This window comes from Thermodesulfitimonas autotrophica (assembly GCF_003815015.1).
Taxonomy (GTDB): Bacteria; Bacillota; Desulfotomaculia; order Desulfotomaculales; family Ammonificaceae; genus Thermodesulfitimonas; species Thermodesulfitimonas autotrophica.
In genome coordinates this window covers 172025-227357 of the sequence record NZ_RKRE01000003.1, presented here as the reverse complement: position 1 = coordinate 227357, position 55333 = coordinate 172025, and the positions used below count along the sequence as shown (strand labels likewise).

General features: G+C 61.1%; 59 protein-coding genes, 3 tRNA genes and 1 pseudogene (2 of these 63 cut by a window edge). 15 read left to right on the top strand and 48 right to left on the bottom strand.

The window, feature by feature from the left end; all coding sequences use genetic code 11:
* Positions 1–205, bottom strand: partial view of a type II toxin-antitoxin system VapC family toxin gene (locus EDD75_RS08555; RefSeq protein WP_123931084.1) — the beginning only. It extends 254 nt beyond the left edge of the window; only the first 205 of its 459 coding nucleotides appear in the window; its start codon is at positions 203–205; its stop codon lies beyond the left edge, outside the window.
* Positions 193–438, bottom strand: coding sequence for an AbrB/MazE/SpoVT family DNA-binding domain-containing protein (locus tag EDD75_RS08550; protein ID WP_123931081.1), 246 nt, complete (start codon positions 436–438; stop codon positions 193–195). Before EDD75_RS08550 ends, EDD75_RS08555 begins: the two co-directional genes overlap by 13 nt.
* Positions 439–610: 172 nt before the next feature.
* Between EDD75_RS08550 and EDD75_RS08545 the strand changes: the two genes are divergently transcribed.
* On the top strand, positions 611–1174 hold the full coding sequence (locus EDD75_RS08545) for a Uma2 family endonuclease (RefSeq protein ID WP_123931078.1): 564 nt from the start codon (positions 611–613) through the stop codon (positions 1172–1174).
* A 5-nt stretch (positions 1175–1179) separates the two neighbouring features.
* Here EDD75_RS08545 and EDD75_RS08540 read toward each other — a convergent pair whose 3' ends face one another.
* On the bottom strand, positions 1180–1638 hold the full coding sequence (locus EDD75_RS08540) for a universal stress protein (RefSeq protein WP_123931075.1): 459 nt from the start codon (positions 1636–1638) through the stop codon (positions 1180–1182).
* A 205-nt stretch (positions 1639–1843) separates the two neighbouring features.
* On the opposite strand from EDD75_RS08540, the gene yedF reads away from it, so the two are divergent.
* The gene (yedF, locus tag EDD75_RS08535; protein ID WP_170157779.1) at positions 1844–2503 is read left to right on the top strand and encodes a sulfurtransferase-like selenium metabolism protein YedF; all 660 of its coding nucleotides are present in this window, start codon (positions 1844–1846) and stop codon (positions 2501–2503) included.
* Positions 2504–2629: 126 nt separating this feature from the next.
* Positions 2630–3031 carry a hypothetical protein gene (locus EDD75_RS08530; protein ID WP_123931069.1) on the top strand — a complete coding sequence of 134 codons (402 nt, stop codon included), beginning with the start codon at positions 2630–2632 and terminating at the stop codon, positions 3029–3031.
* Here EDD75_RS08530 and hydE read toward each other — a convergent pair.
* From hydE to EDD75_RS08495, 7 genes are all read right to left on the bottom strand, one after another.
* Positions 3017–4084, bottom strand: a complete 1068-nt coding sequence (hydE, locus tag EDD75_RS08525; protein WP_123931066.1) for a [FeFe] hydrogenase H-cluster radical SAM maturase HydE — start codon at positions 4082–4084, stop codon at positions 3017–3019. The two genes, EDD75_RS08530 and hydE, sit on opposite strands and share 15 nt — an antisense overlap.
* On the bottom strand, positions 4081–5361 hold the full coding sequence (gene hydF / locus EDD75_RS08520; RefSeq protein ID WP_170157812.1) for a [FeFe] hydrogenase H-cluster maturation GTPase HydF: 1281 nt from the start codon (positions 5359–5361) through the stop codon (positions 4081–4083). Before hydF ends, hydE begins: the two co-directional genes overlap by 4 nt.
* A gap of 2 nt (positions 5362–5363) precedes the next feature.
* Complete coding sequence (locus tag EDD75_RS08515) at positions 5364–5687, bottom strand: hypothetical protein (protein WP_123931060.1); 324 nt, start codon at positions 5685–5687, stop codon at positions 5364–5366.
* A 37-nt stretch (positions 5688–5724) separates the two neighbouring features.
* Positions 5725–7200 carry a [FeFe] hydrogenase H-cluster radical SAM maturase HydG gene (gene hydG, locus EDD75_RS08510; RefSeq protein ID WP_123931057.1) on the bottom strand — a complete coding sequence of 492 codons (1476 nt, stop codon included), beginning with the start codon at positions 7198–7200 and terminating at the stop codon, positions 5725–5727.
* Between the two features lie 104 nt (positions 7201–7304).
* Complete coding sequence (locus EDD75_RS08505) at positions 7305–8753, bottom strand: aspartate ammonia-lyase (RefSeq protein ID WP_123931054.1); 1449 nt, start codon at positions 8751–8753, stop codon at positions 7305–7307.
* Complete coding sequence (locus EDD75_RS08500; protein ID WP_123931051.1) at positions 8740–9006, bottom strand: TM1266 family iron-only hydrogenase system putative regulator; 267 nt, start codon at positions 9004–9006, stop codon at positions 8740–8742. The genes EDD75_RS08505 and EDD75_RS08500 overlap by 14 nt, the downstream gene beginning before the upstream one ends.
* Positions 9007–9186: 180 nt before the next feature.
* Positions 9187–9669 (bottom strand): DUF3842 family protein, encoded by a 483-nt coding sequence (locus EDD75_RS08495; protein ID WP_123931048.1) that lies wholly within the window; start codon positions 9667–9669, stop codon positions 9187–9189.
* A 577-nt stretch (positions 9670–10246) separates the two neighbouring features.
* Between EDD75_RS08495 and EDD75_RS08490 the strand changes: the two genes are divergently transcribed.
* The 6 genes and pseudogenes from EDD75_RS08490 to EDD75_RS08470 all read left to right on the top strand — a co-directional run bounded on the left by EDD75_RS08490 (position 10247) and on the right by EDD75_RS08470 (position 15354).
* Entirely contained in the window at positions 10247–11647 is a 1401-nt protein-coding gene (locus EDD75_RS08490) for a [Fe-Fe] hydrogenase large subunit C-terminal domain-containing protein (protein ID WP_123931045.1), read from the top strand.
* A 28-nt stretch (positions 11648–11675) separates the two neighbouring features.
* Complete coding sequence (locus tag EDD75_RS08485; RefSeq protein ID WP_123931042.1) at positions 11676–12020, top strand: iron hydrogenase small subunit; 345 nt, start codon at positions 11676–11678, stop codon at positions 12018–12020.
* Positions 12021–12023: 3 nt separating this feature from the next.
* Entirely contained in the window at positions 12024–12683 is a 660-nt protein-coding gene (locus tag EDD75_RS08480; protein WP_123931039.1) for a cytochrome b/b6 domain-containing protein, read from the top strand.
* Between the two features lie 4 nt (positions 12684–12687).
* Positions 12688–13086: pseudogene (locus EDD75_RS11385) on the top strand (hydrogenase iron-sulfur subunit); the annotation flags it as partial.
* Positions 13087–13182: 96 nt separating this feature from the next.
* Complete coding sequence (locus EDD75_RS11380; RefSeq protein ID WP_342781000.1) at positions 13183–13506, top strand: NADH-ubiquinone oxidoreductase-F iron-sulfur binding region domain-containing protein; 324 nt, start codon at positions 13183–13185, stop codon at positions 13504–13506.
* A gap of 78 nt (positions 13507–13584) precedes the next feature.
* Positions 13585–15354, top strand: coding sequence for an NADH-dependent [FeFe] hydrogenase, group A6 (locus EDD75_RS08470; RefSeq protein WP_123931034.1), 1770 nt, complete (start codon positions 13585–13587; stop codon positions 15352–15354).
* An 81-nt stretch (positions 15355–15435) separates the two neighbouring features.
* Here the strand turns inward: EDD75_RS08470 and recA are convergent, their stop codons facing one another.
* The 11 genes from recA to EDD75_RS08415 form a co-directional block, all read right to left on the bottom strand.
* On the bottom strand, positions 15436–16479 hold the full coding sequence (gene recA, locus EDD75_RS08465; RefSeq protein ID WP_123931032.1) for a recombinase RecA: 1044 nt from the start codon (positions 16477–16479) through the stop codon (positions 15436–15438).
* A gap of 61 nt (positions 16480–16540) precedes the next feature.
* Positions 16541–18550 (bottom strand): NAD-dependent DNA ligase LigA, encoded by a 2010-nt coding sequence (gene ligA, locus EDD75_RS08460; protein ID WP_123931973.1) that lies wholly within the window; start codon positions 18548–18550, stop codon positions 16541–16543.
* Between the two features lie 31 nt (positions 18551–18581).
* Positions 18582–19454 (bottom strand): lipid II flippase Amj family protein, encoded by an 873-nt coding sequence (locus EDD75_RS08455; RefSeq protein ID WP_123931029.1) that lies wholly within the window; start codon positions 19452–19454, stop codon positions 18582–18584.
* Complete coding sequence (locus EDD75_RS08450) at positions 19451–21583, bottom strand: UvrD-helicase domain-containing protein (RefSeq protein WP_123931027.1); 2133 nt, start codon at positions 21581–21583, stop codon at positions 19451–19453. The genes EDD75_RS08455 and EDD75_RS08450 overlap by 4 nt, the downstream gene beginning before the upstream one ends.
* Positions 21584–21677: 94 nt before the next feature.
* Positions 21678–21754, bottom strand: a tRNA-Lys gene (locus EDD75_RS08445).
* Positions 21755–21831: 77 nt separating this feature from the next.
* Positions 21832–21906 (bottom strand) — tRNA-Gln (locus EDD75_RS08440).
* A 38-nt stretch (positions 21907–21944) separates the two neighbouring features.
* Positions 21945–22021: transfer RNA gene (locus tag EDD75_RS08435), tRNA-His, on the bottom strand.
* 77 nt (positions 22022–22098) lie between these two features.
* Positions 22099–23073, bottom strand: a complete 975-nt coding sequence (locus EDD75_RS08430) for a 2-hydroxyacyl-CoA dehydratase family protein (protein WP_123931024.1) — start codon at positions 23071–23073, stop codon at positions 22099–22101.
* Positions 23074–23913 carry a glutamate racemase gene (murI, locus tag EDD75_RS08425; RefSeq protein ID WP_123931021.1) on the bottom strand — a complete coding sequence of 280 codons (840 nt, stop codon included), beginning with the start codon at positions 23911–23913 and terminating at the stop codon, positions 23074–23076. It lies immediately after the preceding gene.
* A gap of 159 nt (positions 23914–24072) precedes the next feature.
* Complete coding sequence (locus EDD75_RS08420; protein ID WP_123931019.1) at positions 24073–25836, bottom strand: two-component system sensor histidine kinase NtrB; 1764 nt, start codon at positions 25834–25836, stop codon at positions 24073–24075.
* Positions 25837–25861: 25 nt separating this feature from the next.
* Positions 25862–27478, bottom strand: coding sequence for an N-acetylmuramoyl-L-alanine amidase (locus EDD75_RS08415; protein WP_170157778.1), 1617 nt, complete (start codon positions 27476–27478; stop codon positions 25862–25864).
* Positions 27479–27599: 121 nt separating this feature from the next.
* Here EDD75_RS08415 and EDD75_RS08410 point away from each other — a divergent pair, with 121 nt between their 5' ends.
* A complete protein-coding gene (locus tag EDD75_RS08410) occupies positions 27600–28388 on the top strand; it encodes a L,D-transpeptidase family protein (RefSeq protein ID WP_245963136.1) in 789 nt (262 codons plus the stop codon).
* A gap of 36 nt (positions 28389–28424) precedes the next feature.
* Here the strand turns inward: EDD75_RS08410 and EDD75_RS08405 are convergent, their stop codons facing one another.
* From EDD75_RS08405 to EDD75_RS08395, 3 genes are all read right to left on the bottom strand, one after another.
* Positions 28425–29330 (bottom strand): quinate 5-dehydrogenase, encoded by a 906-nt coding sequence (locus tag EDD75_RS08405; RefSeq protein ID WP_123931011.1) that lies wholly within the window; start codon positions 29328–29330, stop codon positions 28425–28427.
* 129 nt (positions 29331–29459) lie between these two features.
* A complete protein-coding gene (locus EDD75_RS08400; protein ID WP_123931008.1) occupies positions 29460–31238 on the bottom strand; it encodes a PAS domain S-box protein in 1779 nt (592 codons plus the stop codon).
* Positions 31239–31357: 119 nt separating this feature from the next.
* Complete coding sequence (locus EDD75_RS08395) at positions 31358–32530, bottom strand: class I SAM-dependent rRNA methyltransferase (RefSeq protein WP_123931005.1); 1173 nt, start codon at positions 32528–32530, stop codon at positions 31358–31360.
* Positions 32531–32599: 69 nt separating this feature from the next.
* Here EDD75_RS08395 and EDD75_RS08390 point away from each other — a divergent pair, with 69 nt between their 5' ends.
* Positions 32600–32836: a hypothetical protein gene (locus EDD75_RS08390; protein WP_211328160.1), complete on the top strand. Its 237-nt coding sequence runs from the start codon at positions 32600–32602 to the stop codon at positions 32834–32836.
* Between the two features lie 125 nt (positions 32837–32961).
* On the opposite strand, the gene EDD75_RS08385 is transcribed toward EDD75_RS08390, so the two are convergent.
* The 15 genes from EDD75_RS08385 to EDD75_RS08315 all read right to left on the bottom strand — a co-directional run bounded on the left by EDD75_RS08385 (position 32962) and on the right by EDD75_RS08315 (position 45926).
* The gene (locus tag EDD75_RS08385) at positions 32962–34281 is read right to left on the bottom strand and encodes an amidohydrolase (RefSeq protein ID WP_123931002.1); all 1320 of its coding nucleotides are present in this window, start codon (positions 34279–34281) and stop codon (positions 32962–32964) included.
* Positions 34278–34952 (bottom strand): class II aldolase/adducin family protein, encoded by a 675-nt coding sequence (locus tag EDD75_RS08380; protein WP_123930999.1) that lies wholly within the window; start codon positions 34950–34952, stop codon positions 34278–34280. Before EDD75_RS08380 ends, EDD75_RS08385 begins: the two co-directional genes overlap by 4 nt.
* 3 nt (positions 34953–34955) lie before the next feature.
* A complete protein-coding gene (locus EDD75_RS08375; protein ID WP_123930996.1) occupies positions 34956–36212 on the bottom strand; it encodes an adenosylhomocysteinase in 1257 nt (418 codons plus the stop codon).
* Complete coding sequence (gene mtnA, locus EDD75_RS08370) at positions 36205–37245, bottom strand: S-methyl-5-thioribose-1-phosphate isomerase (RefSeq protein WP_123930993.1); 1041 nt, start codon at positions 37243–37245, stop codon at positions 36205–36207. The genes EDD75_RS08375 and mtnA overlap by 8 nt, the downstream gene beginning before the upstream one ends.
* Positions 37245–38036, bottom strand: coding sequence for an S-methyl-5'-thioadenosine phosphorylase (mtnP, locus tag EDD75_RS08365; RefSeq protein ID WP_123930990.1), 792 nt, complete (start codon positions 38034–38036; stop codon positions 37245–37247). Before mtnP ends, mtnA begins: the two co-directional genes overlap by 1 nt.
* A gap of 28 nt (positions 38037–38064) precedes the next feature.
* Positions 38065–38976 carry a signal recognition particle-docking protein FtsY gene (gene ftsY / locus EDD75_RS08360; RefSeq protein WP_123930986.1) on the bottom strand — a complete coding sequence of 304 codons (912 nt, stop codon included), beginning with the start codon at positions 38974–38976 and terminating at the stop codon, positions 38065–38067.
* A gap of 50 nt (positions 38977–39026) precedes the next feature.
* A complete protein-coding gene (gene rnc / locus EDD75_RS08355; RefSeq protein ID WP_123930983.1) occupies positions 39027–39722 on the bottom strand; it encodes a ribonuclease III in 696 nt (231 codons plus the stop codon).
* A gap of 79 nt (positions 39723–39801) precedes the next feature.
* A complete protein-coding gene (gene fabF / locus EDD75_RS08350; RefSeq protein WP_123930980.1) occupies positions 39802–41043 on the bottom strand; it encodes a beta-ketoacyl-ACP synthase II in 1242 nt (413 codons plus the stop codon).
* A gap of 60 nt (positions 41044–41103) precedes the next feature.
* Positions 41104–41340, bottom strand: a complete 237-nt coding sequence (locus EDD75_RS08345) for an acyl carrier protein (RefSeq protein ID WP_123930976.1) — start codon at positions 41338–41340, stop codon at positions 41104–41106.
* Positions 41341–41374: 34 nt separating this feature from the next.
* Positions 41375–42118, bottom strand: coding sequence for a 3-oxoacyl-[acyl-carrier-protein] reductase (gene fabG / locus EDD75_RS08340; RefSeq protein ID WP_123930974.1), 744 nt, complete (start codon positions 42116–42118; stop codon positions 41375–41377).
* 51 nt (positions 42119–42169) lie between these two features.
* The gene (gene fabD / locus EDD75_RS08335) at positions 42170–43114 is read right to left on the bottom strand and encodes an ACP S-malonyltransferase (protein ID WP_123930971.1); all 945 of its coding nucleotides are present in this window, start codon (positions 43112–43114) and stop codon (positions 42170–42172) included.
* Between the two features lie 12 nt (positions 43115–43126).
* On the bottom strand, positions 43127–44119 hold the full coding sequence (locus tag EDD75_RS08330) for a beta-ketoacyl-ACP synthase III (RefSeq protein ID WP_123930968.1): 993 nt from the start codon (positions 44117–44119) through the stop codon (positions 43127–43129).
* Complete coding sequence (gene plsX, locus EDD75_RS08325) at positions 44112–45125, bottom strand: phosphate acyltransferase PlsX (protein WP_123930965.1); 1014 nt, start codon at positions 45123–45125, stop codon at positions 44112–44114. The genes EDD75_RS08330 and plsX overlap by 8 nt, the downstream gene beginning before the upstream one ends.
* A 101-nt stretch (positions 45126–45226) precedes the next feature.
* A complete protein-coding gene (rpmF, locus tag EDD75_RS08320) occupies positions 45227–45412 on the bottom strand; it encodes a 50S ribosomal protein L32 (RefSeq protein WP_123930962.1) in 186 nt (61 codons plus the stop codon).
* Between the two features lie 16 nt (positions 45413–45428).
* Complete coding sequence (locus tag EDD75_RS08315; protein ID WP_123930959.1) at positions 45429–45926, bottom strand: YceD family protein; 498 nt, start codon at positions 45924–45926, stop codon at positions 45429–45431.
* Between the two features lie 115 nt (positions 45927–46041).
* On the opposite strand from EDD75_RS08315, the gene EDD75_RS08310 reads away from it, so the two are divergent.
* Positions 46042–47241, top strand: coding sequence for a nucleoside recognition domain-containing protein (locus EDD75_RS08310; protein WP_123930956.1), 1200 nt, complete (start codon positions 46042–46044; stop codon positions 47239–47241).
* Between the two features lie 36 nt (positions 47242–47277).
* Here EDD75_RS08310 and EDD75_RS08305 read toward each other — a convergent pair whose 3' ends face one another.
* The 4 genes from EDD75_RS08305 to EDD75_RS08295 are packed head-to-tail and all read right to left on the bottom strand — an operon-like array spanning position 47278 to position 49181.
* Positions 47278–47889: a TetR/AcrR family transcriptional regulator gene (locus tag EDD75_RS08305; protein WP_123930954.1), complete on the bottom strand. Its 612-nt coding sequence runs from the start codon at positions 47887–47889 to the stop codon at positions 47278–47280.
* Entirely contained in the window at positions 47852–48154 is a 303-nt protein-coding gene (locus EDD75_RS08300; protein ID WP_123930952.1) for a hypothetical protein, read from the bottom strand. Before EDD75_RS08300 ends, EDD75_RS08305 begins: the two co-directional genes overlap by 38 nt.
* On the bottom strand, positions 48139–48285 hold the full coding sequence (locus EDD75_RS11230; RefSeq protein WP_170157777.1) for a hypothetical protein: 147 nt from the start codon (positions 48283–48285) through the stop codon (positions 48139–48141). The genes EDD75_RS08300 and EDD75_RS11230 overlap by 16 nt, the downstream gene beginning before the upstream one ends.
* The gene (locus EDD75_RS08295) at positions 48267–49181 is read right to left on the bottom strand and encodes a UbiA family prenyltransferase (protein ID WP_123930950.1); all 915 of its coding nucleotides are present in this window, start codon (positions 49179–49181) and stop codon (positions 48267–48269) included. Before EDD75_RS08295 ends, EDD75_RS11230 begins: the two co-directional genes overlap by 19 nt.
* Positions 49182–49545: 364 nt before the next feature.
* Between EDD75_RS08295 and EDD75_RS08290 the strand changes: the two genes are divergently transcribed.
* Both EDD75_RS08290 and EDD75_RS08285 read left to right on the top strand, forming a co-directional pair.
* Positions 49546–49842 (top strand): hypothetical protein, encoded by a 297-nt coding sequence (locus tag EDD75_RS08290; protein WP_123930948.1) that lies wholly within the window; start codon positions 49546–49548, stop codon positions 49840–49842.
* A gap of 115 nt (positions 49843–49957) precedes the next feature.
* Complete coding sequence (locus EDD75_RS08285) at positions 49958–51637, top strand: ABC1 kinase family protein (protein WP_123930946.1); 1680 nt, start codon at positions 49958–49960, stop codon at positions 51635–51637.
* Positions 51638–51641: 4 nt separating this feature from the next.
* Here EDD75_RS08285 and EDD75_RS08280 read toward each other — a convergent pair whose 3' ends face one another.
* The 3 genes from EDD75_RS08280 to rsmD all read right to left on the bottom strand — a co-directional run bounded on the left by EDD75_RS08280 (position 51642) and on the right by rsmD (position 53246).
* Positions 51642–52091 carry an SPFH domain-containing protein gene (locus EDD75_RS08280; RefSeq protein WP_123930943.1) on the bottom strand — a complete coding sequence of 150 codons (450 nt, stop codon included), beginning with the start codon at positions 52089–52091 and terminating at the stop codon, positions 51642–51644.
* An 82-nt stretch (positions 52092–52173) separates the two neighbouring features.
* The gene (gene coaD, locus EDD75_RS08275; RefSeq protein ID WP_123930939.1) at positions 52174–52683 is read right to left on the bottom strand and encodes a pantetheine-phosphate adenylyltransferase; all 510 of its coding nucleotides are present in this window, start codon (positions 52681–52683) and stop codon (positions 52174–52176) included.
* The gene (rsmD, locus tag EDD75_RS08270) at positions 52680–53246 is read right to left on the bottom strand and encodes a 16S rRNA (guanine(966)-N(2))-methyltransferase RsmD (RefSeq protein ID WP_123930936.1); all 567 of its coding nucleotides are present in this window, start codon (positions 53244–53246) and stop codon (positions 52680–52682) included. Before rsmD ends, coaD begins: the two co-directional genes overlap by 4 nt.
* A 142-nt stretch (positions 53247–53388) precedes the next feature.
* On the opposite strand from rsmD, the gene gpr reads away from it, so the two are divergent.
* On the top strand, positions 53389–54348 hold the full coding sequence (gene gpr / locus EDD75_RS08265) for a GPR endopeptidase (RefSeq protein WP_123930933.1): 960 nt from the start codon (positions 53389–53391) through the stop codon (positions 54346–54348).
* Between the two features lie 110 nt (positions 54349–54458).
* On the opposite strand, the gene EDD75_RS08260 is transcribed toward gpr, so the two are convergent.
* Positions 54459–54698, bottom strand: a complete 240-nt coding sequence (locus EDD75_RS08260; RefSeq protein WP_123930929.1) for an alpha/beta-type small acid-soluble spore protein — start codon at positions 54696–54698, stop codon at positions 54459–54461.
* A gap of 139 nt (positions 54699–54837) precedes the next feature.
* A protein-coding gene (gene recG / locus EDD75_RS08255; protein ID WP_123930926.1) for an ATP-dependent DNA helicase RecG crosses the window boundary here: on the bottom strand, positions 54838–55333 show its 3' portion. It continues 1565 nt past the right edge of the window; only the last 496 of its 2061 coding nucleotides appear in the window; its start codon lies off the right edge, out of view; its stop codon occupies positions 54838–54840.

The window sequence follows — 55333 nt, the reverse complement described above, 5'->3', positions numbered from 1 at the left end:
CCCTCTCGAGCGACTTGGGGCGGACGAGCAGCTCCGCGAGGGCAAGCGCAGAAATGACGGCCCGGAACGCCCCCTGCTCCAAAGGCTGGAAGATCTCGTTTCCGAGTCCGCGCGCCAGGGGATTTCCCTCCAGGTAATAGATCAGGCAACTGGTGTCGAGGGCAACAATTCCTGCACGGGACGCGGTGTCTTTCAGCTTTCCCAAGAAGCCCTTTCCTCCCCGAGGTACTTTTCGGTGCTGGTGCCCGCCCAGATTTCGCGGTGCAAGCCCAAGAGCCGGTCCGCGTAGCTCTTTGGTTTAGGCACGAGGATCACAGCCCTCCCTAAAGGCAACGCCAAGAGCTCATCTCCTTCGGAGACGCCGAGGGCTTTCCTCATCTTGAGGGGGAGCACCATTTGGCACTTGGATCCCAGGCGGACGGTTTCAACCGTACTCATGTCGTCACCTCCCGTAGTCTGAATTATAGTCATCAAGTTGGAAAAGGTCAAGAATTTTCCTTCGCTTAGCAGCGGAAGCACGGCCCGTTAAAAGCCCGTTAAAAATTGTAAACAGGTCGCAGCCGTGGTATAATTTCCCCAGAGGATCGCTCTAACCGGAAGGAGGGCGCTTATGAGCCTCGCCAAAGAAGAAGCGGCGGCCGGCGGGCTGACTTACGAGGAGTACCTGCTCATCCCCGACGACGGGCGCCGGCACGAACTTATCGGGGGGGAACACTACGTGACACCGGCACCGACGACGGTTCACCAGCGGTTTCTCGGCAGGCTTTACCGTGTTTTGAGCGCTTTTGTCTACGAGCATAATCTTGGCGAGGTCTTCTTCGCCCCCGTCGACGTGGTGCTCAGCCGCCGGGACGTGGTCCAGCCCGACCTGATTTTCTTGAGCCAGGCGCGGCTGGGCCGCCTGACCCGGGAAAACGTGCAGGGCGCGCCCGACCTGGTGGTGGAGGTCATTTCGGAGGCTTCCCGCAGGCTCGACCGGAAGCTCAAGCGCGCGCTTTACGCCAACCACGATGTCCTTGAGTACTGGATCGCCGACCCGGAGCTGAAGATCTGCGAGGTTTACCGGCGAGACGAGGAGAACCGGCTGGTGAAAGTCGCCGAGTACGAGGACGCCGGCTTCTTAACCTCCCCCCTACTCCCCGGTTTGGCGATCGACCTGGCCTCTCTGTGGTGAGGACCTCAGCGCACCAACAGCACCGGGCAGGGCGCGAGCTGCATCACCTTGTGGCTGACGCTCCCCAAGAGCAATTCCTGAAGTAAACCGGTACCCCGCCGCCCCATCACGATCACTTCGTAGCCCTCCTTGCCGGCGTACTCCACGATCGCCTGGGCGGGATCGCCGATCTGGATCACCGTTTCCACCTGCCCCGCAGCACCTTCCGCCATTTCCGCCGCCTGTTTCGCCTGGTCCAGGACCTCCGTCGCCTTTTGCATCACCTTTTCCAAAGCTTTCTGCCTGGTCTCTTGCCTTACCGTAAGCCAAATCTCCCCGTAACCGAAAAACATATCCACCGGAGGCACTACCGTAATAAGCGTGATCTGCGCCGCGGGATTCCCTTCCGCCAAGCGCACCGCCTCTTTTACCGCCCGCAACGCGTTCTCAGACCCGTCCACCGCCACCAGGATTTTGTTGTACATAGCCAATACCCCCTCAAGTTTTCACTTCCATCTCTGCCGCCAAAATCCTCCCCGGCAAGAAAAATAAGTACATCTACCCGGGGGCCAGCACCTGTAGTGAGCAGCGCCGTGCCGCGGTAAAATAACGCTTTGTTATTTGACAAATAAGGAAGCGGTGGCTACACTAAAGGCAAAAATCGCGCCATAAATAAAGGAGCGTGAGCATGTGCGTGAGATCGACGCCCGCGGGAAGCCCTGCCCGCAGCCGGTGCTCCTCGTTAAAGCAGCAATTGACGCCGGGGAGGCGGCCTTCACCATCCTGGTGGACAACCGGGCGGCGGTGGAAAACGTGCGCCGCTACGGGGAGAAGAGCGGCTATAATATTAAGGTAGAAGAGCAGCAGGGCTGCTGGCGGCTCACCGGAACGCGGGAAGGAGCGCCGCCTACGGCGGGGACTAGCGGTGCGCCCGGGCCAGCGGCCGCGCAAACCGGCGCCCCGGCACCCCACCCCCACACGGCGCCGGCAGTCGAGGTTTATTGCGGCACGGGGGCGGTGCGGACGCTTCTGATCCAAACGGAGGCGTTAGGACGTGGCGACGAGGAACTCGGGCGCAAGCTGGTCAAGATTCTCCTCGATACCTTAGCGGTCAACGAGACGCGGCCCGAAACGATCCTGTTAGTAAACGGAGGCGTAAAGCTGGCCTGCGAAGGTTCACCGGTACTTGAGGCGCTGCAGGATATCGCGCAGAAAGGCGTGCAGATTCTGGCCTGCGGCACCTGTCTCAACCATTTCAACCTGACCCACGCCCTCAAGGTGGGCCGGCCGACCAACGCCTACGAACTACTGAACACTTTACTCGCCGGCAACGTGCTCGTCTGGGGATAAGCGCCGCCGCACCTGTTCGTCCAGCGCGCAGCCGGGTTGCCGCGATCTTGTTGACGGGCAAAGCGGAATGTGTAATACTGAGTGCGGAAGATATTTCACCGGCAAGCCGGGGCGGAAGATTCTATTATGGGGCTAAAAATGCGCGAATACTGCCGCCGGATGAGCTACTTAACCACTCTCGTCATCCCCATTGCGGTTGCCCTGGTGATCGCCTTCGTAGGGCTTACGCACCCCCAGTGGCCCCGCGTCTACTTCATTATCGGCTTCCTTGCCGCGCTCATCCTGCTACCGGGCGTGACCCTGGGACTGAAGTTAAGCTGCACTCCGGTGGTGGAGGAAGACGTCGAGTTTCTCGGCACCTACGGCCCGGGGTGGATCGGGGTGCGCCACGCGAACGGTGCGGTGGCCCGGTACCACCACCGGGGGCTGTACGAGATGCACCAGAGCGGACACGTACGCCGGGGAGAACGGCTCCGCCTCCGCTTCCTCGAGCAGGAAATCATCTCTTGGGAATCACTGGAAGATTAGGGTTGCCTTAGGGCTGTGTCCGTAGCCGCAGTCCACTTCTCTCCCTATCTTCGCCAGTTCCTGCTGCCACCACCGGAAAGCGTCCCTCCCTTCGCCGCGCGGCCGGGTCTTACCCGGGTAAATCGCGTAGTGTTGCCGGTAGGGGAACGGCGTGAGATCGGGCATCACCACGTTGGCGCCAGCCTTGAGGGCCCGGCGCCGTCCCTCCGGGGATAGGGTGGCGACCGCGGTGGTGGCCGGCAGGTGGGCCAGGGGAAGCAGAAGCCGGGTGACGGCCAACACCTTCAGGGTGAGACTCAGGGATCCGGGCGGGAAAGCGCCTAACGGCGTTGCCGGGTGCGGGATAAAGGGACCGATGCCGGCCATTTCCACGTCGAGTTCTTTGAGCAGCAGGATGTCCGCCGCCAGCGAGGCGATGGTTTGGCCGGGCAGGCCGACGATGTTACCGCTGCCCACCTGGTAACCAAGTTCCCGCAACCAGTGCAGCCTTTTGACCCGCGCGGTGAAGGTAGTGCCGGGGCGCAGGGAGGCGAAGAGGGCCGGGTCGGCGGTCTCGTGTTTTAAAAGGTAGCGGTCCGCCCCCGCGGCACGCAGCTCCCGGTACGCCTCCCGGGAAAGATCGCCTACCGAGAGGGTGACGGCCACGTCGAGTTCGCTTTTGAGGCGGTAAACAAGGCGGCATAGCTCCCGGAGATGGTAGGAGGGGTCTTCTCCCGCCTGCAAGACAACCGTGCGAAACCCCTCGGCCCTGGCTCGTCTGGCGGCAGTGAAGATTTCTGCCGGCGTCATCCGGTAGCGTGACAGACGCCGGTTATCCCGCCGCAGGCCGCAGTAAAAGCAGTTGCGGACGCAGTAATTGGAAAACTCGATGACCGCGCGCAGGTGCACGGTACGGCCGAGGTATTTCGCCCGCACCGCGTCGGCCGCCTGGCAGAGGGCTTCCATCTCTTCCCCCTGGGCGTTGAGGAGGAGAATGATCTCTTCCCGCTCCAGCCGGGAAGTGGCCACCGCTTTTGCCAACGCGGCGGCGAATTCTTCCCGCGGCGCGCTCATTGGGGGATGTACTTCGCCAGGTGGCAGGGCCATATCTCCTCACCGAGACCCTCCGGGTCTTCGCCCAGCACGGCCAGGGCTGCCGGGAAGGGTGAGAGCGCCCGTCGCAGCACGCCGTGCATGTGCGCCATAAGCACGCCGTAATTGACCACCGGGACGCCAGCTTCGCGCGCCTGCATCAGGCGGGAAAGCATCTCCCGGCGGTTTAACATGCAGCCGCCGCAGTGAACGATCAGCCGGTAGGCGGCGAGGTTATCCGGGAGTGGCCCGCCGCCGGCCACCACGTCGAAAACAAGCTCCCCGCCCGCCACCTGCCGCAGCCAGCGAGGGATCTTCACGCGGCCGATATCGTCCTCGATGGGGTGGTGGGTGCAGGCCTCGGCGATCAGCACTTTGTCGCCGGGGCGCAGCCCATCCACCGCTTTCGCCCCCGCCACAAGGGTGTTGAGATCGCCTTTGAAGCGGGCGAAGAGGATCGAAAAAGAGGTAAAAAGCACGTCGGGCGGCGTATCGGCCGCGGCCTTCAGGTAAGCGGAGGCATCCGTCACCACTAGGCGCGGGGGTCTGGTCATCCCGGCGAGGGCGTGGCGCAGTTCCCGCTCCTTCACCATCACCGCCACCGCGTCGTGCTCCAAGACATCGCGAATCACCTGCTGCTGGGGCAGGATCAGCCTTCCCTTCGGCGCGGCCTTGTCGATGGGGATCACTAAGACCACCGTGTCGCCGGGGGCGATGAGGTCGCCGACGATGGTGGGCAGCGTCCAGTCCTTGGGGGCGTGTTCTACGAGGGCCCGCTTGAGCCGGTCGATCCCCTGGCCGGTGCGGGCGCTCACCACCACCCAGGGGACGGGCAGCGCGGCTGCCCACGCGCCGACGGGCGGGTCGGGGTAGAGGTCGCACTTGTTCGCTACCCCGATAACGGGGATGCCCCGGGCTTGGCTCCGGCTCAGCACGTCGGCCTCGAAGGAACCGGTGCCCTGGCCGGGATCGACGACCAGCACCACCAGGTCGGTCTTTTCCAGGACCGCCAGACTCCTTTTCACCCGCAGGTCTCCCAGGTACCCGACGTCGTCGAGGCCCGCTGTATCGATCAGCATCACCGGACCGAGAGGCAGGATCTCCATTGCCTTGGATACCGGATCGGTGGTGGTGCCGGGAACGTCGGCCACAATGGCGGTTTCTTGACCGGTTAGGGCGTTAATCAGGCTCGATTTTCCGGCGTTGCGGCGGCCGAAAAGAGCGATATGCAAGCGCTGGCCGCGCGGGGTAGCGTTCAGGCTCACCGGTTGGTTTCCTCCTTTCTGGTACCGGGCGGCACCGGCTGCGTCTGGGGGGCGGCACCATGGGTAGCAACAACCGCCCGCAGCGTTTTAACCAGTTCGCTTCGCTCTTCTTCCGTCAGCCGCTCGGCGCCCTCGATAAAAACCCAGAGATCGTCGCCGATGAACTCTTTTACCGCCGGCAGGTAAGTCTCTTCGCCGTAACCTGTCAGGTAGTGGAGGCGGTTGCCGAAGGCCCGGGCGAAGTAGATCTTGGGCACGCCGTAGGCAGAGCTGGCCGCCGCTGCCGCCTGCTGCAGGGCCGTGAGCAGCGCTGCCGGCATCCTCCCCCCGGCGTTTGGAGGCGGCCGCCGCCCGCCTTCAGAAGTAAAGGTCACGCTCTCCCGCCTCCATCCGGGTGAGCATTTCCTTTAGCACCGCGGCGCGCTGGGGCATCTGCTGCGCGAACCTTTCGACGTAGGCGGCAATCGTTTTTTCGCCTATCTCCCGGGTGGCCGGCGTGGCGTAGTCGAGCAGGTACTCCTTGAAAGTGAGCACCGCGTTCGGGAGGCAGAAGTTTTTCACCAGCCCTTTCTTGGCGAAAGACATAAAGTGACACCCGGTGCGCCCGGCGCGGTAACCGGCGGTGCAGAAGGAAGGGATGTACCCGTCTTCGCACAGTTCGCGGATGAACTCGTCCAGCGAGCGGGTGTCGCCCAACTGGAACTGCTGGCGGTCCGGGATATGTTCCCGGGCCATTTGGGCGTAGCCGCCGACGGCAATCCGGGATCCCGCATCGGTTTGGGATACCCCGAGCGGGATGACCTCCCGGCGCAGCGTGGGCCGTTCGCGGCAGGTCAAAATCAAGCCCGTATAGGGCACCGCGCAGCGCAGGACGGCGATAACCTTTTTGAAATCCGCATCTGAAACCGGGTAAGGCGGGGCGCTCGCTACCGGCGTGTTCAGAGCCGGCTCGAGCCGCGGGAAGGAGATGGTATGGGGCCCCACGCCGAACTCGCGCTCTAAATCCAGCGCGTGGCAGATGAGGCCGAGCACCTCGAAGCGCCAGTCGTAAAGCCCGAAAAGAACGCCGATCGCCACGTCGTCGATGCCGGCCTCCATGGCCCGGTGCAGGGCAAAAAGGCGCCACCGGTAGGACCCTTTCAGGGTGTTCGCGGGATGCATCTTCCGGTAGGTCTCGTGGTGGTACGTTTCCTGGAAGACCTGATAGGTGCCGATGCCTACTTCCTTCAACTGCCGGTACTCCGCCACGGTCAGCGGGGCGGCGTTGACGTTGACCCGCCGGATCTCCCCGCGGCCGTTTTTGGTAGCGTAGATCTTTTCGATGGTGCGGCACATAAAGTCGATGTCGCTCACGGGGTGTTCGCCGTAAACCACGATGAGGCGCTTGTGCCCGTTTTGGGTAAGTATCCGGACCTCTGCCGCTAACTCTTCCGCCGTTAGGGTTCTTTTGTTTACGGCCGCGTTGGTATGGCGAAAACCGCAGTAAGCGCAATTGTTAACGCAGGGGCTCGAAATGTATAGCGGCGCAAAGAGCACAATCCGGTTGCCGTAAACCGCCTCTTTAATCTGCCGGGCGGTGGCAAAGATCTCTTCCCACACTTCAGCGTCCCGGCAGTTGAGGAGCACCGCCGCCTCTTCCGGATTTAAGCCGTGCAACTCCCGCGCTTTAGATAAAACTTCCGCAACCGCGGCGCGCGGCGGGTCCGCCGTGCGGGCGAGGATTTCCGTGATTTTTTCCTCTTTTATGAAATCCTCCCGTTTCTCCGCCGCTTCGTACCTGCGGATCAGCGCCAACCGTTTTTCCCGCCAGTCTTCTTCTTCCGGTGTTAACATCTTCTCTCCCCTTCCTTCAAAATTTAAGTAACCAGACCGGGGCGCCTACCTTCAGGCGGGTTCTCCGCCAGCCTACCTCGCCTGTTTCGCTCCCGCTCACCCGCTCACCGCTCACTTTCGGGCGGGTTCCGCCCCGGCCTTCGGTTCCGGAAGTAGCGGGCCCCGGCCACTCCCGGCGTTGTTAATTCTTGCGGCTGCAAAATCGCCGCTACCTCGTCCTGGGTAAAAAGCCCTTCGGTTACCAATAGCTCGGTAACCGGCCGGCCAAGGGCCACGGCTTTAGTCACTAGTTCGGTAGCTTTCTCGTAGCCGATGTAGGGGACAAAGGCGGTGATCACCCCCTGGCTGGCCGCCAACAGCTCGCGGCAGCGCCCGGGATCGGCCACAATACCCTGCACGCACCTTTCCGCCAAGAGGTGCGCCGCGTTCGTCAGCAACGTGAGGGAGTGCAAGAGGTTATGGGCGATCAAAGGTAAAAAGGCGTTTAGCTCCAAACAGCCGGAAGCGGCGGCCATATTGACGGCGACATCATTAGCCATAACCTGGTAGGCGACCTGCGTGACCATCTCCGGGATGACGGGGTTAACCTTGCCGGGCATAATCGAGGAACCGGCCTGCACTTCGGGAAGCCTGATCTCCGCAAGGCCGGCGCGAGGACCGGAGGAGAGAAGGCGCAAATCACCCGCGATTTTGGCCAGGTTAACCGCGGCGGTCTTCAGGAACCCCGAAACCTCCGCAAAGATATCGGCGTTCTGGGTAGCCTCGAAGGAATTTTCGGCGCGCGCCAAACCAAAACCCGTTAGCTCCCGCAGGATCTCGATTACCCGGTAGATATACCGCCGGCTGGCGTTAAGTCCGGTGCCCACCGCCGTCCCGCCCAAGTTGACCTGGCGGAGCCGTTCTTCGGCTTTGTAGAGGCGCCACCAGTCCCGCGCCACCGCTTCGGCCCACGCCCCGAACTCCTGGCCAAGGGTGACCGGAACCGCGTCCTGCAACTCGGTGCGCCCGATCTTGAGGATGCCCGCGAACTCCTTCTCTTTTGCCTGGAGCGCCCCTTGAAGCCGCGCCATCGCCTGGGCCAAAGCCCGCACCAACTTAATAGCGGCGACCCGTAGCGCCGTGGGGTAAACGTCGTTGGTTGACTGCCCAAGGTTGACGTGATCCAGGGGGTGGACGATAGCGTAGTTGCCCTTCTCACCACCAAGGAGTTCAATCGCCCGGTTGGCGATAACCTCGTTGACGTTCATGTTGGTGGAGGTGCCCGCGCCTCCCTGGAGGGCGTCAACCACAATCTGGTCCCGGTACATACCCGCCGCTAACTCTTCCGCCGCCTGGATGATGGCTGCCCCCCGCTGCCGGTCGAGCAAACCCAACTCCGTGTTCGCCGTGGCCGCAGCCTTCTTCACCAGAGCCAGAGCCCAGATGAGGTCGGGGTGGACGCCAAATCCCGAGACGGCGAAATTACTCCTGGCCCGCAGGGTATGGATGCCGTAGTAAGCTTCACGGGGCACTTCCAGTTCACCAATCAGATCCTTTTCTTTACGGGTCTGCACCGGAAAGCCTCCTCGCCAGGGCGCTTTTAACCTTCACGCCGGGCAGCGCGCCGAGCTGCCCCGTCAGGGCGCCGAGGGCGTCCGTGGTTCCGTCTACAATCAGCGCGATAACCGAAAGGTTTTTCTCCCGGTAGGGGACACCCATCCGGCTGACGATGATATCCGCGTGCCGGCTTAGGATCTCGTTAACGCGCGGTGCCGCCTCGCGCCGGTTTTCCACGATGATCCCGATAACGCCTATCCGGCTCTCCATCCGCCTTTCGCCTCCCGAACTTAACGGCCCGCCGGGCAAAGGGCGGGCCGTTTTCCCCCCGTCCCTTGCCGTCAGGCCCGAACCCTCGCCGCAGGACGTTGCGTTAAAAATTTAAGCGGTAAGCAGCTACCGGATGATTCAATTTTTAAAAATGAGGCCGGCGCGTAATCTTGGCGCCCCTCAAGCGTCGAAATTCTTGCTTACCGGGGTAGCCGCTGCGGTTTGCAGCAACCGGCTACCTTTTGCCGTTTGCTCGTGCAGGTGGGCACGCACCTCCTCCACCAGCATATCCGCGAGGTGGGGTAAAGGCTCTTTTGAGGCGCCTATGATCTCGATTCCGGCCCGGTTAAGGTGAAGAAGCAGCTTGCGTGCCGGGCTGTGCGCTACCGCTTCGGCTATCCGCGGCGTGATCTCGCCCAACATGCTGTGGGCCACAACTACGCCGATGGTGCCCACAATAAGATCCACCGCAGGCGCGGTTTGCACGATCGCGTTCTCGCCGGAACCGCCGCTGTTCGCGCCCGCTTTCAACATAGCCGCTGTGGCCACCGCGTTGCTTCCCAAGGCGATTATCTCCACCTCTTCCGGCAGGGCGCGGCGCAACTTTTCCACCAGAAGCTTGCCGATACCGCCGCCCTGACCATCGATCACCGCGATCCGCATGACCTTTCTACCTCTCGTGGTACATCCAGCGTTAGTAAAAGTGACATAAGTTTACCTCGCTCGACTTCAATTTACACACCCAAACAAAAAGACCACCGAGCCCGCCCTGCCTTCGCGGCAGGGTAGAGACCTCCGTGGCCTTTTTATGGCGACTTTTATTGTGAAAAAAAGTAAAAAGAATTCCGACCTTCGCGGTCGCCGGTTAATCACCATTATAGCTGTTTGCGCCCCAGAAAACAACCCCCGTGAGACGACAAATTTTACTTAGCAGCGACAAATTTTTTCTTTATTTAGCAGGAGATCTCGTTGTGAAAGCGAAAATTATACCTTGGATGTCAGCCGGGCGAAACCGGCAGTACGGCGGTTCCCTTTAAAGTAGGGCTAAAGGAGACCACGAAGGTCTACCGTGAGATACGGCAGCTTTCGTGGTCTTTGTTTTTTTACAAGCGATAGGAGCTAAGCGGTGCGGCAGAAAAGCGGAAAGGAGCGTGAGGATCGAAGAAGGCGGTAACGCTGGTCTACCGGTGGTATTAGGTATCTCGCGGTTTTCTAACTAAAGGCCCAAGGAGGAGAAAGAATGAGTGTCGCAAAGGTGCGCACGTTTACCGAACCGCCGGAGGCGCGTGTCGGCGGCGGCTCTTACCGGACGGGCGAACTCAAAGGAATAATCCGGATTAATCCCCGACACTGTGTCGGCTGCGACACCTGCAGAAAAGTTTGCCCGGCCGGGGCTATCAGCGGGGAGATCGGGGTAACCCACAGGATAGAGATAGACCGGTGCATAAACTGCGGCCAATGCCTGACCAATTGTCCGTTCGGGGCGATTGAGCAGATGGCGTTCGTAGAAGAGGTTTTGCGGAAGCTGGGCGATAAAGAGACCCTCGCGGTAGCGATCATTGCCCCGGCGGTAAGGGTGGCAATAGCCGAAGAATTTGGCGCTCCGCCCGGCACGCTCACGGTTGGCAGACTTCATAAGGCTCTAAAAGAGGCCGGCTTTGTAATCTACGAAAACAACTTTGCTGCGGATCAGACCATTTTGGAGGAAGGAACGGAACTTTTGGGGCGGATCGCCTACTGGCTCCTCGGGTTAAAGGAGCTCGAGATCGAGGTTTGGGGCAAGAAGATCAAAGTCGGTCTTGAGCATTTCAAGCATAAGCCGCTGCCGCAGTTTACGAGCTGTTGCCCGGCTTGGGTGAGGTACGCCGAGTTATACTACCCGAAGGTTCTGCCCCACGTTTCAAGCTGCAAGTCCCCCCAGCAGATGGCCGGGGCATCGGCTAAGACATACGGCGCGATAGACATCTGGAAACACAATCCCGCGAAGGTGTACACCGTCGGCATAATGCCCTGCACGGCGAAGATTTTCGAAGCATCCCGCCCGGAGTTCTGCCACGCGCAGAAATGGCTGGAAGAGCACGGCCGTTTACCCCAGCGTTCCCCAAGAATGCCGGATGTCGATGCGGTACTGACCACGCGGGATCTCGCCGCGCTGTTCAGGAGGCTGAACATAAACCCGCTGCGCTTCCCCGAGGCGGAAACCCCGCAGGATTTCGAGTGGTACAGCGGCGGCGCCACCATCTTTGGTTCCAGCGGCGGGGTGATGGAGGCGGCGGTCAGGTTCGCCTTCCACGTCCTTTCGGGGGAGGAGCCGGATGCCCTAAGTTCAGCGTGGGACTTCAAACAGGTGCGGGGATATACCGACCCCGTGGTGGAGGCGACCATCCAAGTGCCGCTCAAACCAGCGTACCAAAAACTGCTCGGCAGCGACCGGTTTGAGCTGCGGGTGTGCACGGTCAACGGTATCGGGACGGAGGGCAGCCACCTGAAGCCGATAATCAACGACGCGGTCGCCGGCAGGAGCAATTTCCACTTCATCGAGGTTATGACCTGTTCGGGCGGCTGTTTAAACGGCGGGGGGCAGCCCGTCAATCCGATGGGAACCTCGTGGATCGACCCTCTACTACCGCTCAGATTGTAGGTGCTTAACTTAAAGGAGGGAAAAGTGCATGTCCGAAGTCAAAACGTACGTTGAGAAGCCCGCTTCGGCGGTAATTTCGCGGCGCACCTTTTTGAAGATATTTGGTGTGGGTGTAGCGGTCACCGCCCTTGGGGCTTACAAACTAACGGATATTGTCCTTCAGCGGAATAAGTACATCAAGCTGCGGCAAAGAGCCCAATACCAAGATGATAAGGGGGTCAGGGAGCGTTACCGCCTCGCCGTCTCCCACCAGAACCCGATGCTAAAGCGGTTCTACAGCGAGTTCGCAACCCATCCGCTTAGCGAAACAAGCGAATCGTTACTCCACACGGGTTATGCACCGCGCGTAAAAACCTTTCCGATGGGGGTGTGATGTATGGAGAAGATGGTGGTGCTACGCCACTCTGTCCCCAGCAGGATTATGCATATCGTGCTTATGATCTGCTGGATTGTTCTGGCAGCAACCGGGTTTGCCGTCTACTTTAAACTTGTCGGTGAGGCGGTAAGGGCAGCGTTTATGCAGTGGCATATCTACTTTGCCATCCCTTTGACCTTTGTGACGTTGGGTTACCTCGTAGTGACGCCTGACCGCGCGTTTATGTTCGCTAAAGAGCTGCTCAGCTGGGATCGGGATACCATCGCCTGGTGGAAAAACCTCGGCGGCTACCCCTATAAGTTATTTAAAATCGGTTCTCCTAACTCCCCGCCGCAGTCGAAGTATAACGCCGGCCAAAAGTTTTACGGACTGTGCGTCGTGGCCACCCTCGCAATATTAGGAGTAACCGGCTGGTCGCTGTACTTTATTCCCCAAGCGCTGGGAAAATTCTGGACCCTCACCTTTTTCAAACTGCACGTCTGGCTCTCATTCTTTGTGACGCTCTTCATGCTTTTTGTCCATGTCCCGTTAGTAATTTACAACTGGCCAGATTTCAAGGCAATGTTCAGATTCGGTCCGGGCACGGTGCCGTTAGAATGGGCCAGGGAACACAACCCGAAATGGGTGGAAAAAGAATTGGCCTTGCTCAAGGAGGATTAAAAGGATGGCAAACGGTTTTGAGCCCAACATTATCGCCTTTTTGTGCAACTGGTGCAGTTACGCTGGTGCCGACTTGGCCGGCTCCCTCCGGTACAGTTACCCGCCGAACATCCGGATTATCAGGGTGCCCTGTTCGGGGCGGGTGGAGCCGGAGTTTATCCTGAAGGCCTTCTTTTGCGGCGCCGATGGCGTGCTGGTTGGCGGCTGCCATCCCGGTGACTGTCACTACGTCAGGGGCAACTACTACGCCGAGCGGCGGATCAAGGTGCTGTACCGCCTGCTCGATTGGATAGGGATCGAGCGGGACCGGTTACGGTTGGAATGGGTTTCGGCCTCGGAGGGAGCCCGGTTTGCCCAGGTGGCTTCCGATTTCACGGCCCGGCTAAAAGACCTGGGGCCCAACTCCCTAAAGGCTACGGGAATCAACTACCAGTCTTTGGGGCGGGTGGTGGCGGCCCTCGGCTCGGCCGGCAAGCTTCTTCTGGAAGAAAGCGTCTGTATGGTGGAGATGGTCAAATATTTTCTCGACTTCGTTCAGAAAGAGTCCTGCGGCGCGTGCGTTCCCTGCCGCGTAGGGACCAAACGCGGTCAGGAACTCTTGGAGCGCGTGCTTAAGGGAGAGGCAACCGGGGAAGACATCGCTTTGCTCAGCGAAGTGGCCAAGGCCGTTGCGCCTGCAGCCAGATGTGACCTGGGCCGGATGGCGGGCAAGGCGCTGGTCTACGCGCTCGAATGCTGCCAGAACGAGTTTGCGGCCCACCTGGCGGGTTCCTGCTCCGGAACCGTGGCCCCCAATCTTGGCTGGCAGGCAATCGTCGGCTGATCGATTTGCAGGCGCAGGTTTCCGGGGAACGCTTCATTCTCACCTCAGAAGAGATTAGTCTTATAAGGAGGGTAATTAATGGCAACTGTAACTTTACGGATTAACGGCCAACCGGTAACCGTCCCAGCCGGCACCACGCTCTTGGCGGCTGCGGCGCAAGTGGGGGTAAAGATCCCCACCCTCTGCTACCTGAAGGATATCGGGCACGATGTAGGCGCCTGCCGGATCTGCGTGGTTGAGGTGGCGGGCAAGGAAGATTTCGTCACCGCCTGCAACACACCGGCGGAAGAGGGGATGGAGGTATACACCAATACGCCGGCCGTGCGGGCTTCCCGGCGGATGACCCTGGAGATGATCTTATCGGACCACCATATGGACTGCCCCACCTGTCCCCGAAACGGAAACTGCGAACTGCAGGCGTTAGCCGCCCAGCTTAACGTCCGGACGGTGCGTTTGAGCGGCGCTACGCGCGCCGATTTTCCCCGGGATGATTCCACACCCGCAATCATCCGCGACCCGCGCAAGTGCATCCTTTGCCAGCGGTGCATCACGGTTTGCAAAAACATCCAAACGGTCGCCGCGCTCGAGCTCCAGGGACAGGGGTTCGACGCTCTCGTTGGGCCGCCCGGCAACCGCAAGTTAGCCGATACGCTCTGCGTCCAGTGCGGCCAGTGCGCCCTGGTATGCCCGACGGCGGCAATAACCGAGCGGGACGATACCCCTTTGGTATGGGCGGCGCTGGCGGATCCCGGGAAGCATGTCGTGGTCCAGACCGCCCCGGCCACGCACGTTACCATCGGTGAGGCTTTCGGCCTGCCGCCGGGGACGGATATCACGGGGAAAATGGTGGCGGCCCTGCGGCGGCTCGGTTTTGACGCCGTCTTCGATACGAATTTCACGGCGGACCTCACGATTATGGAAGAAGGGTCAGAGCTTTTGAAGCGGATAAATGAGGGCGGCGTCCTGCCGCAACTAACCTCTTGTAGCCCGGGCTGGATCAACTTCATGGAGCACTTCTACCCTGATCTCTTACCGCACGTTTCTACCTGTAAATCGCCCCAGCAGATGTTTGGCGCCCTCGCGAAAACTTATTACGCGCAGCAAAAGGGACTCAAACCGGAAGACGTTTTTGTGGTTTCGGTAATGCCCTGCACGGCCAAGAAATTCGAAGCGCAACGGCCGGAGATGAACGCAGCCAGCCGCTACTGGGGTAACCCCGCTATCGGCAGGGATGTGGACGTGGTACTCACCTCACGGGAGCTCATCCGGATGCTCAGGGAGGCCGGAATCGACTTTACCGCACTCCCAGACGAGGATTACGACGAACTGATGGGTGTCGGTACCGGCGCCGCCCAGATCTTTGGGGCGACGGGCGGCGTGATGGAGGCGGCGTTGCGCACCGCCTACGAGATCGCTACCGGGAAGACGTTGGCGAGGATCGACTTCGAAGCGGTCCGCGGGATGGAAGGGATCAAAGAGGCAACCGTGCCCATGAACGGCACTAAGGTCAAGGTTTTGGTCGCCCACGGGCTTGCCAACGCGCGCGCCTTGATGGATAAACTGCGCGCCGGGGAGCTTAAAGACTATCATTTCATCGAGGTTATGGCGTGTCCTGGTGGGTGCATCGGCGGCGGGGGACAGCCGATTCCCACGGATACCGGGCGCAGGAGATCGCGCATCGACGGCTGCTACACGCGGGATAAAGCACTTAAATACCGGAAATCCCACGAAAATCCGGAGATTAAGAAACTATACCAAGATTTCCTGGGCGAACCCCTAGGGCACCGGTCCCACCAGCTTTTGCATACCAGTTATAGGCCGCGGCAGTCTCTGGTGGCGCGGGATTAGGTTCGGGGAAACGAAATACTTTTAACTAAAAACCCTACAGGACTCCTCTCTCCTGTAGGGTTTTTAAAACCAAATCAAGCCTCAGCTCTCGCCGCGCGTCGCGGCCGTTTCCGGCCGGCCTGCCGCCGTTTCGCCCCGGGAGAGGTTTAGCGCCTGGCGCACTTTTGCCTCAAGCTCGCGGCAGAGCTCCGGGTGCTCCTTCAAGTAGTCGCGCGCGTTTTCCCGGCCCTGCCCGAGCCGCTGGTCGCCATATGCATACCAGGTTCCCGCCTTGGTGATGAGCTTGAGCTCCAACGCGGCGTCCAAGAGGCTCCCTTCCTTCGAGATGCCCTCGCCGTAAAGGATGTCGAACTCGGCCTGTTTGAAGGGGGGAGCCATCTTGTTTTTGACTACCTTCGCCCGGACGCGGCTCCCGATCTTCTCGGCGCCCTGCTTTAGGTCCTCAATCTTCCGGACCTCGAGACGCACCGAGGCGTAAAACTTGAGCGCCCGTCCACCCGGCGTGGTTTCCGGGTTGCCGAACATCACCCCCACCTTCTCCCGGATCTGGTTGATAAAAATGGCGGTGGTCCGGGATTTGCTGATGACGCCGGTGAGCTTGCGGAGCGCCTGGGACATAAGCCGCGCCTGCAGGCCCACGTGGATGTCCCCCATCTCCCCCTCCAGCTCCGCCCGGGGTACAAGCGCCGCCACGCTGTCCACCACGATGATGTCCACCGCGCCGCTCCGCACTAGCGCTTCGGCGATCTCGAGCGCCTGCTCTCCGGTATCCGGCTGCGCCACCAAGAGGTTGTCCACGTCCACCCCCAGGCGCCGCGCGTAGACCGGATCAAGGGCGTGCTCCGCGTCGATGAAGGCGGCCACGCCGCCCTCGCGCTGCGCCTCCGCAATGGCGTGCAACGCCACCGTCGTTTTGCCCGAGGATTCCGGTCCGAAGATCTCGACCACCCGGCCGCGCGGGAAACCGCCCACGCCGAGCGCCACGTCGAGCGCGATGGAGCCCGAAGGAATCACCTCTACCTGAAAGCGCCCGGTCGCCTCTCCCAGACGCATGATCGCCCCTTTGCCGAACTGCCGCTCGATCTGCAGGAGCGTCGCCTCTAACATCTTCTGCCGGTCGCTCAAAGGGAATCTCCTCCCGCGCTTTTTTCTTGATTCTAACAAAATTTGCCGCGGAACGCTACGGCTAAATTTCGTCGCCGGCCAGCAAGCGGTTGAACTCGTCTTCGTTTAAAATCCTGATGCCGAGTTCCCGCGCCTTCTCAAACTTTGAGCCGGGATTCTCCCCCGCCACCACGTAATCGGTCCGCCGGCTCACACTCGACGCGACGCGGCCGCCCAGGGCTTCGATCCGGGCCGTCGCCTCCTCGCGCGTGTATTCCTTGAGCGCCCCCGTGAGGACGAAGACCTTGCCGGCCAGCGGCCCGCCACCAGGCGTTGCCGTCTGAGCTACCGTGTTTACACCTGCGCTTACCAGCGCCTCAACCACCTGCCGGTTGCGGGGTTCGCTAAAAAAGGTTCGGATGCTCGCCGCCATCTTCGGCCCGATTTCGGGGATCGCAGTCAACTCTTCCGCCGTGGCCGCCATCAGTCGCGCCAGGCTCCCGAAGTGAGCGGCCAGAACCTTCCCGGCCCGCTCGCCGACGTGCCGGATACCTAAGGCGAAGATAAGCCGCCCGAGGTCCCGCTTTTTACTCGCCTCGATCTCGCGCAGCAGGTTGGCCGCCGATTTCGGTCCCATCCGCTCGAGACGCACGAGATCTTCCGCCTTGAGCCTGTACAAATCGGCCACGTTCCGCACCAGGCCCTTCTCCACTAATTGCTCTACCAGCGCCCGCCCCAAGCCCCGGATGTCCATCGCGTTCCGGGAAGCGAAGTGCAAAATGCTCTCCTTGAGCCGCGCCGGACAGGAGATGTTCGGGCAACGGATGGCCACCTCGCCCTCTTCCCGGATCGTTTTCGCGCCGCAGACTGGACACCGCGCCGGCATCCGGAAAACCTGCTCGCCGCCCGTGCGCCGCTCGGGCAGGGAGCGGACCACCTCGGGAATGACGTCCCCGGCCTTGTGGACCACGATGTAGTCGCCCATGCGGATGTCCTTTTCGCGGATCAAATCCTCATTGTGCAGCGTCGCCCGGCTCACCGTGGTTCCCGCGAGATGCACGGGATCGAAGACCGCGGTGGGGGTGAGAACGCCGGTCCGGCCGACGCTCACCACAATCTCCCGCAACCGGGTCACCGCCTCCTCGGGCGGGAATTTGTAAGCGACGGCCCACCGCGGGCTTTTGAGCGTCGCCCCAAGCCGCTCCTGCTGCGCCAAGTCGTCGACCTTAACCACCATCCCGTCGATCTGGTAGGGGAGGTCGAAACGCTTTTCCTGCCAGGAGAGGCAGTAGGCGATAACCGCCTCGATGTCGGGGAAAAGACGGTAGTGCGGGTTTACCTTGAAGCCCTGCGCGGCAAGCCACGCGAGCACCGCGTGGTGGCTTGTGAGGGCCAGCCCTTCACTGTAGCCGAGGCCGTAAACGAAGATGTCGAGCTTGCGGTGGGCAGTTACCCGCGGGTCGAGCTGCCGGAGGCTACCGGCGGCCGCGTTCCGGGGATTGGCGAAGGGCGGTTCGCCCGCCTCTTCCCGCCGCTCGTTGAGCTGGGCGAAGGCCTCCTTCGGCATGTAAGCCTCACCGCGCACTTCCACCAACGGGGGCGCGTCCTTGAGCAACCTTAACGGTAGCGAGCGCACCGTCCGGAGGTTCGGCGTGATGTCCTCGCCCGTCTCCCCGTCCCCGCGTGTCGCCCCCTGGACGAACTCACCGTTTTCGTAAGTGAGGGAGACCGCGAGCCCGTCGATCTTGGGCTCCACCACGTAAGCCACCTGCTCCCCCGGCAGCGCCGCCCGCACCCGCCGGTCGAAGTCCCGCAGTTCCCCCGGCTCGAAAGCGTTGGCTAAGCTCAGCATCGGGAGCCGGTGGCGGACGGTGGCGAAGCCCTCCCGCGGCGCGCCGCCAACCCGCTGCGTCGGCGAGTTAGGAGTGATAAACTCCGGAAAGGCCTCTTCAAGGGCAACCAGTTCCGCCACCAACCGGTCGAACTCGGCGTCCGAAATAACGGGGGCGTCGAGAACGTAGTAGCGGTAGTTGTGGTACTCGATCTCCCGCCGGAGTTCCTCAATCCGGCGGCGCGCCTCTTCCCGCGTCAGCACGCGTAACCCGACCTCCTCCCGCCAGCATCTAAACGATCAGCGCGGCAACGAAGCGGATCAGCTCCGCCGCCGGGATGAAAAGCGCCTGGGCTAAAATTGTGCCCGCAAAGCGCGTAAGCGCCAGAAAAAGCACCATCTGCCGGATGTCGGCCTCGCTCCGCTTGCCCCGCAGCGCCTGGTCGGTGAGCATCGCCGCCGTCGGGTCAACGACCGTCGCCAAAAGCACCGCCGCGATGCCGTTGACAATCGGGGAAAGGAGCGTTGCCGTCGTCCGGTAGTAAGGAAAGAGCGCCCCGGCGTAGAGCGCCGAGAGTACCCCCGTCGTATAGATGCCCGTAATCAGGATGTTGAGCAACAGAAAACCTTTCGGCATCGTAGCGCGCAACCGCATCGCTTGGCGCAGCGTTTCCGGCGTCGCCGGCCGGATGTTTTTGAGCGCTCGGTAAAAGCGGCGTGGGGAAAAAGCGAAAAGCACCAGGCGCGGCACCGAACCTACTTCCTCAAAAAGCAGGATCGTCCGGGAAAAAACCCGGACAAAAGCCGGAATCAAAAGCCCCCCTAAAAATGTCCCGCCGGTTGCCGCCAGGATCACCAAGCGGATATTCTGGTCGAGCACGGCGAGCTCCTGCCGGTAAACCGGCGAGGAGAGCAGCACCGCCGCTGGTGCCCCGGGCGGCACAGCAGCCAAGCCCCGGTTGATCGCCCCTTCGACGAGCGAAGAAAGCAGCGGCGCCTGGATGGTGTTCGCCGTGCTGGAGATAAGGAAGATCAGGTTAAAAAGAGAGTAGGCGGTCGCCAGCCGCCCGGTCCGCACGCCGGAGAGGCGCACCCCGTAAATCAAGGTGTTCACAAGATGAATCAGCACCGTCAACAGAATTACCAACAAAAGGTGTTTCGTCACTCGGCCGCCAGCCTTTCCAGAGGAGCATAACTTAAAAGCAGCGTTTTTATACCTACTGCCGGGAAGGCCACCGTCACCCGGGTATCCTCCCCGCTGCCCGCGATACTTACCACCGTGCCCGGCCCCCACTTGCGGTGCGCCACCCGGTCGCCCGGCTTAAGTTCCACCACCGCCCCTTTATCATCACCCGCTGCGTCCGGGCGGCCCGTTGCCAGCAACAACGGCGGGATTTCGGCGAGGAAGCGCGACGGCGGGTTAGCCTGCAGGCCCCCGTACAGGTGGCGCATTTCACACCGCGTCAGAAAAAGGCGCTCCTTCGCCCGGGTGATCCCCACGTAGCAGAGACGCCGCTCCTCCTCGATCGCGGTCGCCTCACCGCTGCTCCGGATGTGGGGGAAAAGGCCCTCCTCCATCCCCGTGAGGAAAACCACCGGGAACTCGAGCCCCTTCGCGCTGTGCAGCGTCATGAGCGCCACGGCGTCCGTCTCGGGGTCGTAACGGTCGACGTCGGTAAAAAGCGCGATTTCCGATAGAAACTCCGGCAGCCCGCCGCGCTCTTCCCGGTCGAACTCGCGCGTCACCGTGAGAAACTCCCTGATGTTCTCGAGCCGCGCCTGCGCCTCGGGCGTCCGCTCCGCCAAAAGATGGCGCTCGTAACCCGTCTCCGCCAGCACCCTTTCGACCAGCCGGGTGACCGGAAGGGCTTGCGCCCGCAGTTCCACCAGCCACCCGCCGAGCGCCCGCATCTCCTGCCGGACGCCCTGCGGCAGCCCGGAAATCCCCTCGGCTTCGCAGAGCGCCGCCACCGGAGAGATGCCCCGTGCCGCCGCGTGCTGCAGGAGCCGCCCGAAGTAGCCGGGCCCGATGCCGCGCGGGGGAACGTTAATCACCCGTTTCAGACTCAGCGCGTCCGCCGGGTTTACGATGAGCCGCAGGTAGGCGAGCAGATCCTTTATCTCCTTCCGCTCGTAGAAGCGGAGGCCGCCGAGGATGACGTAGGGAATGCCGCTGAGCAGCAAAACCTCCTCTAACACGCGCGACTGGGCGTGCGTCCGGTAGAGGACCGCGAAATCCCGGTAGGCGTAGCCCTTTTCCTGGCGGAGCGCCCCGATCTGCCCGGCGACGAAGTTGGCCTCCGCCACTTCGTCCGCCGCCACGTAGAGCACCGGCGGCTCTCCTGCCTCCTGCACCGGGCGAAGCACCTTCTCTTTACGCAGGCTATTATGCTTGATCACGGCATCAGCCACCGCAAGAATGGCGGCGGTAGAGCGGTAGTTCCGCTCTAACTTCACCACCCGCGCCTCCGGGTAATCCCGCTCGAAGCTCAGGATGTTGCGGATGTCGGCGCCCCGCCAGCCGTAAATCGACTGGTCCGGATCGCCCACCACCATCAGGTTCCGGTGGCCGCCGGCCAAGAGATTAACCAGGACGTACTGCACGTGATTCGTATCCTGGTACTCGTCGATTAGGATAAACCGGAAGCGTCGCTGGTAACGCGCGAGCACCTCCGGACACTCGCGGAAGAGCCGCACCGCCTCCCCAAGAAGATCGTCGAAATCGAGTGCCCCGTAGCGCGCGAGCTTCTCCTGGTAGAGGGCGTAGACTTCCGCCACGACCTCGTCGTAGCGCGTCCGCGCCTGCCGGGCGTACTCTTCCGGCGGCACGAGCCAGTTCTTCGCCCAGGAAATAGCCGCGATGAGACCGCCGGGCGGGTAGCGCTTCTCGTCAAGGTTCTTTTCCTTCAGGCACTCCTTAATGAGCGCCCGCCGGTCGTCTTCGTCGTAAACCACAAATTCCGGGCTGCGGCCGAGATGTTGCATCTCCCGGCGCAAAATCCGGAGACAGGCCGCGTGAAAGGTCATCACCCAGAGGCCCGCCGCTTGATACGGCAAAAGCCGCTCCGCCCGCGCCCGCATCTCCCGCGCCGCCTTGTTTGTAAAGGTGATCGCCAAGATGTTCTCGGGCCGGACGCCGGCCTCCCGGATGAGATACGCGATCCGGTAGGTGAGCACCCGCGTCTTGCCGCTGCCGGCCCCGGCCAGCACCAAAAGCGGCCCCGTTGTATGGCAGACCGCCGCCCGCTGCTCCGGATTAAGCTCCTTCAAAAACTCCTGCACTGGAAAAAACATGCCCCCCAATTACCCCAAATTCGCCGCCGCCAACGCCAATCCTGCATTTAGAGAAAATTAAAGGCCCCGGGATCCCCGGAAGCCTTGATTTTTCTGGTGAGCCACGCAGGATTCGAACCTGCGACACCCTGATTAAAAGTCAGGTGCTCTGCCAGACTGAGCTAGTGGCTCAATAATGGATGTCCGATGCAAGAAGTCGGATGTTCGATAACTTCTAACCTCCAACTTCCAACCTCTCGCCTCTAAAATGGCTGGGGCGGCTGGATTCGAACCAACGAATGGCGGATCCAAAGTCCGCTGCCTTACCACTTGGCTACGCCCCAGTCTCTAACCGCCAACATCTAACTTCCAACCTCTAAAATGGGGTGGATGATGGGACTCGAACCCACAGCCTCCAGATCCACAGTCTGGCGCTCTAACCAGTTGAGCTACACCCACCATTCGCAAAGTCTATCTTAGCAGACGCCGCGCGGGTTGTCAAGAACTACGAACTCACCGCTCTTAAGCCTTAAACGTCAGCCGAGCATCTCTAAAAAGGCGTCAATCCTGATCCGAGTGCGGGCATCGAGGGGCCCGGGCTGGTCACCTTCAATCGTCAGCACGGGAACCTTCAGCAGACGCCGGACAATCAGGTCCTCAATCTGGCGGAAACAAAAGCTCTGCGCGTAGTGAATGATGCCCGCCACACGCCGTCGTTCTATCTCGCGGGCAATGTCTTTCAGACGGAAAAATATACCGTAAGGGTAGGTGTAAAGAAGATACTGTTCCACCAGGTCGCGCGTCCGGTAGGGCATGGCGAACTGGCGTTGGGTCTCGTTGAAGACGACCCGCGCCCCCTGCTCTTCCAAGTAGGCGTAAAGATCCGTAAAAATGGGGGGCACACCGATGTAACCGAGACGGAGACGGAACGCTGCTTGCGGCCGTGCCGCGACCGCGCGGAGGAAATCCGTTACCTTCCGGTCGTACTCCCCAAAGTCACCCTGAAAATCGCTGCAGCAGACCTGGTAGTAGTGGTTCTCCTCCCCCGTAACCTTGCCCGTAGTGTAAGTGAGCTCGTCTAGCCGCGCCACTTTGGCGCGCACCGCATCGAGTTTTTCCTTGGTCGCTGCCACCGCGGGCCAGTCCACGTCAAAATGAGCCATCAGGCGCTCGATCTGGGCCTTCAGGAGCACCGGGTCCCGGTCGTAAGGGTAGGCGAAAGGGATAACCTTAATACCCTCGAGTTCGAAGGTTTCCATCAGGGCGTGCGTGTTGCTGCAATCTCCCTGGGTTACAGCCACAATTGTCCGTAACTCCGGGTCCTCCAGCACCGCGCCGTAGATGCCCTTGATCCACGCGCAGACATTCCGGGGGTAGCCCGCCCGTTCCGCCCGCTCCACGAGCTTACGGGGCTCCGGATGGGAGATGAAAAGGTTGTTGAGGTCAACAGGGGTAACGCCAGCCGCAAAAAGGACCTCAACCGGAATTGTGGTGGTAAAACCGACTTTCATCTACCGCAAATCACCCGCAGCAGCGATCACGGTCTGCGCTGGCTGTTCCTTCACCTGCACCGCCGGCGGGAGCTGCCACGGCGAAAGCCGCTTCGCGAGCAGGTCAAACTCATGTGGGTTGCCGCTGACGTAAAACTCGTGCCGGGGCCTACCGCCGGACGCCAGCATCCCCCGCTTCCCGAGTTCCTCCTTCACCTCGCGGACCATCGCTACTGCCGGATCGACCAGCGTTACCTCCGGGCCCAAAATCCGGGATATCGCCGGCGCGAAAAAGGGGTAGTGAGTGCAGCCGAGAATGAGCGTGTCAATGCCGGCGGCTTTCAAGGGCTCCAGGTATTCTTGAAGCGCCGCCGCCGCCTCGGGTGTTTCTACTTTACCCGTTTCTACAAACGGCACTAAAAGCGGCGCCGCTTGGCTGAAGACCCGAACCTCCGGGTCAAGAGCAGTAATCGCCGCCGGGTAAGAACCGCTGCGCACCGTTGCCTCGGTTGCCAGGATGCCGATGCGCTTCACCTTGGTAACCCCAACCGCCATCCGCGCCCCCGGTTCCACCAGACCGAACATTGGCACCGGGTACTTCTGCCGCAGAATATGGATCGAAACCGAAGAGCTCGTGTTGCAGGCGAAAATGACCGCCTTCACCTTCCTATCGAGCAGAAACCGGACGATCCGGTCGCCGAGCTCCACCAGCTCTTTAACCGTCCGGCCACCGTAGGGCACGTTTGCCGTGTCCCCAAAATAGACCACCGGTTCGGCTGGCAGGATGCGCACAACCTGTTCGAAAACCGTAAGCCCCCCCAGGCCCGAATCGAAAAGCCCAAGCGGGCGGTTGTCATTCATTTACCCAACCTCCGAAAATAAGCGTTGCTTCCTTCTTTATTGTGTACCAAAAACAAAAGCCACCGCTACCCCCGAAAGAAATTTTAAGCGCTTTCGCCCCCAAAAATACCGGCAAAGCGCGGCCCTGTTGCCGCGAAGTAACGCGCCCCAAACGCTCTTTCATTGCCCGGGATTAACCGGCAGGGTGATGGTGAAGCGGGTGCCTTTTCCTTCCTCACTCTGGACGCTGATCTTTCCCTGGTGGTCCTCGATGATCCGGTAGCTGATGGCAAGCCCCAGTCCGGTGCCGTCTTCTTTGGTGGTGAAAAAGGCCTCGCCAAGATGCGAAAAGTGCTCCGGCGGGATACCCACACCTGTATCCTCTACTTCCAGAACCACATTTTTCCCCGCCGCGTCGGGATAGAGACGAACCGTGAGTTGCCCGCCACAGGGCATCGCCTGGAAGGCGTTCTGGATGAGATTTAGCAGGACCTGCTTTATCTGCTCCGGGTCAGCTTGCACCGCGGGCACGTCGGGCGCACACTCCGAAACGAGCCTGATGCCCTTGAGCGCCGCCTGGTTCTCCACGATCATCAGGATATCCCTGACCACCCGGCCGAGGTCGGTGGCCACCGGCCGGAACTTCCCCGCCCGCGAAAGGTAGAGGAAATTGCGGATGATCTCGTTCGCCCGGTCAATTTCGGAAAGGACGACATCCAGGTACTCCCGCTCCCGGTCGCCCGGCGGCTTTTTCTCTGCCAAGAGCTGAATGAAGCCCCGCACCGAGGTTAGCGGATTCCTGATTTCGTGAATGAGGCCGGCCGCGAGCTTTCCCATCGCCGCCAGCTTTTCCGCCCTCTCGAGCGCCGCGGTCGGGTACCTGTCCTCCGCCGGCGCTTTCTCGAAGAGCTGCTGGCACGCACCCGCCTGAAGGAACTCGTGGTAGGCAACGTTGTAGCGGTAGGAAACCTCCCGCGCCAAGTACTCGGCGGCAGACTCAAGCAACTGGCAGGCAGCCACCTGCTCGCTCCGCTGCATTAGCGTTCGCGCAATACCGGCCTTTTCCCGCAGCAGCGGCACGCTCAGCCGCAGCCGGTGACCGATCTTGACCAGTTCGGGCCCTAGAGGAATCTCGCCGGTCCCGACCACTAACGCGCCTAAAGGGTACTTGGCGTGGAAGAACTCGAGGCAGACGGGAGCCGCGTAAAGCATGAGCCCGCCCGGACAGGGAAGCGTGACGGGACGCCGCTCGATCACCGCCCGCAGGCTTGCCAACCAGCGGTGGTACCGGCAGGGTGAAACGCCGCCGATGCGGACTGCGGACTCGGCGACGGTCCGGCAGTACGGCAGGCCGACCGAATCGAACGGCGCTAAATTGGGATCCTCGCTCAGCCACGGCGGCGTTGCGCTCACCGGAATGAAAGAAGCAGTGGTGTTGAGAACGCCGGAGAGCAACCGGACGAAGTACTCGGTGATCTCCGGATCGAGCGCCATCCTCCCGGCCACCCGGAAAGGCGGCAGAAAGCCGTTCTCACCGCAAAACTTCCGGGCACCGTTACCCAGCACACTAACCCCTTTTTGCTCCTTAAAAAAACAGCTATTCGCCTGGACGATGCGCAGCAGGTTCGCCACCCGTAGAGAAAACTCCTCCTGCGCCGCAGGGTCGAGCAGGTCGTCCGCCCACGCCGTCCTTGCCGGAGGCTCAAGGGAAACGTCCTGCACCAACCCAATGAGCACCCGGCCGACCGAAGTTTTGATTCTCCGGCAGAGTGCCCAACCGTCCCGCTCGGCCTCCCGTTTGCTCAGGAGCAGGACAGACCAACCTTTTTCGCGCAGGACCTGCGGCAGCGCTGCCGCGTCAACCCGCGAAAGCGAAAACTTTCCCGCCAAAAATTCAACCCACGGCTCATTTTCGCCCGCCAGAACCAGAATTTCGCTGTTCAAACGCCGCTCTAACCCCCAGTTTCGCTCAGATCTGCGCGAAGTAACGCTCCAATCCTTCGACAACCCCGGTTGCCGCCGCCTGCCGGAACCAGTCGGCGTACATGAGCCCCTCCTCTTCCCGATTAGAAATAAAGGCTACTTCTACAAGGGCCGCGGGCATCGTCGTGTTCCGCAATACGGCGAAGTTCGCCGTGAAGAGCCCCAAGTCCTTCCTTCCAGCCTTCTCCACCAAAGATTTTTGGAGGCACATAGCCAGGCGCTCGCTTCCCGCCTTCCGCGAAGCCGGATCGGCAACGGGCGCGTACCAGGTGCTGGTCCCGGCCATACGGTCGACCTCGTTCGGGTTTCCCCAGGCGTTTGCGTGGACAGAAACGAAGGCATCCGCGCCAAGGTCGTTTGCCAGTGCTGCCCGGGAATAGAGGTCCACGTAAACGTCGTCGGTGCGGGTAAGATAAACCCGGGCGCCCCGGCGGCTAAGTTCCGCAGCGGCAAGGCGCGCAACCGCCAGGTTAAAATCTTTCTCCTGCAACCCGGTGGGGCCAATAGCTCCGGGATCACTGCCCCCGTGACCCGGGTCCAGAACGATAACCTTACCGGCCACAGTGTAAAGCGGGCCCGGCGCCACCCGCACCTTCAGGCAGCACTTATCGGCAGCAGGAATCGCCTCCCAGCGAACTTGCTTGTCTGGCGCCAGGTCAAGAACCACACGGGCCGTCTCCGGCTCGAACCAGGCGGCCCGGATGCCGGAGACCAGGCCGGAACCGTAACTCCGGCTTCCGGGAAGGTCCCCGGGCGGCAAGCCCTTAATATCGATTGCCAGCCGTGGCGGGTCCGGCACAAAAGCAACGCGTGTATCTACCGGACGGGAGAAGGTAAACGTCACTTCCGTGGTACCATCATATTCTTGAAGCTCGTAATTTAGCAAACTGCCGTTGCTTTCGCCTCTACTCACCGGCACCGGTACTGTGACCGGCACACCCGGCCCGGAACCACCGGCTTGGGAGGCAGGAGGGCCAGCAGCCTCCGGCGCGGCAGAAACCGGCGGTGTTCCGGGAAAAGAAGTCTGCGGCCGCGTTTCCACCGGCGCTCCCTGTGGTGGCTCCTCTGCTGGTGCCTGCCCGGCGACCGGCTTCACCAGCCAGCCGGCGATCCACACCTCCCGGCCGCTCTGCAGCCGCACCCGGTACCAATCACCCGACTTCCCCACCACCGTCAACTGCGCACCTCGCGAAATCTGGCCCACTTTCAAGTAGCCCGTCCCCGGACCGCTCCGCAGGTTCACGTAGGACCCGGTCACCACCACTGTTGCCGGCAATGCCGCGGCCTGCCAGCCGCTCCCCTGCCCGGTCAGAGCATCCTGCCCGGCGACCGGCTTCACCAGCCAGCCGGCGATCCACACCTCCCGGCCGCTCTGCAGCCGCACCCGGTACCAATCACCCGACTTCCCCACCACCGTCAACTGCGCACCCCGCGAAATCTGGCCCACTTTCAAGTAGCCCGTCCCCGGACCGCTCCGCAGGTTCACGTAGGACCCGGTCACCACCACTGTTGCCGCATGAGCAATCGCGGGCAAGATAAAGAAAATAAGCGCCGCAAAACTGAGGAAAATAAAACGAATAGAGAGTGCTCTTGGGAACGACATGATGAGCCCTCCCACAAAAGGAAGTGCGCTACTTGAACTTCTTCGCCATATTTCGTCAAAATCCTTTCGGAGTGCTTGCCAATCTTGCTTTTTTGAAAAAATAATAAGGTAGGCGAACTCCGTGCGGGTTAATGCGGTGGGGCGAATGAATCCTTGCTGGAAACGAGCGGCGCTCGCCGCCGTCATGTTCCTCTTGCTGCTATTGGGGCCGGCACCGGCGCAGGCAACCACGGGAAACGAAGGGGTAACCGCGGGCGGGCTTGGCGCGACAAGTATCGAGGCCAGCAGCTTGATCTCTTTTCTCCGGTTCCTGACCGGCTACTTCCTCCCGGTAACTACCGGCGAGCAACACCAACCGGCTACCATCATCATCGATACGACGCGCTGCCGGCTGCTGCTCTTTTTCGGAACCAGGCTCTACCATTCTTACCCGGTAGCGGTTGGCAAACCGGAAACTCCTACCCCTGTCGGCAACTGGCGCATCAAACGGAAGGCAATGAACTGGGGCACCGGCTTTGGTACCCGGTGGCTCGGCCTCGACGTTCCCTGGGGGATTTACGGTATCCACGGCACAAACAAGCCGTACACCATCGGGGGTTACGAGAGTGCCGGCTGCATCCGGATGTTTAACGAGGATGTGGAGGCTCTTTACCCTTTGGTGCAGCCTGGCACGCCGGTTATCGTCGTAGGCAGCATCCTGCGCGGACCACGCGTGCTCCGGGAGGGAGATTGCGGGAGCGACGTGATGGAGGTCCAGAGACTCCTGCAGCGCCGCGGCTATTACAGCGGGCGGGTTGACGGCAACTTCGGGCGGGAAATGCGGGAGGCGGTAGTGCGCTTTCGCCAAACGCACCGGCTCCCTCCGGACGACTGCGTAGACGATCCCGTGTACCGGCTGCTCGGCCTATAGCGGCTAAAGCGACGACCGGGTCTGGCCAATCGCGCGCTAACTTTCCCGCAGAACCCTGATTGAAGGCCCAAGCCCTATTTTCTCGATGAGCGATAGATAATCGGCAGGGGTAACCTCCTCCCATTTCTTGCCGAGAAGCGCCAAAAAAACGGCCTCCATCACGTTGGTTCCGAAGGAACGGCCCTGCAGCTCAGGGGTGGTGGTGATGAGCATCCTGGCCCCGCGTTCCTTCAGCAGTAACTCGTCCTTTTTAGTGGTTGTATTGGTCAGGATTATCTTCCCGGGTATGTGGGGAGGGAGGTAACGCTTGATGTAGTGAAAGTCGCCGGCCACCACCTCGGCCCAATCGTAGTAGCGGCCGTACTTCGGCGTCTCCTTCTCCTGTTTCTGCCCGGTAGGATAAAGGAGCTTGAAAGACAGCCGCCCGAGAACCGGGAGGACAAGCGCCGCGAGAAGGGCCACCGTCCGCAGGCTCCGCAGCGGCACCGGAATCCCGAGGGCGAAAATCAGGTCCCCGAAAATCACCTCCGCCCCGTTTTCTACGAGCGCCTCCGCCATCCCGAAGCGGTCGACAGCGCTCACCAGTAACACCCGCTGCCCGCGCCGGAGGATGCCCGCACGGAAAAGCTCCGCGACCACTTTCCGCTCCAGCGTGTTCTTTAAGCCGGAGCCGTCGCACGCCGGTGTAACCTTCAGGGTCCGCAGCAGGCGTAAACCGTCTTTGATCGCGTAGCGCCTGCCGCCAGCGACCAGGTAAACGTCGATCCCCCCGAGGCCAATGGCGTCCACCTTGCCGTCAAGTTCCCGCAACAGCCGGACTGCCTTCGCCAAATCGCCATCGGTCCCCCGCCGGCTGATCTCAAAGGTTTCGCCCAGAATCTCTATCTGAACGGTATGGTCGCGCTTTGAAGAGCCAAGACTGACACTAACCACCCTTTTCAAGGTCACGCCCCCTAAAGCTCCAAACCTTCCTCAATTTTAGCCCAAATGGCCCGTCAAGGCAAGCTTTGACAGCAGCTAACACCTATCCCTGCCTCGATCCGGGACCGGTGGGAGAAGAGTGGTGGGGAATCACGCCAGCCGGAAGCCCTTTTCGGTAAAGAGCCGCAGGCAAACAGCCACTACGGCAGGATCGTACAGGAGGCCGCTCTTTTCGGTGATTTCGGCAAGGGCTGCTGCGGTCCCCAGCGCCGGGCGGTAGGGGCGGTGGGAGGACATCGCTTCGACAACGTCCGCTACCGCCAGGATCCTGGCCTCAAGGAGGATCTCCTTATCCCTCAAGCCCACCGGGTAACCGGAGCCGTTCAGCCGCTCGTGGTGCTGGAGGATGATCTGCGCAACGGGCCACGGAAACTCGATCTCCTTGACGATATCGTAACCGACTTCCGGATGGGTCTTGATGATGCTAAACTCGTACTCGCTTATCCGGCCGGGCTTACTCAGGATCTCCGCCGGAACGTAGATCTTGCCGATATCGTGCAGCATCCCGGCCACCCGGAGGCCCGCAACTTGGTCCGGTGGCAGCCCCATCTCCGCCGCTATGGCGCAGGCGAGCTGAGCGACGCGGCGCTGGTGGCCGGCGGTGTAAGGGTCCCGCTTCTCGGCCATGGTAGCCAGAGCGTTAACGGTCCCCTCAAGGGTCCGCTCCAACTTGGCGAGGCTATGGATAATCCCTTTCTCTACCCGCTTGAGCTCCGTAATGTCGCGGATCACACCGGCAATACCGAGGATGTTGCCGTTTGCGTCGGCAACCCTTTGCTTAACGATGTGGAAACAGCGCTCGCCCACGTACTCCTCACGGCGCACAGGGTCGCCTGAGTTTAAAGCCGCCAGGTCGCTCTCGCGGCACCCTCTGGCCACCTCCGGCGGCATAAAGTCGAAGTCGGTCTTCCCGATGATCTCCTCGACCTTAACCTTGAAAAGCTTTTCGTGCTCTTTGTTGGCCACCACGTAGCGGAAATCTTTATCCTTGAGAAAAATCAGGTCGCTCGAAGAATCGATGATCGCCTGCAGCTGGCGGGAAAGGTTTACGAGCTTCTCCTCGCTGCGCTTCCACTCGGTGATGTCCCGCACGACAGCCTGCACGGCTACTTTCCCCGCATAAATTAGCCGGCTCGCCGCTACCTCCACGTCGACGGCCGTCCCGTCAACGCGGAGGAGTTTTTGCCGGACGGGAGGCAGCGCGGGTACCGCTTCGCTGTTTTTTACCTGCTCAATCCTCGCTTTAACTGCTTCCCGGTAATCAGGGTGAACGATCGCGAGCACCGGCAGGCCGACAAGCTCCTCCGGACCGGCGGTACCAAGGAGTCTGGCCGCGGCTTTATTAGCAAAAACTATCCGGCCCTCGCTGTGAACGACGATCCCGTCGGGGGAGAGATCCACAAGCGAGCGGTACCGCTCTTCACTCTCCCGGAGCGCCCGCTCTGCCTCTTTTTCCTTCGTGATATCTTTTACCAGCAAGATGGTAAAGAAGGTACCGCCCGCCCCCACCGCCACCCGGTGCGCCAAGATTTCGACCGGGACGCGCGTCCCGTCCTGCCGCAAAATTTCCTTTTCGTACTGTTGCGACAACCCGGTACGGCACAATTCCTCCAGAATATGAGCCGTAGCCTCGCACCATTCCGGAGGAGTGAGCGCGGCTTCCGTTCGCCCGCGCAGCTCCTCCTCGCTGTATCCCGTAAGCGCAGCAAAAGCACTGTTACCGCCCAGGAAGCGCCCGTCATGGTCAACCACGGCCACCGGCTGCAAGCAACCGTCGAATAGCTGCAGGATAAAGGAGAAATACTCCTGCAGCCGGCAATCTTCCTCCCGCCTGTGCAGTGTTTCGCCCCTGGCGTGTCCCGTGCTCAAACTCTTGTTCCCTTCCTATCCGTTACCACTACCGGATTGGTGGAGATGGCCTGCACGGCTTTAGTTTTCGACAAGAAAGATAAAAATTCCTGCTAAATTTTCACGGTTTAGGGCAAAATTTAGAAGACTTGGAATATCCCACATTTCAGGTAATAGGTTTCGGGAGCGTTCATTAGCATCGGGTGGTCGCGCGCCTGGCGGCGCAGTTCCACCAGGCGCAGGGTGCGCCGTGCATCATGGGCGGCGGCGGCGACCACTTGTAGAAAAAGGTCTTCGGTGAGGTGGTAGGAGCAGGAACAGGTTACTAAAAAACCGCCGGATGGGAGAAGCTTCATAGCCCGGAGGTTGACCTCCTTGTACCCCCGGATAGCTCCCGGCAATGCCTCTTTCGATTTGGTAAAGGCCGGCGGGTCAAGCACCACCAGGTCAAAACGCTCGCCGGCAGCAGCGAGATGCCGGAGCGCGTCGAAGGAGTTCGCTTCATGAAAGGTGCACCGTTCGGCCACGCCGTTCAAAGCAGCGTTTTCCCGGGCCAAGGCAAGCGCCGCGCCGGAAATGTCGATCCCGAGAACGGCAGCGGCACCGCCGCGGGCCGCGCTAACCGCAAAACCGCCGGTGTAGCAGAAGCAATCAAGCACCCGCGCCCCGGCGGCAAGTTCGGCCACCGCGCGCCGGTTTTCCCGCTGGTCGAGGAAGAAACCGGTTTTCTGGCCGGCGTGCAGGTCCACCCGGAAACGCGTCCCGCCTTCGTCGATTTCCACAAACTGCGGTACCTCACCGTAAAGCGGCCCGGTAACCAGCGCCAACCCTTCGCGCTCCCGGACGGCAACATCGCTGCGCTCATAGATCCCTTGGGGGCTGAAAAGCTCCACGAGCAGGTCGGTGATGAGCGTTTTGAACCGCTCCATCCCGAGAGACAAAAACTGGACCACCAGGTAAGCACCGTAACGGTCTACAATCAGGGCCGGGAGGAAATCCGCCTCGGCGTTGACGAGGCGGTAGGCGGTAGTATCTTTTACTACCTTTTCCCGGTAAGCCGCCGCTAACTCAAGCCGCCGCCGGAAAAAGGCCCGGTCGATCGCTTCGTCCTGCCTGGTAAGAAAGCGGATGAATATCTGGGAGGCCGGATTGGCGTAACCCCGCCCCAAATAACGCCCGCGGGCGTCGCGGATGTCGACCACATCCCCCGGTGCGAACTCGCCCCGCACCGCACCGACCTCGGTCCGGTAGACCCAGGGGTGCCCCGCCTGCACCCTTTTCTCTTTTCCTGGTAAGAGAACTGCTTCAGCCACTCTCGACCGCCCCGTAGGTAATATTTTGCTTCGCCCCAAGACAAACTAAGCGGGTGAAGGGAGGGGAAAATGATGAGCTGCTCCGCGCTGCGCCACCGCTTCGAGGAAGAAAGGGCGCGCGGGCTGACCTTCGAGCGGGCCCTCGCGTTTTATACAGACGTGGAAGGATCGGTCTCCGCCCACCGGGTCGAGCTCGAAGAGCTACGGCGCAAGAATGCTTCTCCGGAAGAAATCCGGCACCTCGAGGAGCACATCGCCGCCGGCGAAAGGCTGCTAAGCGAAATCAAGGGTCTCCGGCTGCACTGAAGCGTTTTTTCTCAGGTCTTGGTAATAGCACACCCATCACCAAGGCGACCCAGCGGGGTCGCCCAACTATTTTTTTAAAATGCCTCCAACCTTCCAACCTCTAACCTCCTGCCTCCAACCTCTATTTATAGTAGGCTGCGCGCCTTCGGCTTGCCTACCAGGCGCAGCGCGCAATGGCGGGCGTTATCGAGGACCGTGTCCAGGTCGAGGGTGAGCAGACGCCCCCCCTCCACCACCACGTTGCCGTCAACGATGACCGTATCGACGTCCCCCGCCTGCGCCGCATAAACGATGTGGGCAACGACATCGTGCGGCGGGTAGAGGTGGGGCCGGCGCAGGTTGAGCAGAATGATATCGGCGCGCTTACCCGGTTGGAGGGTGCCAATTTTGTCTCCGAGGCCAAGCGCCCGCGCCCCGCCGATGGTCGCCATTTCGAGCGCCGCGTAAGCCGGCAGCGCCTCCGGATCCTCGCGCGCCACCTTTTGCAGGAGCGCCGCCGAACGCATCTCTTCGAGCATATCTAAGTTGTTATTGCTCGCTGCGCCGTCCGTGCCGAGACCCACGGTTACTCCCGCCGTCAAAAGCTCCGTGACCGGGGCGATGCCGCTGGCGAGCTTCATGTTGCTTTCGGGGTTGTGGGCCACCGCCGCCCCTTTCGCCGCCAGGATAGCGATATCTTCCGGGGAAAGGTGCACACAGTGAGCGGCAAGCACAGGGAGGTCCAGAAGACCGGTTTCGGCCAGCAACGCCACCGGGGAGCAGCCGTACTGTTTTTTGATCCCCTCCACTTCCTGGCGCGTCTCCGCGACGTGGATGTGAATGCCGACGCCGAGTTCCGCCGCCATGGCAACCACCTTTCGCAGGTAGTCAGGTGGGCAGGTATAAGGGGCGTGCGGTCCGAGCATACAGGTAATCCGGCCGTTCGCCCTGCCGTGCCACTCCCGGACGAAGGCTCGGCTCTCTTTCAGCGCCTTTTCGGCGTTAGGCGCAATCCCGATGAGGCCCCGGGAAAGAGAAGCCCTAATGCCGCTTTTCTCCACCGCTGCCGCTACCCGGTCCATAAAGAAGTACATATCGGCAAAGGTAGTCGTTCCCCCGAGCAGCATTTCCGCGCAGGCGAGTAGCGTCCCCCAGTAAACGTCCTCCGCGATGAGTTTCTGCTCCAGGGGCCAGATCGCCTCTTCAAGCCACTTCATCAGGGGAAGGTCGTCTGCGTAGCTCCGGAAGAGAGTCATCGCAGCGTGGGTATGCGCGTTCACCAAACCGGGCAGGGCCACCATCCCGGGCCCACCCAGAACCCGGTCCGCAGTAAAACCGTCCGGCAAGCCATCCGCCGGGCCGACATAGACGATCTCCCCGTCGGCAACCGCCACTGCCCCGTCCCGGATCACCGCCTCCGGACCGGTAACTGGCACCACCGTCACGCCCCGGATCAAAATCTTCACCGCCGTTCCCCCCCACCTTTATTCTGCCCGTAAGAAGTCAGGTACCTGTAGCGGAGATCGATAACTTCGTTTTCGCCCAGGATTGTCGGGGTACCGATAAGGCCGGCGAGAATATAAATCTGCGCCGCTTTTTCAACTATCTGACAGACGTTAAAGGCTTCGTCAAGACTGTCTCCCACGCCCACCAGGCCGTGATTAGCCAGCAAAACGGCGCCCCCCTGACCGAGGGCCCGGACCACATTCTCCGCCAGCTCCCGCGAACCAGCGGGGGCGTATTCCGCCACGGGCACTGCGCCCCCGACGATCTGCGCCACGTCCTCCACCACCGGCGGCACCGGCAGCCGCGCCACCGCCATCGCGCTGGCGAAAACGCTGTGGGTGTGCATGACCGCCTTCACGTCGGGCCGCGCGCGGTAGATGGCGAGGTGCAGCTCCAGCTCCGTTGAAGGGCGCCGCTCGCCCTCGACAACGCTCCCGTTGAGGTCAACCACCACGATATCTCGCGGCTGAAGGGCGTCGTAAGCCATCCCGCTCGGGGTGATCACCACCAGGTCCTCCCGCGAAACCCGGCAAGAAACGTTGCCCCAGGTTCCGAGGACCAACCCGGCCCGCGCCATCCGTACGCCTGCCCGGGCCACCTGCTCGCGCGCCTTCTCCGCCAGCAGGTTCATGCTTCATTCCTCCCCTCCCGTCGACCGGAGGTAGGCCTCCTGTTCCGGACTGAGCCGGTCAATCGCGATGCCGAGCGACCGGAGTTTGAGTTCGGCCACCCGGTTGTCCACCGGCGCCGGCACCTGATAGACCCGCCGCGCGAGGCCCGCCCCCTCTTCCAAAACGTAACGGGCCGATAGCGCCTGCAGCGCGAAAGAAAGGTCCATGATCTCCGCCGGGTGCCCGTCACCCGCCGCCAAGTTAACCAGGCGGCCTTCGGCCAAAAGGTAGAGCCGCCGGCCGTCAGGCATACGGAACTCCTCGATATTCTCCCGCACCACCCGGCGGGAAACGGCCAGGCGGCTTAGGTCCGGCAGCGAAATTTCGACGTTGAAGTGCCCGGCGTTGGCTAGCAAAGCCCTGTCTTTCATCCGTTCAAAGTGTTCCGCCCGCAGCACGTCCCGGCAACCGGTGGTAGTGATAAAGATGTCGCCCCGCTCTGCGGCGGCCAGCGAGTGCATCACCTCGAAGCCATCCATGACCGCCTCGATCGCCTTCACCGGGTCGACCTCGCAGACGATCACCTTCGCCCCCAAGCCTTTAGCCCTCAGACTCACGCCTTTCCCGCACCAGCCGTAGCCGAAGACCACCACGGTCTTCCCCGCCACAAGGAGGTTGGTGGTCCGCATGATGCCCGCCCAGACCGACTCCCCGGTGCCGTAGCGGTTGTCGAAGAGATACTTGGTGCGGGCGTTATTCACCGCCACCATCGGGAAAAGGAGGCGTCCCTCCCGCTCGAGGGCGTAAAGGCGCAGGACACCAGTAGTCGTCTCTTCACATCCGCCGATAACTTCGCCGCCTATCTCTTTCAGGTCGGTATGCAGCAAATGGACAAGATCCCCGCCGTCATCAATCACAATGTGCGGCTTAATTTTGAGCGTCTCGCTCAGGTGCTCCCGGTACTCTTCCGGCGTCGGGTTGTACCAGGCGTAAACCTGGACCCCCTCCGCCGCCAGCGCCGCCGCGATTTCATCCCGCGTGGAGAGGGGGTTGGAGCCCGTCGCCGCCACCGTTGCGCCGGCAGCCTGCAAAACCAGCGCCAGGTAAGCGGTTTTCGCCTCGAGGTGGATACTCAAAGCTATCCGGATCCCCTTGAGCGGTTGCTCCCGCACAAACTCCTCCCGGATGATGTTCAAAACCGGCATGTGCGCCGCGACCCATTCGATCTTCTGCCGCCCAAGCGGGGCAAGCTCCGGATTACGGATCAGACTTCTACCCAATTGGCAAGACCTCCTGATTATCCTTAAAATTATAAGGCGGGTAAAAGACGCCCTTCTCCGTGATGATCGCGCTCACCAGGTCCGCCGGGGTTACGTCAAAGGCCGGGTTCCAGACGCGCGTGCCCGGCGGCGCCACAGCAACCCCGGCGAAAGAGGTGACTTCCGCCGCGTCTCGTTCCTCGATAGGAATGGCGCTCCCGTCGGACGCAGCCGCATCAATCGTGGATAGAGGCGCCGCAACGTAAAACGGCACCCCGTGGTGCCGTGCCAGCACTGCCAGGCTGTAGGTCCCAATTTTGTTCGCCACGTCGCCGTTGGCCGCAATCCGGTCCGCCCCAACGATCACCGCATCGATCCCCTTTTTAGCCATCAGATACCCGGCCATCCCGTCGGTGATCAGCGTTACCGGAATTCCGTCCTGCTGCAGTTCAAAAACCGTCAGCCGCGCACCCTGCAAAAGCGGCCGCGTCTCGTCCGCGTAAACCATCTTGATCTTACCTGCCGCGTGCGCCGCCCGGACGACGCCGAGCGCCGTCCCGTAGCCGCACGTCGCCAGCGCCCCCGCGTTGCAGTGAGTCAGCACCCGCGCCCCTGGGGGCAGAAGCGCCGCCCCGTAAGCCCCCATTGCCCGGTTCGCCGCCGCATCCGCCGCGCAGATCCGCGCCGCTTCGGCGACCAACCGCGCAACCACCTTTTCCGGCTCCTCACCCGCCGCGATGTCTAATACCCGGAGCTGCCGCGCGACCGCCCACCGGAGGTTAACCGCCGTCGGCCGCGCCTGCGCGATCTCCGCCGCAGCGGCCCGCACCCGCGCCGCGAAGCCTTCTCTCCCCTCCCGCGCGGCCGCCACCGCCGCCAGCACCACCGCGTAAGCCCCCGCCGCCCCGATGGCCGGCGCCCCGCGCACCGCCAGCCGCTTGATCGCCTCGATCACCGCCCGGTAATCGGTGAGCGATAGGTAACGCGTTTCGTGCGGCAGGAGTGTCTGGTCGAGAAAGTAGAGCGTACCGTTCTCCCAGCGTAGCGTCTCCATTACTTCGCCTCCACCGGACCGGAAACCGCGTGCCGGCAGGCGCAGTCCGCCTCCGGATCAAGCAGGGTAACCGCCTCTAGCAGAAGCCGCCGGATATTTTCGCCCTGAACCTTCATCATCTCCACCACCTCCTGGTGGCTGAGCCGGTAAGCGGCAATGCCGGCGGCAAAATTGGTCACCATCGCTACCGCCGCGTAACAGATCTCCGCCTCCCGGGCGAGCACCACCTCCGGCACACCCGTCATCCCCACCAGGTCCCCGCCGAGCTCGCGGAACATTTTGATCTCCGCGGGGGTTTCGAAGCGCGGCCCTTCAGTGCAAACGTAAATGCCGCCGTCATGGGCCGGCAGCCCCAAGCCGCGCGCCGCCTGAACGAGGATCTTCCTGAGCCTTGGGCAGTAAGGCTCGGTAACGTCGATGTGCACCACCCCTTCCGGGCCACCCTCGAAAAAGGTCTGCTTACGCCCTTTGGTGAAGTCCAGGAACTGGTCGACAAAAACAAACTGGCCCGGCCGCATCTCCGGGTTGAGCGAGCCGACCGCTGCCGTCGCCAGGATTGACCGCGCCCCCGCTTGCTTGAGCGCCATGATGTTCGCCCGGTAATTCACCAGGTGCGGCGGTACCGTGTGGGCCGCACCGTGGCGGGGCAGGAAAATCACTTCCCGGTCCCTGTAAAAGCCCCGGGTTATTTTAACGTCCCCGTACGCCGTGCGCACCGTCTCCTCGGTAGGCTGCTCTAAAAGCTCCGGGTCGTAAACTCCGGTACCGCCGATGATGGCAATCGCCGCCATAAATTCACCCCGTTCTGCCCGACCTGATTTAATCGAAAATTGCGGCCACAAATTCCTCTGGATTGAAAGGCATCAGGTCCTCGATTCTTTCCCCCGTGCCGACAAACTTCACGGGAACATCAAGCTCCTTTTTTATCGCCACGACTACGCCGCCCTTGGCCGTGCCGTCGAGCTTGGTCAGCACAATGCCGGTAAGCCCTGTCGCCTCCCCGAAAAGCTTCGCCTGGTTGATCGCGTTCTGGCCGGTCGTGGCGTCAACAACCAGAAGGACTTCGTGCGGCGCACCCGGCACCTCCCGCGCCGCCACCCGCCGCAGCTTTTTCAGTTCTTCCATCAGGTTGGTCTTCGTGTGGAGTCGCCCCGCGGTATCAACCAGGACCACGTCTGCCCGCCGCGCCTTAGCCGCCTGAAGCGCATCGTAAACGACCGCCGCCGGGTCGGAACCCTCCCGCTGCTTAATAATCTCCACGCCGGCCCGCCGGGCCCATACTTCTAACTGGTCGATCGCGGCCGCGCGAAAAGTGTCCGCCGCAGCCAAAATCACCTTCTGCCCCTGCTCCCGAAAGTAATAAGCCAACTTCCCGGTGGTGGTAGTCTTCCCCGTTCCGTTAACGCCTACCATTAAGATCACGGCTGGCGGCTCGTCGGGAAGCACTAGGGGCGCAGTTTCCGTACCTAAAAGGCGCAAAACCTCCTCCCGGAAAAGGGGTTTCAGCTGCTCCGGGTCGCTTATCCGGAGCTCCCTCACCCTCGCCCTTACCCGTTCGACGATCTCCAGCGCCGCCGCAACACCCACATCCGCCTGGATGAGCGCCTCTTCGAGTTCTTCGTAAAGGCTCTCGTCTATCTCGCGGCGCCGGGAGATGACATTTTCAATCTTCTCGACAAAGGTTTCGCGGACCTTCGTCAACTTCTCCCGCAGCTTGCCGAAAAGCCCCACGCCCGATCCTCCTCAAGAACATTCACCGTCGAACACTTGGTGTTTAGTATTCAACGCGACTGACGCGAAATTCTTGCCAGCGCCTCCCGCGCTGCCCGCTGTTCCGCCTCTTTCTTGGAACGCCCTTCCCCGCGCCCCAGACACTCACCCCGGTAAAAGACGCCGGCCGTAAAAACCTTCGCGTGGTCCGGCCCTTCCTCCTTGAGGATAACATACGAAACGTTTTCTGGCGACTTCTTCTGCAGGAGTTCTTGGAGTTCAGTCTTGTAATCCCGTTCCTGCCGTCCGTGGAGCACGTCTTCAATAACGGATTTGAGCTTCCCTAGCGCAAATTCCGCCGCCACCTCTATCCCTTTATCTAAAAAGACGGCCCCCAACAACGCTTCGAAGGCGTCGGCCAAGATCGACGGGCGCTCCCGCCCCCCCGACTGGCTCTCGCCCCGCCCCATGAAGAGGGCTTCCCCCAGCCCGAGCTCCCGCGCGACCCGCGCTAACGAAGACTCACAGACCACCGCCGCCCGCAGCCTGGTAAGCTCACCCTCGCTCTTCCCGGGAAAGGTACGGTAGAGATAGTCGCTGATCACCAGCTCCAGGACGGCGTCGCCTAAAAACTCTAACCGCTGGTTGTTCGTCACCCCGGGGTGCTCGTATGCGTAGGAGCCGTGCGTGAGCGCCTGGCGCAGGAGCCCCTCATCGTGCCAGATGATCCCTAACTTGGCTTTGAGTTCCTCGTAACCCCGGTCCACCTATCAAACACCCCTAAAAAACTTTGGGGGCCGGAAGCCCCGCTGCCGGCTTCAGCCCCTCCACGGTACCTTGCTTTTCTTAAGCCGGAAAACGTTTAAAAATCAGGGTGGCGTTATGCCCGCCAAAGCCCAGTCCGTTCGAGAGCGCCACATCCACCTGCGCCCGCCGCGCTTCGTTGGGCACGTAATCGAGGTCGCATTCGGGGTCGGGATTCTCGTAGTTGATCGTCGGCGGAATTACGCCGTGCGTGATGCTCAGGACACAGGCCGCAGCCTCGATGCCCCCGGCGGCACCCAAAAGGTGCCCCGTCATCGACTTGGTAGAGCTTACGGGGATCCGGTAGGCAAATTCCCCGAAAACCTTCTTGATCGCCATCGTTTCGACCTTATCGTTGAGCGGAGTGGAAGTCCCGTGGGCGTTGATGTAGTCCACCTCTTCCGGCCGCAAGCGGGCGTCCGCTAACGCGCGGGCCATCGCCTTGGCCGCCCCCGCACCATCGGGATCGGGCGCCGTGATATGGTAAGCATCACAGCTCTGCCCGTAACCCGCAACTTCCGCGTAAATCCGGGCACCCCGGGCGAGGGCGTGCTCTAACCGCTCCAGAACAAGCACCGCAGCCCCCTCGCCGATCACAAACCCGTCCCGCGCCGCGTCGAAGGGCCGGCAGGCCTTCTCGGGCTCATCGTTTCGGGTAGACATCGCCTTCATGGCGCAAAAACCGGCCAGCGCTACCGGGGTGATGGCTGCTTCGGCGCCCCCCGTCAGCATCACGTCGGCCTCTCCCCGCTGGATGATCCGGAAAGCCTCGCCGATGGCGTGGTTGGACGAGGCGCAGGCGGTTACCACCGTGCTGTTGGGGCCGTAAAACCGGTGGTAGATCGCGATGTAGCCCGCGCCCATGTTAGCGATCATCATCGGGACGAAAAAGGGGCTCACCCGGTTCGGCCCGCGGGAAACAAGCACCCGCGTCTGCTCCTCAAAGGTGCCGATTCCCCCGATGCCGCAACCCAAAACCACCCCGACCCGGTCGCGGTCGAGCGCCTCCGTAGCTATCGCCGCATCCGATAGCGCCAAGTTAGCAGCCGCAACCGCAAATTGCGTAAAGCGGTCCATCCGCCGGGCCTCTTTTTTATCGATGTACGCCTCCGGATCAAAATCGCCGACCTCGGCGGCGATCTGGGTCTTGAATTCCGAAGCGTCAAAACGGGTTATCCGCCTGACGCCCGACCGCCCCTTTACAAGCGCCTCCCAGAAGGCCTCTTTACCGGTGCCCACCGGGGAAATAACCCCCAGTCCGGTCACTACAACGCGCGGGGACAAAAACGCACCCCCCGGAATACCACTCTTCTTATCCTGCTGACTGATGCCTTCCGACTCGTCTCAGAGTTTCTCCTGGATGTAGTTGACGGCGTCACCCACCGTCCGGATCTTCTCGGCATCCTCGTCCGGGATCTCCATCTCGAACTCCTCCTCAAAGGCCATGACCAGCTCCACCAGGTCGAGCGAATCTGCCCCGAGGTCGTCCACAAAGGAAGCATCCATCGTTACTTCGTCTTCTTCGACACCAAGCTGCTGGATGATGATTTGCTTGACTTTCTGGAAAATCGACGACGACATAAGGTCCGGTTCACCTCTCTTTGGCGTGATAAGATTAAAGGGTCATGCCACCATCAACCACTATTACCTGACCGGTGATGTATCTGGCCAGATCGCTGGCCAGAAAAACCACCACGTTTGCCACCTCCTCGGGTTCACCGAAACGTCCAAGAGCAATCCGCTCGCGCAGCCGCTCCTTCACCCCTTCAGGGAGCCCGGCCGTCATCTCGGTCACGATGTAACCCGGCGCCACCGCGTTCACCGTTATGTTCCGCGAGCCCAGCTCCCTGGCCACCGCCTTTGTAAAACCGATGATCCCCGCCTTTGCTGCCGCATAATTCGCCTGTCCCGCATTACCTGTAAGGCCGATCACCGAACTAACATTTATTATCCGGCCCCAGCGCGCTTTCACCATCGCCCGTGCCGCCGCGCGGGTGCAGTTGAAGGCACCGCGCAGGTTAACGCCCACCACCGCGTCCCAATCTTCATCCTTCATCCGGAGGAGCAACCCGTCGCGCGTAATCCCGGCGTTGTTCACCAGGATGTCCAGCCGCCCAAACGTGCCCAGAGCAAAATCGACGAGCGCCGTGGCCTCACCCGCCTGCGAAACGTCGGCGCGACAGGCGGCAGCCCTTCTACCTATCCCTTCGATTTCCGCAACCACCGCCTCGGCTTCGGAAGCCCGGGAAACGTAGTTGACCACCACGTCCGCACCGGCCCGGGCCAGCGCCAAGGCCGTCGCCTTGCCGATGCCCCGGGAGCCGCCCGTGACTATCGCCACCCTGCCATTAAGATACATTTTAGCCAACCCCTCTCCGCAAAGCAACCGGGTCTAAAACCTTATTCCCTTTTATAACAAACCCGCCTTCCGTAAAAAGGTAAGGGTAGCCTCAAGCGAGGCCTGATCCTCGACGTTACAGCAGTTAACCCCGGGCGCTATCCGCTTAATAAGCGTGGACAACACCTTCCCGGGACCCACCTCTACGAAGACCCCCACCCCATCCGCTACCAGCCGCCGGATGCTCTCCTCCCAGAGCACAGGGCTGTAAATCTGCCGGATCAGGGCGCTCCTCACCTCCGCCGCGGTACTGATATAATCCCCGCTGACGTTGGCCACTACCGGAAAGGCCAGTTTCTTCACCTGAACCTTCTCCAACTCAAGGGCAAAGAGCTCACTTGCCCGCCGCATGAGTGACGAATGGAAGGGACCGCTCACCGGCAGAATAACGCTTTTCTTCGCTCCCGCCTCTTTGGCGAGCCGCACCGCCTCCTCGAGCGCAGGCATCTCGCCGGCAAGCACAACTTGCCCGGGACAGTTGTAGTTTGCGGCTTCGACAACCCCTTTGGCCCGCGCGGCGCGGACCACCTCCCCGATGCGCTCCCGGTCGAGACCCAAAACCGCCACCATACCGCCACTCCCGAGGGGTACCGCTTCCTGCATCAACTGCCCGCGCCGCCGTGTCAGGCGCACCGCAGCGGCGAAATCGAGGGCCCCGGCGGCGACAAGCGCCGCGTACTCACCCAAGCTGTGACCGGCAGCGACGTCGGTCCCGACTCCATGCGCTCGCAACACCGCAAGCGCCGCAATGCTCGCCGTCAGCACCGCCGGCTGCGTATTTACCGTTTTTTGCAGCTCTTCTTTAGGCCCCTCAAAGCAGAGGGTGCTTAATGAGAAGCCAAGAACCGCATCGGCCTGGGCAAAAACCTCCTGCGCTTCGGCATAACGCCCGTAAAAATCCCGGCCCATGCCCACATACTGCGAACCCTGTCCCGGGAAGACGAAGGCGATCTTCATTCTCGGGCCCCCTCAGTAGCGCAATACCACTCCACCCCAGGTCAAACCCGCCCCGAAAGCAACAAGAAGCACGGCCGTCCCAGGCTTCACCTTGCCGCTTTTAACCGCCTCGTAAAGCGCGATAGGGATGGAAGCTGCCGATGTGTTACCGTAGCGATCCACATTCACAAAAATCTTTTCGGGCGGGAGATTGAGCCGTTTAGCAACGGCGTCGATAATCCGAACGTTCGCCTGGTGCGGAATGAAGCAACCAAGTTCTTCTGGCTCAAGGCCCGCTCGCCGCAGCGCCTCGAGCGACGCCTCTTCCATAGAGCGAACGGCGAACTTAAAAACCTCCCGGCCGTTCATGTGCAGGTAATGGAGACCGGCCTGCACCGTTTCCGGAGAGGCGGGCAGACGCGCCCCGCCTGCCGGTAATTTAAGAAGCTCGCTCCCGGAACCATCCGCCCGCAGGTAAAGCGAGAGTATCCCGCGCGGGGGTGCGACCGGCTGCACCACCGCCGCCCCGGCCCCGTCACCGAAAAGGACACAGGTGGTCCGGTCCTTCCAGTTGGTCACCCTGGATAGGGTATCGGCGCCGATCACCAGCACGTTGCGGTAACACCCCGCATTGATAAATTGCGCCGCCACCGCTAGCCCGTAAACAAAGCCGCTGCACCCGGCCTCCAGATCGAAGGCCGCCGCCTGCTTTGCCCCCAGGCGGTCCTGTACCAGACAGGCGGTAGCCGGAAAGAGCATGTCCGGCGTGGCCGTAGCCACGATCAGCAACTCGACCTCTTCAGGACGCAAACCCGCCGCTGCCAGCGCACCCTTCGCGGCGTTGGCGGCAAGATCGGAAGTGTTCTCCTCCGGAGCCGCGATCCGCCTTTCCCTGATCCCTGTTCTTTCCTGGATCCAGGCGTCACTCGTCTCGACCATCCGTTCCAGGTCGAAATTCGTCAGCACGCGTTCCGGGACGTAAACGCCAAGACCGGTTATCCCGGCGGTCAGCCCATCTTTACCCATTAACCGTTCTAACTCCCCCTGCACTTCGCCCCGCAAGACCTGCGCCGATCGTTTGGACGAGCCCGCTGCGTACCGCTTCAACCGCCACCCGGATGGCGTTTTTGATCGCTCTGGCCCGCGAGCTCCCGTGCGCTACCACCACAACGCCGTTCACCCCGAGGAGGGGAGCACCGCCGTACTCCGCATAATCCAGACGACGCCGCAGTCCACGCAACAAAAAAAGAACCATTCCGAGAGCCACCTTCGCCGGCAAGTTGTGAGCAACCTCGCGCCGGACCATCACCTCAAGCGCCTGGGCCAGCCCCTCACCAGCTTTCAAGAGAACGTTACCCACAAAACCGTCGCACACCACCACGTCCGCCCTGCCGTTGAAGACATCCCGCCCCTCAACGTTACCGATAAAGTTTAAACGCTCCTGCTTGAGAAGAGGAAGGGCGCTCAGCGTGAGCTCGTTCCCTTTGGTTTCCTCCTCACCGATGCTCAGAATCCCCACCCGCGGGGCTTTAATTTTCAGGACGGTCGTCGCGTAGGCCGCACCCATAATGGCGAACTGGACGAGGTGCTGGGCTTTCACGTCCACATTCGCCCCCACGTCAAGCAGCACCGTGTAGCCCTGCGGGTTAGGCATCAAGGTCATTAAGGCCGGCCGGTCCACACCTTCAATCCGCCCAAGCCCAAAAAGCGCGGCCGCCATCACCGCGCCGGTGTTGCCGGCAGAAACCATCGCGTCGGCCTGTCCCTCTTTGACCAGTTGCACCGCCCGGACAATGGAGGAATCCTTCTTGCGCCGGACAGCCTGGACAGGGTGTTCGGCCATCGCAATGACCTCGGTGGCAGGCACGATCTGCACCCGGTTAATTTCTTTTGGCCCCAATAAGGGTTCGAGGCGAAGCTTATCGCCAACAAGCAGCACTTCGATCCCGTAAGCGGCAGCCGCTTGCACCGCCCCTGCCACCACTTCGGCTGGGGCGTAATCGCCCCCCATCGCATCAACCGCTACCCGCAACCAAAGACCCTCCTTGCCGGAGCGGCGCTTAAAAGTCTGTGACCAAGAGCTAAAAAATAGGGTCCTGGCGCATCAAAGCCAAAACCCCACCAACCGGGCAGTTACTTTGCCTCTTCTTGGGCCAAAACCTTCCGCCCTTTGTACTGGCCGCAGGTCGGACAGACAGCGTGGGGCCGTTTCAGCGCCCTGCAGTGCGGGCAGACAACCAACCCCGGCGCCGCAATCTTCAACTGCGCCCGGCGCAAACGCTTGCGCTGCTTAGAGACTCTCCTTTTTGGTACTCCCATTCCCGCTACCTCCTAACTATAACAACTTCTTCAATACCGCCAGGCGCGGATCTCCCTCGCCCGCCGGACACCCGCATGCGCCCTCATTAAGGTCCTTCCCGCAACGGGGGCAAAGCCCCCGGCAATCCTCCCGGCAGAGCGGCTTCATCGGCAAAGCCAGGAGGAGGCTTTCAATAACCTGATCAGTGAAATCGAGGTCGTCCGCGGCCAGCGGAATTTCTTCTTCGGGACCCGCCGCCCCGTGTAAGCGGTACTTTTCCTCGATCCGTCCCGCGAGCTCTACGGCAAATTCCTTAAGGCACCGGCTGCACGCCAGGCGCACCGTGGTCCTCGACTCACCCACCGCCCACAAAAAGTCACCGGCATTGGTGATTGTGAGCACCAGCACAACCGGGGAAACGACCGGTATCGGTTCCGCCGCTCCGCCCGGGAGCGACCGGATCGTGCCTGTAAGCTCGTACCGGCGCTCTTCTGCCGGCGCCTGCTTAAGCTTGGCTACGCTAACTGTAAACAATTGCCCACCCCAATCAAATCCTGATTATACCGGCCACCTAAACCACTGTCAAGTAAAAGCGGTCGAAGGCATCATCTTCTTGCTGCGCGCATAAAAGATTGGGGAGGTGAAACTCTTGCGCCCCCACACACCCAAGACCGTCCTGGCAATAACCATAGTCCTCCTTCTCCTGCTAATGATCACCTACCCGGCCGCCATTTACCGGGGCGCAGCGAAGGGACTCGCCGTTTGGTGGGGGATCGTCTTTCCCGCGCTCCTACCCTTTTTCATCGTCACCGAACTCTTCCTTGCCCTCGGCGTCGTCCACTTCTTAGGGGCGCTCCTTGAACCGCTGACGCAGAAGGTCTTCCGCCTCCCCGGCGCCGCCGCTTTCGCCATTACCGTCGGTTTCACCTCTGGCTACCCGATGGGCGCCGCCGTTGCCGCCCGCCTGAAGACGGAAGGACTCCTTTCCGCCGTAGACGCCGCCAGGCTGGCCGCTTTTGCCAACAACGCCAGCCCCCTCTTCATCCTCGTTGCGGTAGCGGTCGGCATGTACCGTAACCCGCAGCTCGGCCCTTTCCTGGCCGGAATTCATTACGCCAGCAACATCCTTACCGGCCTCACCCTCGGCCTTCTCGCCCGCGCCCGCGCCCCCGCCTCCCGCCCCGTTGCTGCCTGGCAGCGGGCGGTGGAGGCACTCGCGGCAACCCAGCGCAGCGATGCCCGCAACGTCGGTCAGCTTGCAGGTGACGCCGTGCGTCACGCTATCAATAACCTTTTCACCATCGCGGGCTTCATCTGCATCTTCGCCGTCATCCTGCAACTTTGCAGCGAGGTGCCGCTGCTCCGGGCGCTCATGCAGGCCTTAGGCAGCCTCCTGCAAAAAATCGGCGTGCCGGAGGAGCTCTGGCCAGCGGTCGGTGCCGGCTTCTTCGAGATCACCCTGGGAGCCAAAACCGCCGCTGCCGCCGCCGCGCCCCTGAGCCAGAAGCTGATGCTCACCGAAGCGATCCTGAGTTGGGGTGGCCTCTCCGTGGTGATGCAAGCCTTGAGCTTCCTCGCAGCAGCGAAGGTCCCGGGCGGCCTCTTCCTTCTGGGACGTTTCCTTCAGGCGCTTTACGCCTGCGCCCTGACGTACGTCTCGTTTCCCTTCTTCGCGCCGCGCCTCTCCCAAGCCGCGGCAGCCGCCCTCCCCGCGGCAGCACCCTCCTTCACCGCCACCCTGGCCGGCGCCACGCTTACCTGCTTCGGGGCAAATCTGGGGCTTTTAGCGCTGGGCTTGCTGACCGCCATCACCGGCAGCTGCATGAACCGCCGCGCGCGCAAGAAATAAGCCGGCAGCGAGTTCAGCCGCTCTCCCAAGTAAGATTCATCTCTCAGGCGCCGCGACTCCCGCACCCCGTTCCCGGAGTCCCGTGAGCAGCAGCTCTTTAAGCGTCTGCAGGATGCTCTCGTAACGGTACCGCGTCTCAAAGACGAAGGCGTTGAGTGCAGCCACCGCTACGGCACCGAATACCGCCGTGGCCGCCGCATCAACCTCCAGGTTCTTGCGGATCACACCCTCCGCCTGCCCCTTTTCGATCAGGTCCTTGATGATGCGGATGTAACCCGAACGCAGCCGCTCTACCTGCTCCTCCCACCTGGTGCCCAGCCCCCAGACCTCGCTCAAAAGAAGCTTGCAGTAGTCCCGGTACTCCTCAAAGAAACTGAGCTGCGCGCCAATCAAGGCCTCAAGTTTGCCGGGAATATCCTCCCGGCGCGCCACCTCGCGCCTGACGGCGCTTTCCAGCCTTTCGATGCCCTCCTCGATGAGCGAAAGAAAGAGCTCCTTTTTGCTCCGGTAGTTATTATAAAGAGTGCCTTTGGCAATCCCGGCACGCCGAGCGACCTCTTCCATCGTGGCCCTGGCAAATCCTTTCTCGGAAAAGACGGCCACGGCAGCATCAAAGATGGGCAAACGTTTGCGGCGAGTGCGCATCATGAGAAGAGACCTCCCGTTTTCTCGCTACCCCCGTTCTCATTTTTCGACAACAGCATAACACGGTGACCCCTAAAACCGCAAGAATACCAAAGATTACCGCCGGGTTAAAGGCGTCGTCGAGGGCGCATACGGCCGCCCGCAAATGAAGCTGCGCGGCAACCACCGCCCACGTAGCGGAAGAATCACCGGTTCCCGCAAGCGCCCACCGCAGCCGCGCCACAAGCTCGGAAAGCAGCGGGTAGTCATAGGTCAGCCTTTCCGCCACTGGACGGTGTCAATGTCAGTGCCGAACTCGGCCATCAGGTGGGGGATGGCCACATTCACCACGGTGATGTCGAGAAGGTCGAGGGCCAACCCGGCGACAACGGCGGCGAGAATCAACCATCTCTGGGGCACAGGAGCTTCCTCCGGGAGAGAAATTTCCGGCACCACTTTAGCCACCACTGTGCAGACAACTGCCTGAACCCGTAACTTAAAATGGTCCAGAGGACCTTCCAGCCCTCCCAGTAAATCCTATCCCCCGGCCCGTTGATCCGGTAGTAAAGCACGCCCAGAAGAGCGATTACGATCCCGGTAACAACGATTCCACCGGGAACGTGCCGCTCAAGCGCAAAGACGAGTAGCCCGAGGAATAGCGCCAGCGCCAGTTTTTCAAGGTGAGGGCGGCGCGCGTAGAAGAATGTGTACTCTTTACCGGGCGTTTTACCGTACCGCAAGAGGTAGCGCCCCTCTGCGCTGTAGGCGGCAACGTAGACGGCCAGGCGCTGGCAGTATACAAGCAGGCAGGGAAAGAAAAGCGGCCATACCCCCGTTACGGCGGCGTAACCCGCAGCAAACCTGACGAGGGAACCGGTGGCCGCCACCCCGGCGTTAAGCAGCGGGACCCTTTTAACGCTGTCGTACAAGAGCTGGATTGCCGGCAAAAGCAGCGCGAAGGGCAGTACCTGGGGCCGGCACCAAAGCAAAAAAACGATCCCCGCGATCATCCGCAGCGCGGCCAAGAGGGGCAACCACTTTACCGGAAAATACCCGCCCACCGAAGCCCGCTCACTTTTCCGCGGGTGGAGCCGGTCACACCCAACGTCTTTATAGTCGTTAAGCCAGTATTTGGCCTGATTGATCAAAAACTCGATTCCTAACCAGGCAACGGCTATGTCAGCTATCGAAAAGTGGCGGTCCAGCGCTACCCCGTAGGCAACGCCACCCCAAAAGTAGATCGCGCCGCCGGTGATCGCTCCCGGACGGGGCAGCAGCAGGTATAAAGCGAGCTTTTTCAATTTGCCCGGGTGCAAATTTTAATAATCCCTCCTAAAATACTTCCCTTTGCGGCCGGTCATAACAGTCTAGGGTCGGAGTGTTGACCGTTAAGTATAATCTTTGAACGTATGAGTTCAAGAACCAAGAAAAAGCTTATCAACCCCTGCCCAAAATGTCAACCCCGCCGGGGCACCAAGATACAGCAGGAACAGCAGTAGAAGCGGAAGGTCAACAATTTTGCCGAACGCTGGTGGACCCACCCTTGAACCGTAGCAAACAACAGGGGCATACCCAGGGGAGCTATAGCCTTCGGCAGCAGGCGCATGTTATACTTATTGGTGAAAAATCGTCGCGGTAACCCGACGCGCCTTATTCTTAAATGAATGGAGGGAGGAGCAAGTGTTTGCAGTCGTTGAAAGATTAGCCCTGGCGGGTATCGGTGCGCTGGCGGTAATCACAGAAAGAACCGACAACATGATCCGCGAGCTTGCCCAAAAAGGAGAAACGAAGCGCGAAGAAGCGCGCCACCTCTTCCGGGAGCTGGCCGCTAAGGGAGAGCAGAAAAAGGCCGAGTTCCTGTGCCGCCTGTGCCAGAAAACCAACTTGAAGGAAGCGCTGTCTTTAGTCACCAGGGAGGAACTTGAGGAACTGAAGGAACGGATTGCGCGCCTGGAAGAACAGCTCGCCCAAAAGTGAGGCTTTTCTTCCTCACAGGCCCTTTTAGGCGCACAGCGCTTTAGCTTTTAAAATTTCCGCGCCGCCACCGTGATAGAATAAACGAGGAAGATTCGCCCTCTGGGAGAAGCGCTCCATGCACTTTTACCTGCGCAAGCGCTACAAACATTTTTCCCGCTACCGGGGAATAGCCAACGTGCTCGTACGGCACGGTTTTAGTTACCTGGTGTACGAACTCGGCCTATCCGAATTCATAGATTCCCGGCGCCGCCGGAAAACTCCACCAGAAGCCGCGCAGGTGAAAGAGAAGCTCTCACCCCCTGTGCGGCTCCGTCTCGTCCTCGAAGAACTGGGCCCCACCTTCATCAAACTAGGGCAGGTCCTCTCTACCCGCGGCGACCTCCTTCCGCCCGACTATATCGCCGAACTTGAAAAGCTTCAGGACCAGGTGCCTCCCTTTCCTTTCGCCCAGGTGCGGGAACACATCCGCACGGAACTCGGCCTTCCCCTGGAAGAAATCTTCGCCACCTTCGAAACCGCTCCTGTGGCCGCTGCCTCCATCGGCCAAGTCCACCGGGCCACTTTACGCGACGGCACCCCGGTGGTGGTCAAGGTGCAGCGGCCGGGGATAGAGAAGATTCTTACGACGGACCTGGAGATCCTCCACGACGTGGCCAGGTTCCTGGACCGGCACGGACCGTGGCGCGAACTTTACTCCTTAGAGGAAATGGTGGCCGAGTTTGAAAAAATCTTGCGGGAAGAAGTGGACTTCACGGTGGAAGGACGCCACGCGGAAACCTTCCGCCGCCACTTCAGCGACGACCCCACCGTCTACTTCCCGGCCGTATACTGGGACTGGACCACCCGGAAAGTGCTGGTAATGGAAGAAGTGGCGGGAATCAAGTTAACCAACCCCGACGAACTCGTGCGTCAAGGGATAGACCGGCGGCTGGTGGCCCGCCGCCTCGCCAACGCGCTGTTGAAACAGATTTTCTTGCACGGCTTCTTCCACGGCGATCCCCATCCGGGTAATCTGGCCGCCCTGCCCGATAACCGGGTGCTCTTTATGGATTTCGGGATCGTGGGGGCAATAGACGAAGAGCTGCAGGAGAAAATCGGGGACCTGGTTCTGGGGCTCGTCCGGCGGAGCACTCCCCAGGTGATGCGCGCCGTGGAGAGCTTGGGAGCAGTGCCGCCGCACGCAGACCGGAGCGCGCTACGCCGGGATATTGACGGTCTGCGCCAAAAGTATTACGAAATCCCTTTAAGCCAGATCAGTCTCGCCGAATCAATGCGGGACATACTAGCCGTGGCCTTCAAGCACCAGATCCGGATACCGACCCAGCTCTCGCTGCTAATTAAATCCCTGGTTACCGCCGAGGGAGTGATCGCCCGGCTCGACCCGGAACTCAGCATCGTGGAACTCGCCCGCCCGCTGGCCCGGCGCCTGGCGGCCCGCCGCCTGCGGCCACCAGCGCTTCGAAGGATGGTGTTGGCATACCTTGAAGAGTACCACCGGCTGCTTACCCGCCTCCCCGACCGAGTGGACCGGATTTTGGAGCTGGCTGCCGGCGGCGAACTGAAAATAAAGGCGGTAAACCCGGATACGGACCGCGTCATGCGCCGCCTCAACGCCATGGTTAACCGCCTGGTATTCGCTATCCTTCTCGCTTCCCTGATTGTCGGTTCTGCTTTCCTCTTAAGTTCCGGACACCATACCTTGTGGGGCTTACCGCTCGCGAAGGCCGGCTTCGTTGCGGGGATAGCGCTCAGCGCCGCCCTGGTCTTCTCCATCCTGCGCTCCCGGCCGTTCTGAAACGCTACTTATTCATTCCCTTCAGCTCCGCCCGGCCCTGCTGAATCTCCTTGGTAATCCGGTTAAGGCGCTCTTCGAGCCTGGCCAAAATCTCATCCGCGTATTCCCGCGCGCCTAATTTCATCTCCCGCGCCACCTGTTCCGCCTTACCCAGAATCTGCTCTGCCATCTCCTTCGCCTGGCGGACAACCTCGTTCTCCTCCGCCCTTTTCTCGGCTTCCCGGCGCGCCTCCTCGATGATCCGCTCGGCCTCTTTACGCGCTTCCTCAATCACCTTCTCGCGTTCCTGAACCACCCACTTCGCCTTGCGGACATCATCCGGGAGGATGGTGCGGATGCGGTCCAGGATGTCGAGGATCTTTTCCTCGTCAATCAACACCTTCCGCGTGAGCGGGACCCGGCTACTCGACTCGACCAGTTCTTCGAGTTCATTAATTACCGACAGCAGTTCCACCCTATCCCTCCTCAAAAATAACGTCGGAGCTCTACCCGAACATGCGCCGCTTCCTACCACGTTCGCCCCGAAACCTCTTCCTCTACGCGGAGAAATCACCCTCATTTTCCCGGGAACCGCTAAACTTGGCCCGTAAAGCAGCTTCCACCAGCGGCGGCACCATATCCTTCAGGCAACCGCCGTAAAAGGCCACCTCCTTCACCGCGCTTGAACTAATGAAAGAGTACTTCGCTTCGGTCATCAGAAAAAGCGTTTCGATCTCGGGGGCTAACTTCTTGTTGGTAAGGGCCATCACGAATTCGTTCTCGAAATCAGAAATCGCCCGTAAGCCCCTGATTATGGCGCAGGCACCCTGTTTTCTGGCATAGAAGACGGTGAGTCCACTATAAGCGTCAACCTTTACGTCAGGAAAACCGGCCAGCACGCTGCGGAGCATCTCTACCCGCTCGGTCACCGGAAACAGAGGTTTCTTGTGGGGATTTTCCGCTACAGCAACAATCACGCGATCGAAAAGAGCGCGGGCCCGGACGATGATGTCCAGGTGACCATTGGTCACCGGGTCAAAACTCCCCGGATAAACCGCAATTTTCAACTGCCTTCCTCCTCGCAAGCATAAAAAGAAAGAAGGGTATCGCCGTACCGCTCGCGCCGCCATAAGCTAAGCGAGCCGATTTCTTCCGGCAACCCATCCCGCCAGTCGCTTTCCGCGATGGCCAAACCACCCGGTGCAAGAAGACCTTTACCGGCGATCTGCGCTAGCGCCTTCAACTCGTAGCCCTTCCGGTAGGGCGGGTCGATGTAGATCAGGTCGAAGCGCTCACCCTTCCGGGCAAGAATGTTGAGTGCGGCCAGAGCATCCTGAGGATAGACAACCGCCCTCGTACCTGCCAACCCCGTCCGCCTCAGGTTCTCGCGGATAAGGTTTGCCGCCCGCTCGTTGCGTTCAACAAAAACGACCCGCGCCGCACCACGGCTCAGAGCCTCAATGCCGACGCTTCCCGTCCCGGCAAAGAGATCCAGAAACCGCGCCCCGGGAATCCGCACCGCCAGGATGTTGAAAAGCGCCTCCCGTACCCGGTCCGCAGTGGGCCGAATACTCCGCCCTGGGGGCACAAGCAACCGGCGCCGCTTGGCCGTGCCGGCAATCACCCGCATCCTCTGTCGCCTCTAAAATTTGTTGTGACGCGGTAAATTTAGCTTAATTATAACACAGGCCCAGGCAAAAGGCAGTTTTTTTTGCATAAGCAATCCCCCGGCAGGAAATCATAAATGCCAGATATTTTAAGGAGGCAACAGGGTGCTCGATCTGGCGGTTGAAGCCCACGAACTGGCTCGCGCGCGCACCGGCACAGAGATCCCGGGGGTCACCGTAGAACGGGAAACCCTCCCTTACGCCACCGTCACCACCGTTCGCGTGGAAACCGCAGAAGCCGAAAGGATAATGCAGAAACCCCGGGGCACCTATATCACCATCGAAGCGCCAGCCCTCCGGGATAACAACCGCCGGGCCCACAAGCCAATCGTCGAACTCCTGGCCCAGAAACTCCGACTCTTGTTGCAAAACCTAAACCTTCCCGAAACAGCAAGCGTCCTGGTCGTGGGGCTCGGGAACTGGCACGCCACGCCCGACGCCTTAGGTCCACGGACAATTGATTACACCCTGGTTACCAGGCACCTGCACCGTTACGCACCGCAAGAACTCCGCGGGGGAATGCGGGAGGTGAGCGCCATCGCCCCCGGCGTCCTCGGTATCACCGGCATTGAAACCGCAGAAATCATCCGGGGCGTGGTAGAAAAGATCCGGCCGGCCTTAATCATCACCGTGGACGCGTTAGCCGCACGGAACGTCGAAAGGATAACCACCAGTATTCAGCTCGCCGATACCGGTATCAGCCCGGGCTCGGGGATCGGGAACGACCGTACGGGTATCAATTACGAAACGATGGGCGTCCCCGTCATCGCTATCGGTGTCCCTACCGTCGTCCACGCTGCCTTCATCGCGAGCGACGCGATGGAAAAGCTGTGGCAGGAACTCAACAAGAACCCGAACCTGCAGCGGGTGTACAAGTTTCTCCACCCGGAGTTGGTCCAAAACGTGGTCGATACTCTGCTGGCACCATTTGGCGGGCGGTTGATGGTCACGCCAAAGGAGATTGACAGCCTAATACAAAACACTGCGAAAATTATCGCGGGCGGTATCGCTACGGCCCTCCATCCCGGAATCCCGGCGGAAGAGTTCAGCCTCTACCTCGGATAAAGGCGGGGGGCCAGGCGATCCTTGCCAAGCGCGGGGCAGATTCGCGCGGCAGAAAAATTTTAGGCGGACCAGCCCAAGCCCGTTGAACCGGTCCGCCTGGAGGAGCTATTTTAGAGCCGCGCGGCACCAGTGGCACCAACGTTTGCCGCGAGATTCTGCTCATAGGCCATGATCATCCGCCGGACCATGTGTCCCCCGATGGCCCCGTTCTGCCGCGAGGGAACGTCGCCGAGGTAGCTGCCGGGCGGGAGGTTAATGCCGACTTCGCGGGCAATCTCCCACTTCATCTGGTCGAGCGCCACCCGGGCCTCGGGCACCAGCACCCGGTTCGTCCGCTGTCCTTGCGCCACTTGACTTCACCTCCTTGATTTTTTCTGTCTTTATTTTTTGTCCCCGCGCAGCCGGTCATACCCGGTAATTTTTTTATTAACGAGTTCGGATTTGACAAAACAAAAAAATTTTTTATTTAGTGGTAGAGATTTTAAACAATTAGCTAACTAAATTTTTAATATTAGCGAAGCGCGCTTCGAGCTCTGCTTTTATCATCCGGCCGGCAGGGGAAACAAGGTCGGGATCCCGTTCTAAATATCGCGCCGCCTCGGTGCGCGCCAGCTCTAAAAGGGCATGATCACGCAGGATGTTAGCAACCTTGAGCTCCGGCAACCCGGACTGGCGCGTGCCGAAAAACTCGCCCGGCCCCCGCAGCCGCAGGTCTTCTTCGGCCAGGGCAAAGCCGTCCGCCAGCGTGGTCAGGGCTGACATACGCGCCGCCGCCTCCGGAGTTGTCCGCTCGGCAATGAGGATACAGTAGGAAGCGTGCGCGCCCCGTCCGACGCGCCCGCGGAGCTGGTGCAGTTGCGCGAGCCCGAAACGGTCGGCGTCCAGGATGACCATCACCGTGGCGTTGGGGACGTCTACGCCCACCTCAACTACCGTCGTCGCAACCAGGAGCTGCACGTCGTTCCGCCGGAAGGCGGCCATTACC

Bases quoted from the DNA above. Each gene is read 5' to 3' on its own strand.
- EDD75_RS08330 (WP_123930968.1), bottom strand. From the start codon at position 44,119: ATGGGTAAAGATGGGCTGACCGCCGGGATAACCGGTCTTGGCGTTTAC.
- mtnA (WP_123930993.1), bottom strand. From the start codon at position 37,245: ATGGAGACGCTACGCTGGGAGAACGGTACGCTCTACTTTCTCGACCAG.
- EDD75_RS08450 (WP_123931027.1), bottom strand. From the start codon at position 21,583: ATGTTTTTTCCAGTGCAGGAGTTTTTGAAGGAGCTTAATCCGGAGCAG.
- EDD75_RS08530 (WP_123931069.1), top strand. From the start codon at position 2,630: ATGGGGCTAAAAATGCGCGAATACTGCCGCCGGATGAGCTACTTAACC.
- EDD75_RS08545 (WP_123931078.1), top strand. From the start codon at position 611: ATGAGCCTCGCCAAAGAAGAAGCGGCGGCCGGCGGGCTGACTTACGAG.
- EDD75_RS08485 (WP_123931042.1), top strand. From the start codon at position 11,676: ATGTCCGAAGTCAAAACGTACGTTGAGAAGCCCGCTTCGGCGGTAATT.
- EDD75_RS08345 (WP_123930976.1), bottom strand. From the start codon at position 41,340: ATGTCGTCGTCGATTTTCCAGAAAGTCAAGCAAATCATCATCCAGCAG.
- fabD (WP_123930971.1), bottom strand. From the start codon at position 43,114: ATGAAGATCGCCTTCGTCTTCCCGGGACAGGGTTCGCAGTATGTGGGC.
- EDD75_RS08390 (WP_211328160.1), top strand. From the start codon at position 32,600: ATGATGAGCTGCTCCGCGCTGCGCCACCGCTTCGAGGAAGAAAGGGCG.
- EDD75_RS08495 (WP_123931048.1), bottom strand. From the start codon at position 9,669: ATGCGGATCGCGGTGATCGATGGTCAGGGCGGCGGTATCGGCAAGCTT.
- mtnP (WP_123930990.1), bottom strand. From the start codon at position 38,036: ATGGCGGCGATTGCCATCATCGGCGGTACCGGAGTTTACGACCCGGAG.
- EDD75_RS08430 (WP_123931024.1), bottom strand. From the start codon at position 23,073: ATGAAAGTCGGTTTTACCACCACAATTCCGGTTGAGGTCCTTTTTGCG.
- hydG (WP_123931057.1), bottom strand. From the start codon at position 7,200: ATGTTAACACCGGAAGAAGAAGACTGGCGGGAAAAACGGTTGGCGCTG.
- EDD75_RS08380 (WP_123930999.1), bottom strand. From the start codon at position 34,952: ATGAACCTGCTGGCGGAGAAGGCGCGCGAGCAGGTGGCCCGGGCAGGC.
- rpmF (WP_123930962.1), bottom strand. From the start codon at position 45,412: ATGGGAGTACCAAAAAGGAGAGTCTCTAAGCAGCGCAAGCGTTTGCGC.
- EDD75_RS08305 (WP_123930954.1), bottom strand. From the start codon at position 47,889: ATGATGCGCACTCGCCGCAAACGTTTGCCCATCTTTGATGCTGCCGTG.
- rsmD (WP_123930936.1), bottom strand. From the start codon at position 53,246: ATGCGGGTGATTGCCGGCACGGCCAAGCGGCGCCGGTTGCTTGTGCCC.
- EDD75_RS08500 (WP_123931051.1), bottom strand. From the start codon at position 9,006: ATGGAGAGCCGGATAGGCGTTATCGGGATCATCGTGGAAAACCGGCGC.
- EDD75_RS08550 (WP_123931081.1), bottom strand. From the start codon at position 438: ATGAGTACGGTTGAAACCGTCCGCCTGGGATCCAAGTGCCAAATGGTG.
- EDD75_RS11380 (WP_342781000.1), top strand. From the start codon at position 13,183: ATGGTGGAGATGGTCAAATATTTTCTCGACTTCGTTCAGAAAGAGTCC.
- EDD75_RS08285 (WP_123930946.1), top strand. From the start codon at position 49,958: ATGCACTTTTACCTGCGCAAGCGCTACAAACATTTTTCCCGCTACCGG.
- EDD75_RS08540 (WP_123931075.1), bottom strand. From the start codon at position 1,638: ATGTACAACAAAATCCTGGTGGCGGTGGACGGGTCTGAGAACGCGTTG.
- murI (WP_123931021.1), bottom strand. From the start codon at position 23,913: ATGAATGACAACCGCCCGCTTGGGCTTTTCGATTCGGGCCTGGGGGGG.
- EDD75_RS08490 (WP_123931045.1), top strand. From the start codon at position 10,247: ATGAGTGTCGCAAAGGTGCGCACGTTTACCGAACCGCCGGAGGCGCGT.
- EDD75_RS08470 (WP_123931034.1), top strand. From the start codon at position 13,585: ATGGCAACTGTAACTTTACGGATTAACGGCCAACCGGTAACCGTCCCA.
- EDD75_RS08480 (WP_123931039.1), top strand. From the start codon at position 12,024: ATGGAGAAGATGGTGGTGCTACGCCACTCTGTCCCCAGCAGGATTATG.
- EDD75_RS08515 (WP_123931060.1), bottom strand. From the start codon at position 5,687: ATGCCGGCAGCGCTGCTCACGGCCCTGCAGCAGGCGGCAGCGGCGGCC.
- hydE (WP_123931066.1), bottom strand. From the start codon at position 4,084: ATGAGCGCGCCGCGGGAAGAATTCGCCGCCGCGTTGGCAAAAGCGGTG.
- EDD75_RS08415 (WP_170157778.1), bottom strand. From the start codon at position 27,478: ATGTCGTTCCCAAGAGCACTCTCTATTCGTTTTATTTTCCTCAGTTTT.
- fabG (WP_123930974.1), bottom strand. From the start codon at position 42,118: ATGTATCTTAATGGCAGGGTGGCGATAGTCACGGGCGGCTCCCGGGGC.